This window comes from Vibrio echinoideorum (assembly GCF_024347455.1).
GTDB lineage: Bacteria > Pseudomonadota > Gammaproteobacteria > Enterobacterales > Vibrionaceae > Vibrio > Vibrio echinoideorum.
Window position 1 is genome coordinate 1,960,462 of the sequence record NZ_AP025484.1, and the last position, 57,671, is coordinate 2,018,132.

Annotated in this window: 55 protein-coding genes and 1 pseudogene (1 of these 56 running past the window's edge); 25 read left to right on the top strand and 31 right to left on the bottom strand. The window is 44.5% G+C overall.

Annotated elements, in window-relative coordinates:
• The 8 genes from OCV36_RS24635 to rlmJ all read left to right on the top strand — a co-directional run.
• A protein-coding gene (locus OCV36_RS24635; RefSeq protein ID WP_135454031.1) for a hypothetical protein crosses the window boundary here: on the top strand, positions 1-424 show its 3' end. The gene continues 869 nt to the left of window position 1, outside the view; the window shows 424 of its 1,293 coding nt (coding positions 870-1,293); its start codon lies beyond the left edge, outside the window; the stop codon is at positions 422-424.
• The gene (locus OCV36_RS24640; RefSeq protein WP_135454029.1) at positions 424-1,482 is read left to right on the top strand and encodes a sensor histidine kinase; all 1,059 of its coding nucleotides are present in this window, start codon (positions 424-426) and stop codon (positions 1,480-1,482) included. Before OCV36_RS24635 ends, OCV36_RS24640 begins: the two co-directional genes overlap by 1 nt.
• Positions 1,483-1,533: 51 nt before the next feature.
• Complete coding sequence (locus tag OCV36_RS24645; protein WP_135454027.1) at positions 1,534-2,400, top strand: LytR/AlgR family response regulator transcription factor; 867 nt, start codon at positions 1,534-1,536, stop codon at positions 2,398-2,400.
• 238 nt (positions 2,401-2,638) lie between these two features.
• Positions 2,639-5,413 (top strand): M16 family metallopeptidase, encoded by a 2,775-nt coding sequence (locus OCV36_RS24650; protein WP_065680982.1) that lies wholly within the window; start codon positions 2,639-2,641, stop codon positions 5,411-5,413.
• A 292-nt stretch (positions 5,414-5,705) separates the two neighbouring features.
• Entirely contained in the window at positions 5,706-6,188 is a 483-nt protein-coding gene (locus tag OCV36_RS24655; protein ID WP_029221919.1) for a hypothetical protein, read from the top strand.
• A 274-nt stretch (positions 6,189-6,462) separates the two neighbouring features.
• Positions 6,463-8,262, top strand: a complete 1,800-nt coding sequence (secD, locus tag OCV36_RS24660) for a protein translocase subunit SecD (protein ID WP_004732670.1) — start codon at positions 6,463-6,465, stop codon at positions 8,260-8,262.
• Between the two features lie 2 nt (positions 8,263-8,264).
• Positions 8,265-9,203 carry a protein translocase subunit SecF gene (secF, locus tag OCV36_RS24665; protein ID WP_004732672.1) on the top strand — a complete coding sequence of 313 codons (939 nt, stop codon included), beginning with the start codon at positions 8,265-8,267 and terminating at the stop codon, positions 9,201-9,203.
• Positions 9,204-9,438: 235 nt separating this feature from the next.
• Positions 9,439-10,305 (top strand): 23S rRNA (adenine(2030)-N(6))-methyltransferase RlmJ, encoded by an 867-nt coding sequence (gene rlmJ, locus OCV36_RS24670; protein WP_017077084.1) that lies wholly within the window; start codon positions 9,439-9,441, stop codon positions 10,303-10,305.
• Between the two features lie 307 nt (positions 10,306-10,612).
• Here rlmJ and OCV36_RS24675 read toward each other — a convergent pair whose 3' ends face one another.
• The 3 genes from OCV36_RS24675 to OCV36_RS24685 form a co-directional block, all read right to left on the bottom strand.
• Positions 10,613-11,701 carry an alkene reductase gene (locus OCV36_RS24675; protein ID WP_135454025.1) on the bottom strand — a complete coding sequence of 363 codons (1,089 nt, stop codon included), beginning with the start codon at positions 11,699-11,701 and terminating at the stop codon, positions 10,613-10,615.
• A gap of 84 nt (positions 11,702-11,785) precedes the next feature.
• The gene (locus OCV36_RS24680) at positions 11,786-13,024 is read right to left on the bottom strand and encodes an MFS transporter (protein WP_102489199.1); all 1,239 of its coding nucleotides are present in this window, start codon (positions 13,022-13,024) and stop codon (positions 11,786-11,788) included.
• An 83-nt stretch (positions 13,025-13,107) separates the two neighbouring features.
• On the bottom strand, positions 13,108-13,791 hold the full coding sequence (locus OCV36_RS24685) for an SDR family oxidoreductase (RefSeq protein WP_135454024.1): 684 nt from the start codon (positions 13,789-13,791) through the stop codon (positions 13,108-13,110).
• Positions 13,792-13,964: 173 nt separating this feature from the next.
• Here OCV36_RS24685 and OCV36_RS24690 point away from each other — a divergent pair, with 173 nt between their 5' ends.
• Positions 13,965-14,894, top strand: coding sequence for a LysR family transcriptional regulator (locus OCV36_RS24690; protein ID WP_135454022.1), 930 nt, complete (start codon positions 13,965-13,967; stop codon positions 14,892-14,894).
• A 132-nt stretch (positions 14,895-15,026) separates the two neighbouring features.
• Here the strand turns inward: OCV36_RS24690 and OCV36_RS24695 are convergent, their stop codons facing one another.
• Together OCV36_RS24695 and OCV36_RS24700 are read right to left on the bottom strand one after the other, a co-directional pair.
• Positions 15,027-17,054: an alkyl sulfatase dimerization domain-containing protein gene (locus OCV36_RS24695; protein ID WP_237297885.1), complete on the bottom strand. Its 2,028-nt coding sequence runs from the start codon at positions 17,052-17,054 to the stop codon at positions 15,027-15,029.
• A gap of 238 nt (positions 17,055-17,292) precedes the next feature.
• Positions 17,293-18,132, bottom strand: coding sequence for a LysR family transcriptional regulator (locus tag OCV36_RS24700; RefSeq protein WP_009846071.1), 840 nt, complete (start codon positions 18,130-18,132; stop codon positions 17,293-17,295).
• Positions 18,133-18,353: 221 nt separating this feature from the next.
• On the opposite strand from OCV36_RS24700, the gene OCV36_RS24705 reads away from it, so the two are divergent.
• The 4 genes from OCV36_RS24705 to OCV36_RS24720 all read left to right on the top strand — a co-directional run bounded on the left by OCV36_RS24705 (position 18,354) and on the right by OCV36_RS24720 (position 21,154).
• Positions 18,354-18,746 (top strand): GFA family protein, encoded by a 393-nt coding sequence (locus OCV36_RS24705; RefSeq protein WP_076645047.1) that lies wholly within the window; start codon positions 18,354-18,356, stop codon positions 18,744-18,746.
• Positions 18,747-18,775: 29 nt separating this feature from the next.
• Entirely contained in the window at positions 18,776-19,243 is a 468-nt protein-coding gene (locus OCV36_RS24710; RefSeq protein ID WP_135454020.1) for an OsmC family protein, read from the top strand.
• A gap of 122 nt (positions 19,244-19,365) precedes the next feature.
• Positions 19,366-20,598, top strand: a complete 1,233-nt coding sequence (locus OCV36_RS24715; protein ID WP_135454018.1) for a MalY/PatB family protein — start codon at positions 19,366-19,368, stop codon at positions 20,596-20,598.
• A 211-nt stretch (positions 20,599-20,809) separates the two neighbouring features.
• The gene (locus OCV36_RS24720; RefSeq protein WP_135454016.1) at positions 20,810-21,154 is read left to right on the top strand and encodes a ribosome recycling factor family protein; all 345 of its coding nucleotides are present in this window, start codon (positions 20,810-20,812) and stop codon (positions 21,152-21,154) included.
• A 148-nt stretch (positions 21,155-21,302) separates the two neighbouring features.
• Here OCV36_RS24720 and OCV36_RS24725 read toward each other — a convergent pair whose 3' ends face one another.
• The 16 genes from OCV36_RS24725 to OCV36_RS24800 all read right to left on the bottom strand — a co-directional run bounded on the left by OCV36_RS24725 (position 21,303) and on the right by OCV36_RS24800 (position 33,974).
• Complete coding sequence (locus tag OCV36_RS24725; RefSeq protein WP_017084996.1) at positions 21,303-21,542, bottom strand: RNA recognition motif domain-containing protein; 240 nt, start codon at positions 21,540-21,542, stop codon at positions 21,303-21,305.
• 112 nt (positions 21,543-21,654) lie between these two features.
• Entirely contained in the window at positions 21,655-22,329 is a 675-nt protein-coding gene (locus tag OCV36_RS24730) for an SDR family NAD(P)-dependent oxidoreductase (RefSeq protein WP_135454014.1), read from the bottom strand.
• A gap of 201 nt (positions 22,330-22,530) precedes the next feature.
• Positions 22,531-22,794, bottom strand: a complete 264-nt coding sequence (locus tag OCV36_RS24735) for a hypothetical protein (protein ID WP_004732701.1) — start codon at positions 22,792-22,794, stop codon at positions 22,531-22,533.
• A gap of 278 nt (positions 22,795-23,072) precedes the next feature.
• The gene (locus tag OCV36_RS24740) at positions 23,073-23,621 is read right to left on the bottom strand and encodes a DUF3833 domain-containing protein (protein ID WP_135454012.1); all 549 of its coding nucleotides are present in this window, start codon (positions 23,619-23,621) and stop codon (positions 23,073-23,075) included.
• On the bottom strand, positions 23,618-24,205 hold the full coding sequence (locus tag OCV36_RS24745; RefSeq protein WP_135454010.1) for a chalcone isomerase family protein: 588 nt from the start codon (positions 24,203-24,205) through the stop codon (positions 23,618-23,620). The genes OCV36_RS24740 and OCV36_RS24745 overlap by 4 nt, the downstream gene beginning before the upstream one ends.
• Before the next feature lie 3 nt (positions 24,206-24,208).
• On the bottom strand, positions 24,209-24,730 hold the full coding sequence (locus tag OCV36_RS24750) for a DUF2878 domain-containing protein (protein ID WP_135454009.1): 522 nt from the start codon (positions 24,728-24,730) through the stop codon (positions 24,209-24,211).
• A complete protein-coding gene (locus OCV36_RS24755; RefSeq protein ID WP_135454007.1) occupies positions 24,708-25,988 on the bottom strand; it encodes an SAM-dependent methyltransferase in 1,281 nt (426 codons plus the stop codon). Before OCV36_RS24755 ends, OCV36_RS24750 begins: the two co-directional genes overlap by 23 nt.
• A 105-nt stretch (positions 25,989-26,093) precedes the next feature.
• A complete protein-coding gene (locus tag OCV36_RS24760) occupies positions 26,094-26,900 on the bottom strand; it encodes a DUF1365 domain-containing protein (protein WP_135454005.1) in 807 nt (268 codons plus the stop codon).
• Positions 26,897-28,168, bottom strand: a complete 1,272-nt coding sequence (locus OCV36_RS24765) for an NAD(P)/FAD-dependent oxidoreductase (RefSeq protein ID WP_135454003.1) — start codon at positions 28,166-28,168, stop codon at positions 26,897-26,899. The genes OCV36_RS24760 and OCV36_RS24765 overlap by 4 nt, the downstream gene beginning before the upstream one ends.
• Before the next feature lie 2 nt (positions 28,169-28,170).
• On the bottom strand, positions 28,171-28,902 hold the full coding sequence (locus OCV36_RS24770; protein WP_017075547.1) for an SDR family NAD(P)-dependent oxidoreductase: 732 nt from the start codon (positions 28,900-28,902) through the stop codon (positions 28,171-28,173).
• Positions 28,902-29,333 (bottom strand): nuclear transport factor 2 family protein, encoded by a 432-nt coding sequence (locus OCV36_RS24775; protein WP_017075546.1) that lies wholly within the window; start codon positions 29,331-29,333, stop codon positions 28,902-28,904. The genes OCV36_RS24770 and OCV36_RS24775 overlap by 1 nt, the downstream gene beginning before the upstream one ends.
• A 14-nt stretch (positions 29,334-29,347) precedes the next feature.
• Positions 29,348-30,793: a deoxyribodipyrimidine photo-lyase gene (gene phrB, locus OCV36_RS24780; RefSeq protein ID WP_135454001.1), complete on the bottom strand. Its 1,446-nt coding sequence runs from the start codon at positions 30,791-30,793 to the stop codon at positions 29,348-29,350.
• Entirely contained in the window at positions 30,790-31,737 is a 948-nt protein-coding gene (locus OCV36_RS24785) for a YbgA family protein (protein WP_017075544.1), read from the bottom strand. The genes phrB and OCV36_RS24785 overlap by 4 nt, the downstream gene beginning before the upstream one ends.
• Before the next feature lie 176 nt (positions 31,738-31,913).
• The gene (locus OCV36_RS24790) at positions 31,914-32,603 is read right to left on the bottom strand and encodes a ChrR family anti-sigma-E factor (RefSeq protein WP_135453999.1); all 690 of its coding nucleotides are present in this window, start codon (positions 32,601-32,603) and stop codon (positions 31,914-31,916) included.
• Positions 32,596-33,243, bottom strand: coding sequence for a sigma-70 family RNA polymerase sigma factor (locus OCV36_RS24795; RefSeq protein WP_135453996.1), 648 nt, complete (start codon positions 33,241-33,243; stop codon positions 32,596-32,598). Before OCV36_RS24795 ends, OCV36_RS24790 begins: the two co-directional genes overlap by 8 nt.
• Before the next feature lie 110 nt (positions 33,244-33,353).
• Entirely contained in the window at positions 33,354-33,974 is a 621-nt protein-coding gene (locus tag OCV36_RS24800; protein WP_135453995.1) for an LON peptidase substrate-binding domain-containing protein, read from the bottom strand.
• Between the two features lie 298 nt (positions 33,975-34,272).
• Between OCV36_RS24800 and OCV36_RS24805 the strand changes: the two genes are divergently transcribed.
• Complete coding sequence (locus OCV36_RS24805) at positions 34,273-34,659, top strand: tautomerase family protein (protein WP_029225121.1); 387 nt, start codon at positions 34,273-34,275, stop codon at positions 34,657-34,659.
• A gap of 87 nt (positions 34,660-34,746) precedes the next feature.
• On the opposite strand, the gene OCV36_RS24810 is transcribed toward OCV36_RS24805, so the two are convergent.
• Entirely contained in the window at positions 34,747-35,568 is an 822-nt protein-coding gene (locus tag OCV36_RS24810; protein ID WP_135453993.1) for a DUF4344 domain-containing metallopeptidase, read from the bottom strand.
• Positions 35,569-35,820: 252 nt separating this feature from the next.
• On the opposite strand from OCV36_RS24810, the gene OCV36_RS24815 reads away from it, so the two are divergent.
• Together OCV36_RS24815 and gltS are read left to right on the top strand one after the other, a co-directional pair.
• On the top strand, positions 35,821-36,177 hold the full coding sequence (locus OCV36_RS24815; RefSeq protein WP_017075538.1) for a YibL family ribosome-associated protein: 357 nt from the start codon (positions 35,821-35,823) through the stop codon (positions 36,175-36,177).
• A 315-nt stretch (positions 36,178-36,492) separates the two neighbouring features.
• Entirely contained in the window at positions 36,493-37,719 is a 1,227-nt protein-coding gene (gene gltS, locus OCV36_RS24820) for a sodium/glutamate symporter (protein ID WP_017075537.1), read from the top strand.
• A 183-nt stretch (positions 37,720-37,902) separates the two neighbouring features.
• On the opposite strand, the gene norW is transcribed toward gltS, so the two are convergent.
• The 4 genes from norW to OCV36_RS24840 form a co-directional block, all read right to left on the bottom strand.
• On the bottom strand, positions 37,903-39,051 hold the full coding sequence (gene norW, locus OCV36_RS24825; RefSeq protein ID WP_135453991.1) for an NADH:flavorubredoxin reductase NorW: 1,149 nt from the start codon (positions 39,049-39,051) through the stop codon (positions 37,903-37,905).
• 1 nt (position 39,052) lies between these two features.
• Positions 39,053-40,558 carry an anaerobic nitric oxide reductase flavorubredoxin gene (gene norV, locus OCV36_RS24830; RefSeq protein ID WP_017075535.1) on the bottom strand — a complete coding sequence of 502 codons (1,506 nt, stop codon included), beginning with the start codon at positions 40,556-40,558 and terminating at the stop codon, positions 39,053-39,055.
• Between the two features lie 428 nt (positions 40,559-40,986).
• On the bottom strand, positions 40,987-41,643 hold the full coding sequence (locus OCV36_RS24835) for an NAD(P)H-dependent oxidoreductase (protein ID WP_017075534.1): 657 nt from the start codon (positions 41,641-41,643) through the stop codon (positions 40,987-40,989).
• A gap of 313 nt (positions 41,644-41,956) precedes the next feature.
• Entirely contained in the window at positions 41,957-42,823 is an 867-nt protein-coding gene (locus tag OCV36_RS24840) for a hypothetical protein (RefSeq protein WP_017075533.1), read from the bottom strand.
• Positions 42,824-43,394: 571 nt separating this feature from the next.
• Here OCV36_RS24840 and OCV36_RS24845 point away from each other — a divergent pair.
• The 3 genes from OCV36_RS24845 to OCV36_RS24855 all read left to right on the top strand — a co-directional run bounded on the left by OCV36_RS24845 (position 43,395) and on the right by OCV36_RS24855 (position 47,207).
• Complete coding sequence (locus OCV36_RS24845) at positions 43,395-45,281, top strand: PTS mannitol transporter subunit IICBA (RefSeq protein WP_054546108.1); 1,887 nt, start codon at positions 43,395-43,397, stop codon at positions 45,279-45,281.
• Positions 45,282-45,471: 190 nt separating this feature from the next.
• Positions 45,472-46,620, top strand: coding sequence for a mannitol-1-phosphate 5-dehydrogenase (locus tag OCV36_RS24850; RefSeq protein WP_135453990.1), 1,149 nt, complete (start codon positions 45,472-45,474; stop codon positions 46,618-46,620).
• A gap of 50 nt (positions 46,621-46,670) precedes the next feature.
• Positions 46,671-47,207, top strand: a complete 537-nt coding sequence (locus tag OCV36_RS24855; protein ID WP_193835446.1) for an MltR family transcriptional regulator — start codon at positions 46,671-46,673, stop codon at positions 47,205-47,207.
• A 264-nt stretch (positions 47,208-47,471) separates the two neighbouring features.
• On the opposite strand, the gene nagB is transcribed toward OCV36_RS24855, so the two are convergent.
• On the bottom strand, positions 47,472-48,272 hold the full coding sequence (gene nagB / locus OCV36_RS24860) for a glucosamine-6-phosphate deaminase (RefSeq protein ID WP_004732731.1): 801 nt from the start codon (positions 48,270-48,272) through the stop codon (positions 47,472-47,474).
• 575 nt (positions 48,273-48,847) lie between these two features.
• Positions 48,848-49,201: a DUF413 domain-containing protein gene (locus OCV36_RS24865; RefSeq protein ID WP_009846107.1), complete on the bottom strand. Its 354-nt coding sequence runs from the start codon at positions 49,199-49,201 to the stop codon at positions 48,848-48,850.
• Between the two features lie 156 nt (positions 49,202-49,357).
• Between OCV36_RS24865 and OCV36_RS24870 the strand changes: the two genes are divergently transcribed.
• Positions 49,358-50,248, top strand: coding sequence for a LysR family transcriptional regulator (locus tag OCV36_RS24870; RefSeq protein WP_004732733.1), 891 nt, complete (start codon positions 49,358-49,360; stop codon positions 50,246-50,248).
• Positions 50,249-50,462: 214 nt separating this feature from the next.
• Here the strand turns inward: OCV36_RS24870 and OCV36_RS24875 are convergent, their stop codons facing one another.
• A complete protein-coding gene (locus OCV36_RS24875) occupies positions 50,463-50,666 on the bottom strand; it encodes a hypothetical protein (RefSeq protein WP_004732734.1) in 204 nt (67 codons plus the stop codon).
• 236 nt (positions 50,667-50,902) lie between these two features.
• Here OCV36_RS24875 and OCV36_RS24880 point away from each other — a divergent pair, with 236 nt between their 5' ends.
• The 3 genes from OCV36_RS24880 (at position 50,903) to OCV36_RS24890 (ending at position 53,354) form a co-directional block, all read left to right on the top strand.
• The gene (locus tag OCV36_RS24880) at positions 50,903-52,279 is read left to right on the top strand and encodes an AlkA N-terminal domain-containing protein (RefSeq protein ID WP_135453988.1); all 1,377 of its coding nucleotides are present in this window, start codon (positions 50,903-50,905) and stop codon (positions 52,277-52,279) included.
• A gap of 47 nt (positions 52,280-52,326) precedes the next feature.
• Positions 52,327-52,809, top strand: coding sequence for a methylated-DNA--[protein]-cysteine S-methyltransferase (locus OCV36_RS24885; RefSeq protein ID WP_017090010.1), 483 nt, complete (start codon positions 52,327-52,329; stop codon positions 52,807-52,809).
• Between the two features lie 158 nt (positions 52,810-52,967).
• Complete coding sequence (locus OCV36_RS24890) at positions 52,968-53,354, top strand: hypothetical protein (RefSeq protein WP_102332295.1); 387 nt, start codon at positions 52,968-52,970, stop codon at positions 53,352-53,354.
• Positions 53,355-53,368: 14 nt separating this feature from the next.
• Here OCV36_RS24890 and nhaD read toward each other — a convergent pair whose 3' ends face one another.
• Positions 53,369-54,808 (bottom strand): sodium:proton antiporter NhaD, encoded by a 1,440-nt coding sequence (gene nhaD, locus OCV36_RS24895; protein WP_102492153.1) that lies wholly within the window; start codon positions 54,806-54,808, stop codon positions 53,369-53,371.
• Between the two features lie 284 nt (positions 54,809-55,092).
• Positions 55,093-55,269, bottom strand: a complete 177-nt coding sequence (locus OCV36_RS24900) for a hypothetical protein (RefSeq protein WP_167852996.1) — start codon at positions 55,267-55,269, stop codon at positions 55,093-55,095.
• A 529-nt stretch (positions 55,270-55,798) separates the two neighbouring features.
• Between OCV36_RS24900 and OCV36_RS24905 the strand changes: the two genes are divergently transcribed.
• The gene (locus OCV36_RS24905) at positions 55,799-56,536 is read left to right on the top strand and encodes a nucleoside recognition domain-containing protein (RefSeq protein ID WP_017077048.1); all 738 of its coding nucleotides are present in this window, start codon (positions 55,799-55,801) and stop codon (positions 56,534-56,536) included.
• Positions 56,536-57,013, top strand: a pseudogene (locus OCV36_RS24910) (YjiG family protein). Before OCV36_RS24905 ends, OCV36_RS24910 begins: the two are co-directional and overlap by 1 nt.
• The last annotated feature ends 658 nt before the right edge of the window (positions 57,014-57,671 follow it).

Consider the following 57,671-nt stretch of genomic DNA (forward strand, 5'->3'; position numbering starts at 1 on the left):
GGGCCATAATGTGGTGCTGGAATACTGGTTTGATAGCCGTGCTTGGAGTGACTCTGAATGGCAAAGCGCAATAGAAAGTTCTGAGTCTTTGTCGGTTAATCCAATGACAGCATCATTGGCTGGTTCTTACGCTCAGGGCTATCAACACGCCAATTTGGTTCAACACAACATCATGTTTCACTGGTCTCTGGATTCGACACATGGCTGGCTTGAAGATATCACACCGACATTCGACGTCATGTTATCTCCACAAGACGGCGGCTTTATTGCTACGCAGTGGCTCAACTATCAGGCTTTAGATAATGGCGACTCATCGTTGGATTTGGAACTTGCTGCACGCTTTCTAGGCGGTAAAAGTGATTCTGCTTACGCCAACTTACCCGATAGTCATATGATTCTCTTAAATATCAAAGGACGGTTTTAATGAGTACTTCTTCTAAAAGTGAATTTTCGTGGCCAAAGAGTTTCACTCTGACCACCATTTTCTGCGCTTTGATTGCTGTGACCACGCAAACCATATGGGGAGGCGATTTCATCCTCAACCTCGCGATCAGCTTTGGTTTTGGTTTGAGTGCGGTCGGCTCTTCTTTCATTTTGGTTAAGTTGTTCAAAACCGAATCTCGTGTGTTTGAAGTGGGTATCTCGATGTTGGTGGCGATGACGGTTGGTACGTTAAACGCACATTATTGGTTAAATGGTTTCTTTGGTGACAATTTCTCTGGGCTGAAATCGGTGATGTTGTTGGGTGTCATTTTCTGCTCGGTTTGTTACTACTATTTTTATACGAGAGGCGAACAACTCAGAGCCGAAAATGAGTTGGAGATTGCTAAACGCCGTCAAGCTGACCAAGAGAAAGTCGTGGTGATGAGTCAGTTAAAGCAACTTCAAAGCCAAATTGAACCTCATTTTTTGTTCAACACTCTCGCCACCATAAGCGTGCTAATTGATACTGATGGCGCTAAAGCCAAGCTGATGTTAGAAAAGCTGACGGATTTACTGCGCGTGACATTAAAAAATAGTCGTGCCGATCAATCTACGGTTTCTCAAGAAGTCGATTTGATTGATGCTTACCTTAATATTCAGAAAATTCGATTGGCAGAACGATTGGAGTTTTCGATTGAAGCGCATGGCATCAGCGACTTGCAGGTGATTCCGCCATTCTTGATTCAACCTTTGGTCGAGAATGCATTAACCCATGGGATTGAGCCAAAAGCTGCGGGTGGTAAAGTGAAGATCTGCATTACTCAACAAGCGCAGCAGCTAAAAATCGAAGTTGCAGACAATGGCGCTGGGCTGAACTCCCCTTCTATTAGTGCGGGCCATGGTGTGGGGCTTAGCAATATTCGTCAGCGAATCGAAACCCTTTACGGTGAGAAAGCTAGCTTGACGATCACTGAGCAAGCTGAGGGTGGGGTGGTATCGACAATCTTATTACCGCTTATCAGCGAAACTAGATCTGAGAACGATGAGCCGAACCTCTAAGATCAGTGATTACAAACAGACGATTTACAGTGTGAATTTAAAGGAATAATAATGACTAACCCAGCAGTAAAGCCGAACGTAACGGCAATTATCGCAGACGATGAAGCACTGTTAAGGCACCATTTAGACAAGAGCCTTGCTGAGGTTTGGCCTGAGCTAGAGATCGTCAGTAAGGCAACCAATGGTTTAGAGGCGATGCAGAGTATTCAACAGCTTAAGCCCGATGTGGCCTTTCTCGATATTCGCATGCCAGAGCTCGATGGAATCTCGCTGGCGAAACAATTGAACAAGTTAGACTCTCCGCCGTTGGTGGTATTCATCACCGCTTATGACGAATATGCAGTCAAAGCCTTTGAGCACAATGCGATGGACTACCTACTGAAGCCAATCAATGAAGAGCGTTTACTGGCCACATGTCAGAAGGTTCAAGCGCGTTTGTTAAGCCGTCAAAAACAGCCTGATGACATCCCAGTACAGCCCGATATCACAGCGTTAATGGCTCAGCTTCAACAGCTATCACAATCGACTTCCCAGCAAACGCAGCCTCCTTATCTATCGCAGCCCCTTTATCAACAGCAGAAGAAACATCTCACGTGGCTCAAAGCCAGTGTCGGAGAAGACATTCACCTAATCGCAGTCGATGATGTCGCTTACTTCAAAGCGGAAGACAAGTACGTGTCTATATTCAAAAAAGGCCAAGGCGGTTTGCTAGAGGAGTTTATTCTTCGCGTGTCGCTAAAAGAGCTGATTGCGCAGCTTAACCCAGATGAGTTTTGGCAGATCCACCGCTCGGTGGTGGTGAAAGTGTCAGCCATTGATAAAGTGAAGAAAGGGCTTTCAGGCCAGATGTCTGCTTATGTGTCAGGAGAGAAGTTACCGATCAGCCGCGCTTCGCAAGCGCTCTTTAAGGGTATGTAGCAAACTAGCTTAAATGTATGTAGCCATTGATTTTAAATGGATGTAGTTAGCGAGTTTAAATGGATGTTTTAGGCTCTTATCAAAACGCTGCTTTAAACGAGCACAATCAATCTTACATAACGTATAGTGATTTATAAAATAAAGATCTAGATCACAAAGATACTCATCCGGTTCAGTATTAAATAATAATCGTTAACTCAATCTGTATATTGTCGATGAATGACATTAAGAGGTTGTTATGAAAACATATTATTTAGCGACGGCACTATGCCTAACTTTGGTTGGCTGTAGCTCAACATCAAAAACCACTGAAACCTTAATCCAGCCGGATCCGGCATGGACATCAGGCCAGCTAGAAAATGGCCTTACCTACCATGTTTATCCAGATCATGAAGAATCCGTATCTGTTCGTTTAGTCGTGCACGCGGGTTCAATTCAAGAGACTCATCAGCAAGAAGGTTATGCTCACTTTCTGGAGCACATGGCATTCAATGGCAGCAAGAATTTCTCTGAAAATGACGTGATTCGCTTATTTGAAGATGCAGGCGCTAGCTTCGGTGCTGATATTAATGCCTACACCTCTTATGAAGAGACGGTCTACCAGTTAGATTTGCCAGATAACGTCCAATTGCAGTCTGCCCTGACGTGGATGCGTGACATTGGTGATGGCCTGGATCTATCAAGTTCAGAAGTCGAAAAAGAGAAAGGCGTGGTTCTTGGCGAGTTTCGTATGGCTCGCCTCGATGATAAGTCATTCGGAGATATATATTATGATCACTTCATTGAAGGCGGCCCTTACGAATCGCAAGATGCACTAGGGACTAAATCGTCTATTGTGAATGCCACTCCTCAAGGTATCACCAACTTTTATCAAACTTGGTATCAACCTCAAATAGTTGAGCTGGTCGTTTCTGGTGATGTGGACATCAAAACCGTGATTCCACTCATTGAAGAAAAGTTTTCTAGCTGGGAACGTGGCGACACGCCGAGACCAGATAAACAGAAAGTGACCTCATTCAATGAAGATGATTATGTTGAGTACGCAGGAAGAGAAGCGCCAAGCATCACTCTGACGTTTAACCGAGGTTTAAATAGAGTTGAAAATCATGCTCAGCAGAACCAACGCAGGTTAGATGAAACCTCTCAACAATTGATTCGACAGCGATTAGAAGCGGTGTTCAATGATGCCGCGCTGCCGACTCAATGGATAGCGTCTGATAGCTATCGAATGGGTTCTCTGTACTATTCGTCAATAAGTGTTGGGTTTCCGACTGGAGGCCGCGAAGTTATCCAAAAAGATCTGCTTTCTACATTGGCATCACTGCGTGATTTTGGTGTTTCGGAAACGGATATTGTTGGTGAACTGCACTACTACCAAGACTTGCTGGATAACATTGAGCATGACTGGGATAAAATGGACAGCGTTGAACACGCGAATTACAAAGTGAGCAGGTTAGTCACTGATCGAATTGTCCAATCACAGAAAGACTATCAAGTCAGCTTGGAAGCTTTCATTGATAACTTGAGCCTTGAAGTGATTAACGACAACATCAAGAATCTACTTTCTGATGATTACTTTATTGTTATTGGGATGGACGACAATGAAGACAGAACTGCGGTCATCAACTCTCTAGATAGCTTAAAAACCACGTATAGCGAGGCGGGAATTCCGCCGCTTGCGATTGGAACAGCCAGTGCCTTTGCTGTACCTAGCTCGCAAGGCGAGGTTGTGCTTGCTGAACAAATGTCCGTAGATCCATACATCCAAAAGTGGACGTTAAGTAATGGTATCGATATGTGGTACTTGCGTGATTATGTGGCAGGTGATGATGTCGGTGTAATGTATATGAGCCTTGGCGGAAAAGCCGCTTTGGATCCGAGCTTGTACCCAGCGGTTGAGGTCGCATTACCTACTTTCGCTCGAAGCGGTGCCGGTGAGTTTACGGGCTCTGAGCTTTTAGCGTACTTTGATCGTGAAAATATTCGCGCCGATTCCTTCATTGGTAATACTCGTCATGGTATTGAATTTAATATCAATAAAGACGGGCTTGAAGACACGCTTGCTGCGCTTTATACCTTCATAACTGCGCCTAAAATTGTTCCCGATCAGTTAGAGGCAGTGAAGCAGGAGTTTGCACAGGGTCAGGAATCTTTCTTGAGCAGCCCTGTTGGCCAGTTTGAACGCGCAAGAAACCAGAACATCTATCGTCAGGACAGTGGCCACCTCTTTGTGGGTAAAGAACGTGTTGAAGCAGTTTCTGTGGAAGACATCGCTAATCTTCATCAGCAACTGTTTGGTCAAATGAGACATAACCAATTGGTGATCGTGGGTGATATCGACCCAAGTGAATTAAAGCCATTGGTTGAGCAATACTTGGCTTCGATTCCATTAGAAAAAGCCGACGTTCCTGACTTTAAGGTGGCCTACAAGCAGCCATCTGAATCACGCATTGATTTAGCCATCAATAATGTGAATAGTGCAGAGTACGTCTTACGAGTCATCTCTGAACCTACAACCGAAACCGACCAAGGCGTGACGGCAAAAGATATCTTCACGGAAAACTTGCTAGAACGACTGCTGGCGACTCGCTTAGATGCTTATATTCGTGAAGAGTTGAGTTTAGACTACTCACCTTATACGTATTCGGCGTCTGCAGATGGCGAACTGAGTCATGAGTGGGTTATTGGTGCGATGATAGCGCCTGAGAACGTTGATAAAGTGGAAGTGGCGATCGATAAGGTGATTGCAGACCTTCTACAAGGTGTCTCTGAAGAGGAAATGCGAGCGGTAGTGAAACAGTTTGAAGCTGACTTCACGCCTCTCGAGATGAGCTCCATCGACCAAGCCTGGTATTTGTCTCGTTATTTACTTCATGGTTACGACATCGAAGCTTTGTCTCAAGTTGAGCGAGTGGCGAGGTCGATCACTGCGGAAGACATGAATCAACTTGTCCAACGCATCTTTGGTGAAAATAGCCGTAAGGTTAAGAACATCATGCGTCCTAAAGCCTAAAGCCTAAAGCCTAAAGCCTAAAGCAGACAGAAACACTTAACCCAAAGCCAAGCGCGCATCGCTTGGCTTTCTTGTTTTTACACCATTCATAATATCTATGCACCAAGCTTTGTTGAGCTCTTTTGGAGGTATATAAATCTAAATGCCGTGAGTGCCTAATCGGTTGCATCGTATCATTTTCTAAAAAAATGTTTTAAATCAAGACAGCGTTTCATTTGTATTGTAGATTGACGATCTACGAGAATGTTGTTTGGATATTAGATTGCTTAAATTAGGTACCCGATTAGTCTTAATGTTGTTTTTACTGAGCTTTGGCTTAGTGAACTCTAACGGCTATTCGTTCCCTTCTAAGCCATTTCAAATATACTCGGCTCAAGAGCAATCTTCACAGAATGAACAATCTTCCTCGATAAAACAGTGTAAACAAGCCGCTACGGATAACCCGTCGAGCTACTTTGAGTGCAACAAAGCTCAGTTTGGCACCGATCCTTCTGGTGACAGTTCCAACTATCACGACACAGAGTCGAGCCTCCAAGCTGCAAACTTCAGACGTATGCTCAGTAACGAGCAAGAAAGCGTGGCCGATCTTGAGCCTGCTTATCATCTACTGATTGACTTCTCTCCCCCCTCAATACTGGCTTCCCTGCTCTTCAACACGCCGTTGTTGGATTCCAAGCTGCACTGGACCAGTATTGTGAGTTCTCCGTCTTCCCGGCTTTCTGGGTGGAAAGAGGGCAACATCCAATACTCGCATTTCCGAGAACTTCTTAGCTAATCGTTTGACCCTAAATTGGTCGTATCGATGGTCGCCTCGCGTGCCCGTTGAACTCGCCAATTAACCAAGACAAACATAGCGACATCAGCTTTAGCATCACTACCGTTCAATCAGCTTGTTCTGGTTTCAGCTATCGATCGTGTTCGCAAAACATTAGTTATACCAATCGTAGTAAATAACTGGTCATCCTAGCTGGTTAAAACGCTCGTTCACTGCTTTTTTCCGGTGCTATTTTTGAGCTCGTATTTACGGTGATTGGTAAAAAGAAGAGATCTTGACTGTGAAAAAACGCATTCCAAGAAAACAAATCAACCACTATTCAAAGTGGAAATACGCGGTGCTTATCGCCACCATTATCATCATGGTTCTGAGTGCTTTACCTTCTTGGTATGGCGAGAATGCATCGGTTCAAATTAGCAATCGTTCTGAGCAGACAATCGATGCGACTCAAATTACTCAATACCTTGCGAGCGAAGGCATCCAAGCCAAATCTGCATTTCAAAAAGACAAACGTTTAGTCGTGATCTTAGAAGACGCTGAACAACAAGCGAAAGCCAAAGAGGTGCTGAATGAGCGCCTATTGGATAACGCGACCGTTGCGCTAGCGATGGAGCCAGCAGCACCAAAATGGTTGACTGACATGGGTTTTGCGCCAATTCAGTTAGGCCTTGATTTGCGTGGTGGTGTGCAGTTCTTATTAGAAGTGGATATGGAGCCGGTTTATCACGCGCAAGCTCAAGCTATGGTCGACGAGATCACCAGCGAAGTGCGTTATGCCCGCGGTAAAGTGGTGAACAACCAAGTTCAGTTTGATTTCCGTACCGACGCCGATTTCGAAAAAGCACAGAAGCTGATTCGTCAAGAGTTCCCGCAATGGCTACGTAACCGCTCAGACAAATCGCTAACGTTAACTCAGTCTGAAGAAGAACAAAGAACGCTACGTAACCTAACCGTTCAACAAAACCTGCAAATCATGCGCAGCCGTATTGAAGAATTAGGCATCACGGAAGCATCGATTCAACGTCAAGGTGAAAGCCGTATTCGTATTGAACTGCCGGGTGTACAAGACCCTGCAGCTGCGAAAGACGTGATTGGTGCTACTGCTTCATTGGCGTTCTATTCGGTGTACGACAATGCCACTCGCAGTACTCAAACCCTGAAAGATTCAGACGGCAACCGCGTGGTAGTCGACCGCAAGGCGGTGTTGAGTGGCGAACACATTATTGATGCTCGCAGTGGCATTGGTGAGATGGGCAGTGCAGAAGTCAACATTACGCTGGATTCTTCTGGTGGTAAGAAAATGTCTGAGTTCTCACGTCATAACATCGGTAAGCCAATGGCAACGGTGTACAGCGAATACAGCCGTGATAGAGCAGGCAACAGCAAGCAAGACAGCGAAGTGATTAGTGTGGCAAACATCCAATCTCAACTGGGTAGCCGCTTCAGAATCACAGGCGCTGGCAGCTTGGCTGATGCGCAAGAGCTTGCGTTACTGCTGCGTGCGGGGTCATTGACTGCGCCTGTGACCATCATTGAAGAACGTACCATTGGCCCATCTTTGGGTGCTGAAAATGTAACTAACGGCTTTGCTGCTTTGGCACTTGGTCTTGGCCTTACGCTAACGTTTATGGCGCTATGGTACCGCCGCTTAGGTTGGGTCGCGAACTGTGCATTGGTGGTTAACATGACCACATTGTTTGGTTTGATTGCGCTGCTACCGGGTGCGGTGTTAACTCTGCCGGGTATTGCGGGTTTAGTACTGACCGTTGGTATGGCGGTGGACACCAACGTGCTTATCTTCGAGCGTATTCGAGACAAGATGAAAGAAGGGCGCAGCTTTGCTAGCTCTATCGACCGTGGTTTCGATAGCGCATTCTCGTCAATTTTCGATGCTAACGTCACTACCATGATCGTTGCTGTGGCTCTATATACCATTGGTAATGGACCGATTCAGGGCTTCGCTCTGACACTGGGCTTAGGTCTTCTAACCAGTATGTTTACGGGCATTTTTGCTTCACGAGCGATCATCAATTTGGTTTGGGGGCGTGACCAACGCCACGATGTAAGGATTTAAGCATGAGTACTTCAAAAATGACTATTTCAGACCGCTATTTTTCAAATAGCAATATGACTCGCCTTCGTAAGGTGATGTCTGTGATTTCTATTGTGCTGTTCATGAGCTCTGTGATGCTGGTGGCAGTGAAAGGTTTTAACTGGGGTTTGGACTTTACTGGCGGTGTGGTTGCCGAGGTTCAACTCTCCGATCAAGTGACTAAAGACGCCTTAAAAACAAAACTCGATACGGCTTTTCAACAAGACGTTCAAGTGGTTGGTATGGCAGAGCAGGATCGCTGGACGATTCGTTACAGCCAACTGACAGACGCTCCACAACCAAACTTAGTGGATGCTTTGTCATCGGTAAGTGACCAAGTAAAAGTGCTTAACAGCAGCGTGGTTGGGCCTCAAGTGGGTCAAGACATGGTTGACCAAGGTGGCTTGGCGGTATTGGTGTGTTTCCTAATGATCATGCTGTATCTGAGTGTACGGTTTGAATGGCGTTTGGCTCTGGGTGCGCTTGCCGCGATCATCTATGACGTGACGCTCATCTTGGGTCTATTCGCTTTTACTCAGTTTGAGTTCAACCTGACCGTATTGGCGGCCGTGCTAGCGATTCTCGGTTACTCATTGAATGACTCGATCATCATCGCCGACCGTGTGCGCGAAATGCTGCGCGGCAATCCAAACGGTGATACTGATAACCTGCTCAATGAATCGGTTAAAGCGACCTTCTCACGCACCATGGTGACTTCAGGAACAACGCTAATTACCGTATCAGCGCTTTGGCTACTGGGTGGCGCCGCGCTGCAAGGTTTCGCGATTGCACTGGTTGTAGGTATTGTCAGCGGTACGTGGTCTTCCGTTTCGGTCGGTATCACACTGCCTAAGTTACTTGGCCTACAGCCTTGTCACTACCAAGTGAAAGCGCCAGTAGAAGTTGAGGGTGAGTACCCTTAGTCAAGCTAAGCTAGCTTATGCACGCTAGGCTGATTTACTTACTCTATTAACCGAAACCAATAATAAAAGCCCTTGAACTCACTTAACCCCCTAAGTAAGTTCAGGGGCTTTATTTTTTATAAGAGTCAACTGGTTAGAGAAAAGTGAGCCTATTTCAAAAAACGATGGATTGAGCAGGCAAGCCCTCATGATATGAAGTATGTTTAGATGACGTTAGTAGAAATGAGGCAAGGGAATGGAATATCGACATCAATGTCATGTAGGCGACCATGGTGATGCACTGAAGCATCCAGTATTGAGTGCACTTGTTCAGTCATTAATGCAGCAGCATTCACGCCTCAATGTTATCGACACGCACTCAGGTACAGGGTGTTATGACCTCACTACCGCACCAAGTAATCACGCCGGTGAGTTTGCTGAAGGGGTCGGGTATTTGTGGCGCAATAAGGCTTACCTTCCTCCGGCATTCGCTTCTTTTATGTCGGTACTGGAATACTACAATCCGAATCAACTTATCTCTTTGTATCCGGGTTCTGCCGCCATCACTTACCAACAAGGTCGCAGCCAAGATAGTTTCTATTTTTCAGACATTCAGCAAGATGAAGCTGATTTACTGCAAACCAATATTGAGAAGTTACAATGTAACCTGGATATTTCAAGCAAGCTTACGATTAGCGCAGGTGATGGGCTTAAAGCGTTACCTGATGACGTAGCTAAACATGACAATCACCATCTGATTGTTATCGACCCACCCTATGAAACCGATTCAGAATATCTCGCGGTGATTGATGCCTTAGTTAAGGCGTATCAGCAATCTGAGAAGGTATCTGCACTAATTTGGTACCCGCTCTACACGGATGACAAGAGCTCACTGATTTTGAACCACTGTGTGACCGCAGTGAAAGATGGTTTGCTGCCAAGTCCGATTAAGTCGGAGCTTCGCCTTCGAGATCCTAAGGGTGATGATCGCCTGATCGGTAGTGGTTTACTGTTGTTCAATCCACCACAAGGCATTGCTGGAACGGTCGCGGATACGCTTGATTATTTACACAGCCAACTCGCGACCAATGGTGAAGGATATTGGCAAATGAGAAGTCTATAAATCTGATTTCTATGGATTTTATGATGATTTTCTAGACGCCGCTCACTAAATCACTGTTATTTATGTGGTTTAAATTGACCAAACGCTAACTTTTATCGATTGATTAATTGCAGTGAATCATTTAAAAATAGAATATCAATGCGCACAAGTGCATAATGGCTCATAAGTTAAATAATTAATCTTAAGATTAAACTAGATTGTGGTTTACCCCCTAAACTGCATAAGGCTCGCACTAGTCATGCGAGCCTTTCTTTTGCCTGTCGGAAATGTTTCTAGTGGTTAGAAACCATCATCTCCTCCAAATCCACTACAACGCTGGATAATCGATGTAGCCTTTTTCGTTGCCGCCGAACAGAGTGGCGCCATCGAGATCGGATAGTTCGTTGCCGTTTTGTAGGCGTGAAACTAGGTCTGGATTAGCAACGAATGGGCGACCAAATGCGACGAGGTCGGCGTAGCCTTTGCTTAATACTTCCTCAGCGCGTTGTGGTGTGTAGCTGCCAGCGACGATGATGGTGTTAGAGAATAGCTCTCTTAGTTCTACGCGGAAGCTTTCAGGTATCACAGGCGCGTCATCCCAATCGGCTTCTGATAGGTGCAGATAAGCGATATTACGAGCTTGCAGTTTCTTTGACGCTTCTAAAATCGTTGGCACGATGTCTGGACAGTTCATGTCTTTGAAGGTGATGAATGGGGCCAAACGTACGCCCACTTTGTCAGCACCAATCGCTTCAATTACCGCATCCACGACTTCAATTAGAAAGCGAAGTCGGTTCTCACGACTGCCACCATAGTTGTCGGTGCGCTTATTTGAATTGGTTCTTAGGAATTGATCGATGAGGTAGCCATTACCACCGTGGATTTCCACTCCGTTGAACCCTGCCTCGACAGCTTTTTTCGCTGAGTTAGCAAAATCTTGAACAACACGATCGATGTCTACTTGCGTCATTTCTCTTGGTTGGATGCAATCCACCATGTTGCCGTTACCATTTTCATCAGAGATCCAAACCTGCGTTTCTATGGGTGCCAGTGCAGAAGGTGCAATCGGCAACTCGCCTTTTTGAAAGGTAGGGTGTGATACTCGGCCTACGTGCCATAGTTGGCAGAATATCGCGGCACCTTGCTCTTTTGCTGCTGTGGTGACTGATTTCCAACCTTCGATTTGCGCATCGGTATAAACGCCGGGTGTGAATGAGTAACCTTGAGAGTCATCTGAAATTTGTGTGGCTTCAGTGATGATTAGCCCTGCACTTGCTCGTTGTTGGTAATAAGTCGTCATCATGTCGTTTGGCACGTTTCCAGGTTGGCTAGTGCGAGCGCGTGTCATGGGTGCCATAACGACACGGTTTTGCAGCTCTAGGCCTTTCAGTTCTGATGTTTCGAATAACTTGTTCATGATCTCTACCTTTATGAATTTTTAGTGCTGTGCCAATTCCAGTTTGATAATGAATTGGCACTTTGAAGTTACGGAGTTCTTAAATTATTTAGCTTCTGTTGGTGCAAATATTGAGTTGCTTTGTGGTTTCTCGTTTCGGTTAGCTTTAGCGATTAAGAACAAGCCGACGATAGGAACCACAACGGCTGCGAACGGAATCATACCTGCGCCTAGTTGGCTGTCGAGTACCATGCCGCCAAGGAATCCACCAAAGGCATTGGCTAGGTTAAACGCTGAGATATTCGCAGTTGCTGCTAGCTCTTGCCCTTCGCCACCGTGGTTCATTACTCGAAGTTGCATGGCAGGGACGTTCGCAAATGATGCAATACCAAAGACAAATGCGGCTGCAACGAAGAGGATTTTGTTGTCTACCACAAGGCCAACCACAACCAATGAAACGATCATTGCGACTGCCCAAAACATTGAAGCTTTGCCTAGGTTTTTATCTGAAGAGCGTCCGCCCAAGGTGTTACCGATGATTAAGCCAACACCCACTATCACTAAGATCCAAGTCACTGATTCTTGACTGTAACCCGTGATGTGCATGGCGATTGGCGCAAGGTAGCCGTAAAGCGTCATGAAGCCAGACCAAGCAAAAGCGGTGATTGCTAAGCTGATCAGCAACATTGGATTTTTGAACGCTAACAGCTGAGTTTTGATGTCTTTCGCTTCACTGTGACCTGTCGATTTAATCGAAGTCAGAATGGCAAGCATCGCGATAGTGCCAAGTGCTGCCACGGTAAAGAAAGTGGTGTGCCAACCGAATTGCAAGCTGACCCATGTACCAGCTGGAACGCCAAGAACGTTAGCGAGTGTTAAGCCTGCGAACATCTGGCCAACAGCACGACCTGCCATTTTTTCAGACACTAAGTTGGTTGCAACAACCGCACCGATACCATAAAAAGGGCCTTGCACTAAGCCTGCGATAACACGGCTGGCAAGTAGAAGTGGGTAGCTAGGAGCAAGGGCTGATAAGACATTACCGATGATGAACAGTGCCATTAAGCCAATCAGCACCATCTTCTTGTTAAAACGTGCAAGGTAGATGGTTAAGATCGGGCCGCCGATAACGATAGCCAACGCGTAAGCACTGATAAGGTAGCCAGCTTGGCCTTCTGTGATTGAAAGTGATGTGGCGATCTGTGGAAGAATGCCTGCGATAACAAACTCAGCCGTGCCGATTGCAAATGCAGCGAGTGTCAGTATCCAAACTTGGAATGGAATCTTTTCTTTATGGGTAGTTTCTTTATGGATAGTTTCTTGGTGGACTGTTTCTTGTTTCATGATGATCTACCTATGTAAATTCTTGTTTGTTAGGACGTTTAGATACACGCCCTAACGATTGTTCTTTGCTTCTTTGCGGAGTGTTAGCCGAGTAGAGCGCCGCCATCGATATCGATGATTGACCCTGTGACGTATGGGTTATTAATTGCGAACAGGTAACCCATGGCTATCTCTGAAGGCTCGCCAACCTTGCCTGCGGGTAGGTTGTTTTTGGCGTTGTCGTACATGCTTTCACGAGCGGAATCGTCCATGTTTTTGTAGGCTTCCGTCATGGTTAAACCCGGGCTAACGGCATTGACTCGAATGGGTGATAGCTCTTTCGCCAGTATTTTGGTTACGCTTTCTAGTGCGGCGTTGATGGCGGTTTTTACGTAAGTGCCTGCCACAACCTTGCGTGACAACATGCCAGTTGTGAACGTGATAGACCCATTTGGTGTCATGTAACGAGCGGCATGTTTGGCTACGTTTAAGCTTCCCCAAAACTTAGTGTCAAAAGCTGTCTTAGCGTCTGCGGTTGCTACGTCTGTTACTTTTCCTGCGGGAGCGGATGAGCCAGCCGTTACGACTAAGTGGTCAAACACGCCAATCGATTCGAAGTATTCACAAATCGACTTTTCATCGGTGATATCAACGCCTGTGTGTCGGCTGGCAATATGTACCGTGTTGTTCTCGTTTCTTAGTTGCATCGCTAGTGCTTTGCCGATACCTGATGTGCCACCAATGATGACGAAAGTGTGTTTCTCTTGTTTAGTCGATTCGTTAGTCATGCTCTGAATTCCTGCGTTGTTCTGTTGATGTTTGCCATTATATTTATTCGACTAAATTTGATAATTGGTTAAAATATAAATTCATTATTCGGTTAATCTGAATAGTGTGACTGAGTATTCAAATCGAGCATTAAGATCGAGAAGTAAGACGAAGAGGTGGAAGCGAGAATCGTATGGATAAGTTTTCAGATATGGCGATGTTCGTGAGCATTGTTAAGCATCAAGGGTTAGCGGCGGCTGGGCGAGAGTTAGGGCTTTCTCCTGCGACCATGACAGCAAGGCTGCAGGCGCTTGAAGAACGATATGGTGTGAAGTTGTTGAATCGAAGCACGCGTCATGTGTCTTTGACCGACTCTGGAGAGCTGTATCACAAGGCATGTTTGGAGATTTTAGACAACGTCAGTGAGGCCGAAAACCTGATTCAAAATGGTGTAAAAGAAGTCAAAGGCTCGCTAAAAATCGCCGCGCCGAAAGACATCGGAAAACAGTACATTCTTCCTATTCTTTCGGAGTTTTGCCAGCAGTATCCGGACGTTATTCCTTACCTGTATTTGAACGATAACCTCTCGAACATTGCTGAATCTGGCATGGATATCGTGATTCGTTATGGTGAACTGGTCGACAGCAGTTTGATATCCAGACGCTTATCACCAAGCCGACGTGTGTTGTGCGCTTCTCCTGAATATCTTGCTAAACATGGAACACCGTTAACACCACAAGATTTGGTCGAACACGACTGTTTAGCCATGCTGCGTAGCAATGAAGAGCTCAAGACATGGCACTTCCAAGATAATGATATGAAGAAGTCGGTGACGGTTGTGCCGAAGCGATTTTCAGACGATGGCGAAGTGATTCGGTACTGGGCATTAAAAGGTGAGGGCATTGCGCTTAAATCGGTGCTGGATGTGCAAGACGACATCAATAACCAACGTCTTGTGACTCTGCTTAATGGCTACATGAAAAACTTCAATACCGCGATGTCGGTGTCGAGCGCCGACTTGAATGTGGTGTACATCAGCAAGAAATATCAGCCGAAGCGTATCCGACTGTTTTTGGATTTTCTGTTTGAGCGCTTTGGCGATTACGTCAGCTCGAGTCGTTAATTTCCGAGTTAAACAAGTAAAAGAAATACAACGATGGCAACCGCTAACGCCCTTGGGATAAAAGTATCTTTGTCTATCATGGGCACCTCTTATCGTGCCTCAAATGAATGAGGCACGGGTTATTTATTGGGGTTAACGAAGGTGTAGGTAGAACGGAGAGAAGGTATCAATCACATCAACCAAACGTTGAAGTTGCTTGATATCGCCCTTGGTTGCTTTCGCTGTTGATTCTTCAACATTGATGTCTTTGACTAAGAACAAGTGAACAAGGTCTTGTTTTGACATATCGACGGTGAGATCGGCGCTCTCAGAGCTAAAACCATTGTCGACAGCCATTGTGCGGTTAGACACGTTGACAAGGTATGGGCTTCCATCCACAACAAGGTTGATGACGTGCGTCTCGTTGGTGTTCAATTGCTCGGCTATTAGGCGAGTTGGAATCAGTGACATCACGTCATCGGTTGGTGCCTCAACGAACTTGCTGGCATCGCCAAAAAAGTTCATTGTATCGAGCACGCCATCTAGTTCTCCGCGAAGCTCTGCTGCACCTGTGAGTGCCCAGTGACGCCAACCCGGGGTCGATTGTTCCCAACCCCAACGCTCTAGCGCAACGGCTTTTTGTCCACGAGCATACATATCGTTGTGATCGACTCGGATAACATGCGTTAGGATCTGCATCGCTTCACCGTACTGTTGTTTTTCGATCATGCGATCCGCAGCCTTTCTAATGGCGTCTGAGCCACCCATCATATCAACGTAAAGTTGCGCCATGTCTTTGTGTGCAGGCTTCGCAAGCTCACTGGCATCACCATTGAACCAACCAACATTACCCGCATAGATATTGGCAACATTTTGATATTCTGAGCCACGCAACGGGCGAAGGTAGTCGTGATCTTTGAGTTCTTCAGGCAGACGGATACTGTCCGAAAGCTCATGCATGGTATAGCCTTTGTTGATATGGCGAACCGTTTGATCTTGCATGTAGCGCAGTGAATCCGCGTAGGCTTTCATAACATCTTCAACACGCTCTTGGCTTACTGCAGAACGGCCGTGGTGTAGGGAAAGCGTTTTTGGCTGATAGCGGCGCATACGGTCTATAGAGTCTGCCCATTCAAGGCCGTCACGGTACTCGGTACCACGAATGGTGTAGAGGTTTGGAATGGTTTCACCTTGAATGGTATCGCCACCGACCATGTCTCCCGTTTCATGTACATAGAGTGCAACACCATCTGGCGCTTCTCCTGGGGTGTGGAAAAACTCCAATGTAAGGCCATCTACCTTCATGATCATCAGATCGTCGACTAAGATATTTGGCGCGAAGAAGGATTTGTTTTGTGATTGCATCACGATGTCTGCTGGGTAGCCAACACCTTGGTTTACCCCTTTATCGTAGTCATTGTTATGAGGGATAAAGGCACCAAATGCATACGCGGTTCGAATCGACTGTTGATTAAGATAAATGCCAGACTCTTCGTTCATTTTCTTCTGGAAATCAACATGAGCGATGACATTAATTTTGCCAGATTCGAAGTCTTCACGCGTTGCTAGCCCTTCGGTTCCTGCCCATTGATCTGGGTGGTGGTGAGTATAGAAAATCGTATGAACCTCACGCTCGTCTCCAGTTGCGTCACGGTAAGCCGACAGCATGGCTTCACCGGTTTCAGCCGTTGAACCAGCGTCGATAATGATCAGTCCTTTGTCACCCTGAAGGAAGGTGATCGAAGCTCCCTCAAAGCCAAATGCGTTGTACATGCGGTCTGATAGCTTAAAGATCACAGGGTTGGTCATTGCTTCTTCCATCGCTGCTAACTCTGGATGAATTTTGCCTTCTTGCAGCGCCTTTTCCATGTTTTCTTTGTTGTATTCCGGCGTGAATAGAGGTTCACCTCGCCAGATTATTTCTGGGAATGACCCCGCTAGTTTTGTCGAGGCATTTTCAGATAAAGGGAAGTAACTTTGCTGCTCAGCAGACATGGTTGGAGAGAGAAACTCAATGCCATTAGCAAACGGGTCATAGTTATTAGAAAGCACAACATCGTACTCGCTCATATCGAATGAGTGGTCATGGTCGCCGTGAGTTAAACGCTCTGATGCGTGATGAGAGTGAGCCATCACATTGCAAGACGCTAAGATTGAGAGAGCAATAATGGTTTTTTTCATAGTGTTACCCTGGTTCTGTATTTCGTATGAATCAGACTCAGAATCCATCCTGTTTCGTCGTTCTTCAAAAGTTGAAGGATACGAGGGTGTGTAATAGGCCTCGTTGATGACGATATCTTAGGCAGTTTTTAAGCGGCGAACCATTGGGTAGTAACTATAAAACACATAGATTTTATCTATGTAATTTGGTCTATTTTGTATTTACATTACGGCTTATCATTACTTGCATAGTTTTTGTTTATTTCTTGGAAGGTGGCGTTAGATGCTTTTTGATGTGTTCTCGAACTTGAGCATGTCGCTGATCTTGAATACTGCGTTTGTGATAAATCATTTTCATTTCGTAGTTACGCAACGCAAATGGCGGTTCGAGGACTTTTAGCCCTAGCTCTTCTGCTAAATTAAACATGGACTCACTGACAATGCACACCGCGTCAGAGTTACGAGCGTTCAGCAGTAGATTCGATTGACCGGAAACTTCTCGAACCACGTTACGCTCAAATGCTTCTTCAGTTCGGGTTTCTAGTGCGCTTACATTTTTGTCTTTTAGGCGCAGCATGATGTGCTCGGCGTTTTTGAACTGCTCAAGGGAGATGGTATCGCCAATCGTTGGGTGGTCTTTACGACACGCAAGTGCGAGCTTTTGGGAGCCGATCGATTCGACAATAAAGGAGTGATCAGTAACAGAGATGTCGTCGACAACAATATCCACCTCTCCGGTTCTTAGTTTGTCCAAAATGCTGTATTCGATGGCGGGAGTTTCAACAAAGTAGACGCCTTCATAGCCAGGGAGTGCTTGCATGATCACTTCTGGGCAGCAGATTTTTAGCTTTCTCTCTTCTTCAAATACTGAGTCGAGCCGACCTAATATTTCTCGGCATTGCTCAGCAAGATAATGCGCATCTTCTGTCGGCTGAATTGAACGACTGGTGCGATAAAACATGATCTTTCCGCTCTGCTCTTCAAAGTTTTTTATCGCGGCGGTCATTGATGGCTGAGTCATATTCATATGTTCTGCTGCCTTAGAAATACTCTTGAAGTCATAGGCTGCGAGAAAGTGTTTAATCAGATTGAGATTCATATAGGTGTACCCTGTAGAAAGAGATTAAATAGTTTGAACACGACTCAGTGATCGTTGTGTCGATGATGGTAGGGTCAGTGGTGCCGAGATTTAGCTTAAATTATGTGTTGAAAACATGCGCTATATATTTGTTGGAAAACACATTTTTTTACCAAAATAACAAATCAGGATATGATGGGTGAAAAGTAACCAGCAACCAGTAACTAGAACAAGGAGTGCTCATGAAACAGGTCGGAGATACGGTTATCAAACCTTTTCACAAGGCAACCTGCCATTGCGGTGCGGTTGAATTAGAGCTTAGCTTACCTAACGGGATAGAAAAACCACGCCGTTGTGATTGTTCTATCTGTCGTCGTAGAGGGGCGATTGTAGGCTCTTTGGCGCTGGATGGTATCAAGATCCTCAAAGGTGCTGAGCATCTCAAGCTTTATCAATTCAATACCAACACCGCGAAGCACTACTTCTGCTCAAACTGCGGTATCTATACCCATCATCAACGCCGTTCTAGCCCAAATGAATACGGTTTTAACATCGGCTGTTTGGAAGGAGTAAACCCTTTTGATATTGGTGATGTGGTGACTAATGATGGCGTTAATCACCCTGCTGATCGCTAAGTCGTTACACAATATAAAAGGAATTAATTATGTCTGAATATGGAGCGGTCATTCGCTGGCAAAAAGCGGAAGATGAAACCTTTAGTGACAACCAATACAGTCGTGGTCATACGTGGGAGTTCGATGGTGGTATCACTGTGCCAGCTTCATCTTCTCCTCATGTTGTGCCACTGCCGTTTTCGGTGGAAGCGAATGTCGACCCAGAAGAAGCGTTTATCGCGGCACTCTCTAGCTGTCATATGCTGACTTTTCTGGGAATCGCCGCGAAGCAGAAGTACGTGATCGAGTCTTATGTGGATGATGCGATTGGTGTGCTTGAGGAAGATGAATCAGGCCGCTCATCGGTCACTAAGGTGACTCTGCGACCTGAGATTGTTTTTTTAGGTACTAAACAACCAACTGCCAAACAACTCGAAAAACTGCATCATTTGGCGCACAAAAACTGCTTTATCGCGAACTCGGTCAAGACTGAAATTGTGGTCGAGATGCGAGATTAATCTTAATTAATCACAAGATTTCTTTAAAAACTTCGTCCTTTTTATCTCGCTATCGTCTTAAGGGTATTCAGGCAATCCAGTTGATTGCAAAAGAACCAAGCACACTATTTGAGGAACCCTCCATGACAGCGTTTAACAGTGCATCGAATTACGGTGAACATGCGTTTATCAAAAGCAAACCAGAGATGCTAGAGAGCATTTACAACACTGTCGATGTATTTCCTTACTGGATTGCCGACATGGACTTTCAGGTAGCCGAACCGATCACTCAAGAGCTTAACCGATTGGTTGAGCGTGGAGTGTATTCGTATGAGTTCAATGAACAGGCGGTGTTTGAGGCGCTATCTCAATGGTATTCAAAGCGTCATGGTTTAAGCCTTTCTGCTGATAAGTTCGTACAGGTTCCGGGAGTGTCACCAGGCATCGCGTTGTTACTTCGCCAGTTTACTAATGAGGGGGATGGAGTACTTATCCATACACCGGCTTACCATCAGTTCGCTAATTTGGTGAATAAAGCAGGTCGTCAGGTCGTGAATAGCCCGTTGATTAATGACGGACAGAGTTATCAGATTGATTTTGCTGGTATGGAGCAACAGATCATCGAACAGCAAGTGAAGACGATGATTTTCTGTAATCCGCATAACCCGACTGGGCGAGTGTGGACACCTCAAGAGATTGAACAAGTCATCGAAATAGCTAAGCGCCACGATGTGCTTATCATCAGTGATGAAGTCCATTCCGACATTATTTTTGAAGGTCATTCTTTTACGAGCTTAACCAGCTTTGATTACGACAAGGTCATTGCCTTGATTGGCTCTCCGGCGAAAACCTTCGGCATGCACAGCATCTCAAATGGCTATGTGTACACCAACAATCATGAGTTATTTGAAGCGTTCAAAACCAATGTGGTGGCGATGTATCTTGATCATGGTAATGCGTTCAGTACGTTTGCAACCGTGGCGGCCTTTGAGAAAGGTGGAGAGTGGCTAGATGGCATGTTGGTGTATCTGCAAGACACGGTGAAATGGATCACTGAGTTTGCGGAGCAGCGCATTCCTCAGTTAAAAGTCTTCCAGCCGCAAGGCACTTACCAAGTGTGGTTTGATTTCTCAGGCTTGGATTTTTCGGAAGAAGAGTTAAAAAATGTGGTGTTTGAACAAGCTAAAATGGGCTTAACCCCAGGTGGTTGGTTTGGTGCGCAAAGCCCTAACTTCATGCGAATGAACATCGCGACGTCACGCGATAATATCGAGCAATCATTTACTGCGTTGGCGGATGCAATTGAGGGTTTTGAGCGAGGAAGTCAGGAGAGTTCAAACTGCTGTGATAGCGGCAATTCACAAAGCTGCTGCTGATTATCCATGTTGAATTGAAAATGCTTAGCCGTTGATGCTGATCATTGGGCTCTAAAGAACGAAAAACCGCGAGGCTGCTTAGTGCATCACTGGCGGTTTTTTTATGTCTGTGTAATCCTACGTACGGTTTTAATTGAGTGACAGTTAGAAAGTACTGAGAGATAGGTAGCGATCTCTTGAATGGTAGGAATAGATTGGTTAGCAGAGAGTTATGTTTAGCGTCCCACTGAATAGTTTTGTACATCGTGTGAGTGATAAAAGCCAAGTGATGGCGAATGCTGCAGAATGTGGATGCCAGTTGAAGCGAGTTCGTCGTTCGCGCAATTGGCTGTTGGTCGCTCAAGAGCATCAACTCGCTGAATTTAAAACGATGTTAACTCACGAAAAAGACGGTTGGATAGCAATCGCAATCGACAAAGTGCTGCCTAAATCTGTGGTGTGTTTGGCATCTCTGTTGGCCGCGACACCTTCAATGACCGTCGCTCAACTGGTGATGGAATCTAGATGTTCAATGGCAGAAGCAAGGCGTGCCATTGATGAACATGAAGGGCTGTAGGCGTATTCAAATCGTGTGAAAAGAGAATCGCGAGCAGCAAAAAGCCCGTAACGATATTACGTTTTTCAGCGCAATATCGTTACGGGCTTTATCATCTGTGCTTGTGCTGCTTAAGCTAAGCCATGTGGCTTATAAAGCGTTTACTCGATTAAGAGTTAGCCACTTTTACACGAATCGTGTTGCTGCCAAGCTTTGACAAGTTCAGCTTGTTTAGTGCCGCTTTCGCTTCTTCGTGCTCTGGCATTTCAACAAATGCAAAGCCTTTAGATTCGCCAGTTTCTTGGTCTAAAACTAGGCTGCACTCTTTTACTGAGCCGAACTCAGAAAATAGAACACGGATGTCTTGCTCTGCAGTAGAGCGCGATAGGTTACGAACTAGAAGTTTCATAATAAACCTTGAATATGAATTTACGCCGAGCATTGTCGCACACTTTCGTGCTCACCCTCACAAATAATTAGCGGAATAGCTCGGTTTACCTGTTCGCTGCTCTTATTAGCCGTTAACCGCGGTTTATCGTGATATCTGACACATATCCATGCTCGGTACTGGTTAACGCCTGCTGCAGCATTTGAGCGGCTTCTTTTGCGGTCATAAAGCTTGAGGTATCCATTGCTTTGCCGCTGGTTCCCCAAAACTCGGTTGCCATCCCGCCAGGGTAAACTGCAACGATCTTCATCGGGTGACCTTTGAGCTCCAACCTGACCGATTCGATAAAGCCTTTAACGGCCCATTTGGCTGCGCAGTAAGTAGATTCTTCTGCTTTAGCGCCTTGAGCCGCGGTCGACATCACAACAGCAATAGTCACGGGTTGATCTTTGTAGCGTTGAACAAGCTCGCGAATCAAAAAGATGGAAGACTCTATGTTGTTTTTCAGCATGCCGCTGATGGCGGCGGGATCTTGTTGTTCAATTTTACCGAAGTATCCACTGCCTGCGCTATGAACCACTAGCTTTGGTGTTTCAGGCAACGCATTCAATAACTCGCTCACTGATTGTGGATCACACAAGTCACAGGCTTGGCTAACAGTATTCGCTGGCAGGCTTTTCGCTAATTCAGCTAAACGTTGGGAGCTGCGGCCAGTGATCATTAAGCGCTGATGGCTGTTCGATGTGTTCGCATATTGCTTGGCTAAAGCTGCGCCTAAACCGCTGCTTGATCCGGTGATTAAAATCATGGTGACTCGGGATTGTTGAATTGAATCGAGATAGTAAGGCTTTGAATATCTGTTTGCTGAGATCTAAGACCAAGATGCAGAGATCCATGAGTAAGATCGATAAAACAGAGGTTTGAGAAAGTAATGTAATTAGGGAGGGGAAAATAAGGAGAACTAAAAAGTAAAAACGCCGGCACAGGGCCAGCGCTTTTGAAAATCAGATTACTCTTCGTCGAACTGTTTGGTCGTGAACGAGTCTTCGATTCTGTTGAGCTCTTCTTGATCTTTCACTCGCTGTTCTTCTTGGCGAATGACTTTCGCTTCATTGAAGCGTTTCTTTTCCGACTTAGTCAGGAATTTTACAGCTTTCTTGTTGGTCAGTGCGTAAGCAACTACGTCTTCGCCTTTTTCTCTGCGGTCGTTTACACGTTGTGAGAAACGTTCATTGTCGCGAGCTTTACGCTCCGCTGAGGTCAACTTGCTCATGCTTTAAAGCCTTTTCAATTAATCATGGTAGGGAATCTACACTTAGCGAAACAAATAGGAACTGTTGTGTATGAGTCTAGCCCATTTGCATGCTGGTGGCGCATCTTAGCACAGAGACTTAATCTTGCAGATATGCTATTCGAGCGATTAAAAAAAACAGCCCACAATTTTTTGTTGTGGACTGAAGTTTTCTTGTGGGGTGGAGACGCCCTGTAAAATGAATCGAAAGGTTAATGAAACAAAGAATAATTAGCCTTGAAGAATCAGCATTGGTTTATTCAAATTTTCTCAATGTATAAGATTACTTCACCAGCTTTGAACCCAAACTTGGACATTTCGGTTTTGTTGAACAATCGTTTGTCATCCATTAAGAACATCCAATCGTCTAACACCACTTCATAGGTGCTGCCGTCTACTTCGATTTCTAAGTCATATTTCCAATACAAAGCCGAGCCTTGGGTTTCACCATAAGCCGTACCAACCACATCATTGGCGGTGCCAGTGTAGGTGTTTTCGCCTGTTTTGATTAAGTTCCAAACTCGGGTTGAACGCTCGCCATCAGCGAAGGAGAACCACTCTTTAATTTGTCCATTGTTCCCTTCCCAAGTAGCGATAAGCTTGACGTCAAAGCGGCGCAGTAAGTCGCCCGAACGATCGAGTACCATGCCATAGGCCTTCAGTTCACCATTAAAAAAGGTTTCAAGCTTAAGTTCCGGAGTGGTGTCTACGTGGTTATCTAAACTTGCCGAACCACAGCCTGCTAGCCAAGTCAGCGACAAAATGGCTACCGCGAATTTTATTATTTTTGTTTTTGTTTTTGGATTCATTTGTTCAAACCTAATAGTTGTTTGCGTAGGCCTGGCTCGGATGTGTTTTCAGATAACCAAATCGCTAGAAAGGCTTCACCAAATTGCTTGTCTTGGATGGTGCCTATGGGTTGCTCATCGAAATAAAAGCGACTTACGTTGTCTTCAGCGACACGGATAGTGAGGGTACTTCCTTCCTCAACACTGGGCCACATTGCGTACAAAGGCTTCAACCAACGTTGAATATTGTTGTTGGAGTAACCAAGTTTGCTCCACTGGTCTTTGGTTGCGTCTACAAGGTCTTTGCTGTCAATTGCTCGGTAGTACTCAAGTTTCAAAGCACGCTCAGAGTTAGATGGAGTGGTGTAGAACTCTGCAGAATACAAAGTCCAAAACAAGTAACTCATCTCACCTTGACCACGCTTGTTTAAATCATCGACAGCAGAAGCTTTGGCATTTTCGGTAAATAGGAGTGCTGCGCAAATGAGGGTTAAGGTGACTAAGCTAAATAGTCGGTTTCTTGATTGCTCGCTTGTTTGAGTGCGAACGCGACTAACGTTGCGCTCAGATTTGAACGCTTGCGTAAGGTTGTGTGGAAAAGCCATAAGTCACCTCGTGATTGCCATTTTGGGTTGTACTAAGTTGGAGTAAGCGGCCACCAGTAAGGGCAACAAAATCCCCCAACTTATTGCAAGGGCAGCTAACACCGATGCGTCTGGCCAAGTAGTGAGAAGCGCTCCAGCTTTAATGCCTCCCCAATAACTACTAGTACCTGCTACGAACCCTATGACAAACAAGATCACTTTCGAGCATTTTAAAAGCCAATTTAGGCTGTGGTTAAAACTGATTAAAAACATGATCCACAGGCAAACGAGCCACACTGGAAACCACGATTGATTCGCTATTTCAGAGTCGACGGCAAACACGCCGAAGTGAAGTAAGAGGCTATCAAGCAACAGCCCCAATGGTAATAAAAGGAGTATTTTCAGGTCGCTACTGCGAGTGGGAGAGAGCAGGAAGTGAACCACTACAATCAGTGGTGTCACGAACGGGGCTTGCGCGGTAAAGAATGCGCTGCAAACCCAGGTCGCTTGAAACAGAACGAGATTAATAATCCAAAACCGTTTCATCTTTTGCTCCAAAGTAACGAGGTTTTCTTGCAACTAGGTGGTGAGTGCTGATCACGCGCTCTAAGAATGCACCTTCACAATAGCAGAAGTAGAAGATCCACAAGCGTTTGAACTCCTCTGAATACCCTAAAGACTCTAGCTCTTCCCAACTGTTTTCGAACGCGATGTTCCAATCGTTGAGGGTTCGAGCATAGTGCAGACCAATGTCATCAATTTCTTGAACCACAAGATCTGTGCTGGTCGCAAGGTGTTGGGTCATCACTGAAACCGAAGGGAGACAGCCGCCAGGGAAGATGTACTTCTGAATAAAGTCGACGCCTTTGCGATATTTATCGTAACGACTGTCGGCAATAGTGATCGCTTGAATCAGCATTTTTCCCGAAGGCTTTAACAATGAGGAGCACTTTTCAAAGAATGTCTCTAGATATTCATGTCCGACCGCTTCTATCATCTCGATAGAGACCAACTTGTCGTACTCACCAGAGAGGTTTCGATAATCCTCTTTGAGGAGGGTAATTTTGTCGGTTAAGCCGAGTGCTTTTACTCTCTCTTCTGCGAGAGCGTGTTGAGCATCTGAGATAGTGGTTGTTGTCACTTTGCAGCCGTAATGCTGAGCCATGAATATGGCCAAGCCACCCCAACCAGTACCTATCTCAACCACGCTGTCCGATTCAGACAGCTCTAACCGTTCACAGATAGTCTTCATTTTGTTTTGCTGAGCTTCTGAAAGGGTTAGTGCGTCTTCACTGTATATTGCTGACGAGTATTGCATTGAGTTGTCTAAGAAACGCTCGTACAAATCATTGCCGATATCGTAGTGGGCAAGAATATTACGTTTAGAACCCTGCTCGGTGTTGGCATTCTTTCGGCGCAATAATAGGTTTTTGATTCGTGAAATCCATTGTGTTTTATCGTCAAGCTCGTCGAGTTGAGATTGATTTCGAGCCATGATTTGGATCACTTTGGTGAGATCTGGGCTTGTCCATTTGCCGTCAATGTAGGCCTCAGATGCACCAATACTGCCATTGATGACCACATCTCTAAAAAAAGTGGCATCATGAATGACGATTTGACCTTTTAGGTCTGCTTCACGGTCACCGAACACCGAATGTTGGTCTCGCTCAATTATCTCGAGCGTCGCAAATTGTAGACGCTCAAGCACTTTGAATATTAAAGCCCGATATTTACAGTTGCTCGAAACAGCAACGGCTTTAGCTTGTTGCTCAATATTGTTGTTTTGTTTTGCAAGCTGTTCCATGTAAACCTCGCTGAGAACTGGTTCTAATTTTTATCCAACTAAGATTATCTGATGCTCATCTGATTGAGCTAACCAAAGCCTTCTGTTTAGTCGTAATGAAGACGCTTAAGATGTTGAGTCTGGGTGCGTCACAAACGGTACTTTTTTCAGGAATAATTTGAGAGCCTGATAATAAATGCCCATTACGACTTTGATGGTCATCGCTGGGATTTTGAATACCGTTTTTCGAATGTTCGTCTTGGTTACTGACTGCTTTGTCAGTGCTAATGTCGCATCGAAAAGCTTGTCGTCTCGTCGGCTTTCAATGTGGACGAGTGTTCGCTTCGCTGGTGGCTTAATCTTCCAAAAGTAGGTCATGTCTAAATCCATGAACGGCGAAACGTGAAACTCTTTTTTAACCTTCAATTCTTGGTGCATGTCGATTAGGTAGTAATGTCGTTGGCGCCATGGAGTGTTACTCACTTCAGCCAACATAAAGCGACAGTCTCCGGTTTCGTCATAGCAGAAAAAACAGTTAATTGGGCTGAAATAGATACCTAGACAACGGCATTGAGCTAGCATCGTCACACGGTTTGAATCAGACCAAACGCCACCAAGTTGTTGTACTTTGGATGCTATACGTTGCTTAAGTGATTTGGGTTCACTATCGGTGACATTTTCTTTTTTTTCAGCGAGATAATCCGATTCGACAAAGCGAATAGGGTTGTACCATTGAGTCCCGAACAGCGCACTACGCGCTGTGGTTTGGGGTAGCTCATCAAGATCTAACCCCATCATGTAAAGCTCGTAGCTAAACTGGTGTGTGATATCGCCAAAGCGGCGATGTCTGACGTTACCCCAATAGATACCGCTGAGCTCTTCACTCTTTTCTGATGCGATCTCCATTTCGGATGTCAGGGTTTGACTGCTCATAGCGCTGAACTCGTACTCAAATCTAAACCGAAGCGTTTGGTTACATCGAGTGCGCTGTGGACACCATCTTCATGGAACCCGTTATACCAATAAGCACCGGCAAAGTGCGTCTGATTTTTGCCACATATTTGCTCACGCTTGTGCTGAGCTTCTACTGTGTTCGAGTTAAGAACGGGGTGATGATAAACAAAGCTGCGAATGATTTTTTCTGGGTCGATAGCTTCGCTCTGATTCAAGGTCACACAGAAGGTGTCCTGGCTTTCGATGCCTTGCAGGATGTTCATGTTGTAAGTTACACAGGCAGGTCTCTGACTGTTTCCATCCAACATGTAGTTCCAACTTGCCCACGCAAGTTTTCTGTCTGGTAACAATCGGGTATCAGTGTGCAGAACCACTTCATTGCGACTGTACGGAATTTCGCCAAGCACTTGTTGCTCTTGTTCTGTCGCATCGCCGAGTAAACGTAGTGCTTGGTTTGAGTGGCATGCAAAGATAACTTCGTCGAAGTGTTGTGTACCACCGTCTTCGAATTCGATGGTGACGCCTGTTTCTTGGCGAGTCACTTGTTTGATCGATGTGTTTAACGCGACAGGTTTGTTCAGGCGAGAAAGGATGATCTCAACGTAAGAGCGAGAGCCTTTAGGGACTACGTACCATTGAGGGCGATTAGCAATATCTAATAGGCCGTGGTTGTAGAAGAACTGAATGAAGAATTTAAGCTCAAATTCTTCCATCTCTTCTAGACTTGTCGACCAGATAGCTGCGCCCATTGGCAAGATGTAGTGCTGACTGAAAAAGTCTGAAAACTGATTGTCGCGCAGGAAATTACCAAGGGTTACGTCGGGCGTAAATTCGTTACTTTCGAACTGAGCTTTGCACAGCTTGTTGAACTTGAGAATGTCGGAGACTAAAGACCAGAACTGAGGTTTGAAAATGTTACTCCTTTGAGCGAATAACGAATTAATGCTGTGGCCGTTGTATTCAAACTTAGTCGTCGTGTTATGGACACTAAAACTCATCTCAGTGGGTTGCCTTTCGACACCCAATTGTTCTAGCAGTTGGTTAAAGTTTGGGTAGGTTCTATCGTTGAAAACGATGAAGCCCGTATCGATTGAAAACGCCGTGCCTTGGTGTTCAATATCAACCGTGGCGGTGTGACCCCCGATGTAGTCATTTTTTTCGAATACCGTTACGTCGTGGTGCTTATCTAATATGTGTGCGCAAGTCAGCCCAGAAATACCGGAACCTATAATGGCGACTTTCTTCATTGTTATACCATCCTTGAAGCGAGTTTTTGCCAAACTGAAGTTGGAAGCATTCTGAGTAGCTTCATCAACATAATGAATCGTCTTGGAAAATCGATTTCACTCTTTCCTTGAGCAATACCCGTTACGATTCGCTGAGTTGCAGCTTCGCTACTAATAATCATAGGCATAGAGAAAGAGTTTCGCTCGGTAAGTGGTGTCTCAACAAAGCCTGGATGCACAATTGAGACATGAATATTGTGCTCGGCCAGATCAACCGAGAGTGTTCTTCCTAAATACGTGAGTGCCGCCTTTGAAGCGCCATAAGCTTCCGCTCTGGGTAGCGGTAAAAAACTGGCGCTAGAACTTACTAAAACCAAGCGGCCACCGGGCTTAATATTTTTTAACCACGATTTAAGCGCGTAGCCAATTGAGATCAGGTTAATGTTGATAACGCGCTCGAAAAGCTCAGCATCAAAATTCACCGGGTCGTCGATGTACTCACAATCACCCGCATTTAAGATCAGTAGGTCGAGAGGCTCATCTTGGTTAAGTTCTGGAAAATTGTGGTAGTCAGTTAAATCAAAGCAGAGTGGTGTAATTGATGAGTGAGACAAGTCTGTCTCGTGCGAATCAACGAGCGCCTGTAATTTTTCTGGGCTGCGCCCGCAAGCAATCACTTGATGCCCTTGCTGAGCATAATCTAGAGCGAGTGATTGGCCGATACCAGAGGTCGCGCCAGTTATCATAATACGCATTATCGGCTCGCTCTTTTTTTGATGGATTTGATCGCGCAGCCTAACACTGGGATGTGTTCATACAACATAGCGCCAACGTCCAGGTAGTCTCTGTGATAGACCACTTGATCATCGAGCATTTTAAGGTGGCTGTGCCCTTGCACTTCGATAGGCTTTTGAGCGTTAAGCTGTTTATGAGCAAACTGCATGGTCCAATAAACCGATGCTTCGTTATTCGCCTCGAAGGCGTGTTCGATATGAAAGTTGCAGCTTGTCACTTGGGTATAAATGTTCTCAAAGTAATGAGTCAACGCATCAATGCCGCTGACGTGATGCAGCGGATCTTGGAATTCAATATCAGAGTGATAAACCGTTTTTAACACGTCGAAATTGTCGGTTCCGAGCTCTTGATACATGTTGAGAAAGTTATTAAGCCAGAGAGAGTTATCCATAATCTTCACTCTAATTATTTGAAAAAGGCTAAGGCTCTCAATCGTGCTTGTTTGTGTTCAACGATGGGTTGCCAGTATTCACTGTCTATTCCGTTTTTCTCGATGTAGTCATGTGGAAAATGCACATGCTTATCAGGAATGTTTTGCAGCTCTGGTATGTACTTACGAATAAAAACGCCTTTTGGATCAAACTTTTCACTCTGCGTGATTGGATTGAAAATTCGAAAGTAGGGTTGAGCATCACAACCAGTACTCGAAGCCCACTGCCAGCCACCATTATTAGCACTAAAATCACCATCGATAAGGTGCGACATAAAGAAACGCTCACCCCAACGCCAATCAATGAGCAGGTGCTTGGTCAGGAAGCTTGCGACCACCATTCTTAATCTGTTGTGCATCCAACCGGTTTCAACCAATTGACGCATTGCCGCATCAACCAATGGGTAGCCGGTTTTACCTTCACACCAAGCTTGGAAGCTAGGGTGATCGTGATACCAATCTAATCCATTGTATTTTTGCTGAAAGTTAGCACCTTTAACCAGTTTAGGATGGTGGAACATCAAATGCTTATAAAAATCTCGCCAAATCAATTCATTGAGCCAAGAAAAAGCAGGCAGCTGAGTATCGAATAGGAGATCAGGTTGTTGTTGAATCAACTGAATCGCTAGCCAGCGCGGACTGACCGCACCAATCGTTAAATACGGCGACAGACCAGAGGTTCCTTTGATCGAAGGAATGTCTCTAAATTTGCCATAATCGTTAACTTTGTTGGCTAAGAAGTTAGGGATCACGCTCTCTAACACGTCTTGGCTTAGTGGCCAGCGATCTGAATCAATGCGCGGAAAATCAAAATCGTAGTCACTAGAAAATTGAGATGCTGTTAGGTCGCTTGTCTGCTGGTCTTTTTGAAGCTGCGACTGTTGAAGCTGCGCCTGTGGAAGATCTGTTTGCTCGACCGGAGAAGGGCTGCAAATAATACCTTTAACTTGTACTTCCTTTAACCACGCGTTTTTGAAAGGCGTGAAAACTTTGAACATCTCACCTTGTTTGTTTAAAACGCTGCCCAAAGGAAGAATGGTGTCGCAGTCGGTAATTTTGAGTTTGATGCCGCTAGCGATTAAGCGTTTGTCGCGTAATTGCTCATCTACTTCAGGCTCAGAATTCGCGTAAACACACTTGGCATCTAACTGTTTGTATAAATGTGTGAGTTGTGCGGCTTGGTCATCAAAGTCGGTGGCTTTCAAGTGCAACAAATTAATCCCGAATTCAACAAGCTGCAATTCAAGCTGCTTGAGGTGGCGATAAATAAAATCTGCTTTTATTGGTGCGAGATGATGCTGTTGCCATTGTTGCGGGGTTGAGATGAAAACGGCGTTAGTGACACCGTTTTCAACTGCCGCGACGAGCGCTGGGTTATCGTGAATCCGCAGGTCTCGTCTAATCCATAGAATGTCGCTCAATATCCGTATCTCAGCTTAAGTTCTTGAGGGTGAGGGTTTAGGTAAACTTGTGATTCTAGGTACTCGTTTGGATATTCCATCAAATAGTGATTGATCAACGTTAAAGGCACTAATAATGGAACAAGGCCCTCTCGAAATGATGAAATCTGATTGGTAAGCTCTTGCTTATGAGCACTGCTCAATTGCTTCTTAAAGTAACCTTGCAAATGATGCAGAGTATTGGCGTGGCTACCACGGTTCGCGTGGTGAGACAACGCGGTCATCAAACCTTCAATGTATTGTTTTGCCAATTCATCTATTTCGAGATCGTTGCTTGCCAATAATTTCCCAAGGTTCTTATAGCCTTCAATGTGATGACACATCACTAAATACTTGTGCACACTGTGGAACTGAATGAGCTTGTGTTTGGTCACGCCTTCGTCAACAAGGTCGAGCCATTTCTGATAAGTAAAAACACGAGTCATAAAGTTTTCACGCAGAATCGGGTCGTTGAGGCGACCATTTTCTTCGACAGGAAGTAATGGGTTGCCTTCCATCACTTGTTTGGTGAACATGCCTACGCCTGTCGATTCAGAGCCGCGACCGTGGTGATGGTACACTTTTACTCTCTCCATACCGCAGGTTGGGCTTTTTTGACACACAATGAATCCTGCGATGTGCTGGTTGCTCTTTGAGTAGCTTTGTCCAAACTCGATCAGATCATTGGTCACATCACCAGAACCGTCAGGTCTGGAAACGTGAATGATATTGTCTAGCTGACGAACTTGGCGAATGGTTGGGCGAGGTGTTGGAAGACCCACTGCCATCTCTGGGCATACTGGTTCTAGTTCAACATAATCCGCAAGGTCATCTGTACAAAAACGAGAGCGTTTGTGACCTGTATCGAAACGTACCTTATGTCCTGCAACACAAGCACTGATACCTATTTTAATTTTCTTTTCCATTGGCCAACTCCTTTGCTCTTGCTTTGAGCTATTTATTATATTTCAACATTGCTAATCGTACTTACAGAGCCGGGTGTGTTTTAAGTCTCAACACCGTTGATGTTTTAAGCCAGATGTATTTGACGATATACAGGATAACTTCATGCCATCCTGTATATTTATAGCGTGCAACTGGGTTAATAGATATATTTACCGAGTGGATTGAATAACTGGCTAACGCCTTTTGTGAAGTAAAGCGCATCACTTGAAACAGTTAAACAAACACAGCCTTCTTTGGTGGCTGGTTGGTGGGTATGGTCTCCATCTAGCCAAATGAAGTCACCTTTGTTGTAGACACCCATTTCGTCTTCGAAGCTACCCTCTAAAAGAAGCGTAATCTCAAAGCCTTTGTGAGTGTGACAAGGTACCTGCCCATCTTTATCTATATGCAGCAAGCTGGTGTGGTGCGATTCGTCATCGAAATCAAGTCTTGCGCGAGAAATCTTGCCCAAGTTCATCCAGTCTTTTCTGACTATTGAATTGAGCGCTCGAGGAATCGTGAAAGTCGTGTCAGATACCGTCTCTTGTTGCGCTTCAACAACGATTTCAACAGCCTGTGACAAATCCGCCGTGATTTGATTAATAGAATCAAAATCAAACTCTCCGTCGTCGACTAGGAACGCGTCCATTTCGCTATCTGAAAGTTGTAGCCCCGAGGTATCGCTTTCAAAGGCAGAGTCAGCAGCTTGGGCTGTCAGCATGCTGACTTGTTTTTGACAGTGTTCGCAAAGCTCTACATGGCTAGAAACAATCAGAGAGACAGAATCTGCTAAATTTCCATCGACAAAATCTTTCAAGATTGCGGCATTTGGGTGATGTTTAATCATGGTCTTGTTCCCCCATGTGAACTTTTAGTTTAGCGAGTGCGAGTCTTAGACGTGATTTCACAGTTCCAAGCGGGACATCGAGTTGTTGAGCGAGTTGTTCTTGCGATAACTCTTGGAAGTACACACCTTTCACAATGGTTTTCTGAGCGAGAGGCAGCTTCTCTATCTGAGTCATGACGCGACGGCTCATTAGATGATCGCCAAACGGAAGCTGCTCATTTTGTGATTCGGCTACCATGGCGTCTATCGGCCAAATGTCGTCAGCAATAGTTTGTTCTGCTTTGGCTTTTACCTTTCTCAGCATGTCGAAAGCAGCATTGCGCATCACGGTATAGACCCAAGTGGTCGCTGCACCTTTCTCTTCGTTGTAGAGGTGCGCTTTCTTCCAAACGTTAGTCATCGTGTCTTGAACCAACTCGTTGGCAGCGGCTTCGCCACCCAACTTACTGATGCCGAAACGCTTGATTTTGGGAGCGAAGAATTTAAACAAACAAGTAAATGCCTGTTTATCTCTGTCTGAACCAACCAAAATCAGCCAGCTTGAGAGCTCTGTAGGTACCTTGCTTTCGGTCGGTAATTTATTGTTGGGGATAATGACATGCTCCTTGCCGTTCCCTGTACTTCTGCTTTCCACTTGCATAGTAATTAACCATCATGCGAATTTGAGTGGCATTACGTGGAAGGTGAAGGTCGGGATCACTTTAAATTAAAATAATTTCTACTATACAAAATTATAGTGAATAAAAGTGTTTATTGCCCCGTAATGATTTGATTCAGAAACGGAACTAACGACGGAAAACTAGCGGGTTCTGTGAACTCGGTTTTCTTTTCCAGAGGGATTGGCATCATTTCTAGCAATCGAGCGCATATCCATTGTGGGCTCTCAAAATCGGGTGTTGGATAAAGTGTTCTGATGGAGTCGTGATCTCGAAACAGTTGAGTCAAGAATGCGCTGAATACGTTGGGTACTTTGCATTCTAAGTCCGGCCAATGGGGCAGAGGGCGAAACTGGCTGTGAATCAGACCGTTCTCTGATCGGAAAGGGCAATGAAGTTGTACAAGCTTTTGACCTTCGACGTCTATTTCGAGAATTTGGTCATCAGACATATTAAAGTCAACGATAGTTACTTTGGTTCCCCAAGAACTTAGGTTTTCAGAGTTAGTATCGTCTTGGGTGGCGAGAATGAAACCCTCTCCCTGTGCTGCGCGAGCAACCATTGCAAGGTACTTGGGCTCAAAAATACGTAATCTTTGACGACCCCCTGGCAAAAGAAAAATGGGGAGGGGAAACACGGCGAGTTCCAGAGAAGACGCTACGGGTGTTTCTGATTCGGCTTCTGTCCGTGTGATCTTCTCAGCTGAATTCTGCACATAGCACTCCTTGGTTCATACATGATTTAGTCTGTACGAGTCTGATTCGTACGTTATTGAAAGATGTATACGCGTGCTTGTTGAAGTTCGATCAATGTGGGGTGATGTTGTTGAACAGGAACTTAGGGAGAAGGAGGCGTCGTTTTTTGTCGCATTTATTCGCAATTTAATTGGTTTAACCTTTTTTAACTTACGTCATTAGGTAATATATGAACAAATAGTAAGCGAATGGATAGCGGCCAAACGATGCTTCTATCTAACGGTCTTCTTTACCTGACATCACATCAAAGGAATGGTCATGATTGTTATCTATGGTATCAAAGAGTGCTTAAACCCAATTAAATTGCAGCTCTCTAATGTTTTGCAGCAATGCTTAAAAAGCGAGATGGGCTTACCTGATGACAAGCGAGCGCATAGATTTGTGCCATTGGAAAGAGACGATTTCTTTTACCCTGAAGGAAGAACAGAAGCGTACACCGTCATTGAGATCAATATGATGGAAGGACGAGCGGTGAATACTAAAAAGCGCTTAATTAAGAAAATATTTTCTGAAATAGAAAAGCAGCTGGCTATTTCTCCTATTGATATCGAAATCACCATTAAAGAACAACCATCGCACTGTTGGGGGTTCCGTGGGATGACGGGCGATGAAGCCCAAGACCTTAGGTATAAAGTGAAGGTTTAGATCTTCTCCGGTGGTTGGCTCCGCCAGTGTTTATTTATGCGTTTAATTGAGCCTGATTCAACAGTCAGGCTCAAGTGATGATTCCTTCTAGCTTTCATCGCTCTCTTTTAAGTATTGGTGCCAGTTGTCGTTGATGACATCAAAGTGCTCCACGCAAAACTCTTTTCTATCTTTCAAATAGTCGTTTTCCACTTCATCGAGCAAGTTCTTATAGGCTTCAGGGTCACTTCCATAGACCAAACACAGAGTAGAGAAGTAACGCTGGAGATCAAAACTGTGTTCATCGATGTATTCACCTAAATCATAATACTCTGGGCGATCTTCTGACTCGAAAGCAAACATGTCGGCTGCACTTATTGCGGCATCTCCGCCATGCTCTACGTAATTGAGCAGCAATATTGTTGCTAGGTTATCAACGGCATCTTCTTCTTTACCCAATATTGCGATCTTTTGGTCTTCGATGTAGGCGTGTCCTGCCTCGTGTAACAGCGTATGCAGCAAGGTATCAATGGCCCCAGTTTGTGCCGATTTCCCGTACTCTTTTTCGTATTGGTTCTTCTCAAAGTAATTGAGTGATTCAGCGTAAAAGCTATAGGGGATGAGTACTTGATGCGTTTGCGGATCGTAGAGTGGGCCTTCATCACCGCCGTATTGAATGGTTAATGGTTTTTCAAACATGAAGAGCTGGTTTGATAGATCAATCATAGTGTCATTGACACCACTGAGTTGAATCTCTTTTTTGACCTGTTGTTCTGCCTTATTTTGAGGCACGGAAAACTCGATCATAAGGTTGCTGGGTAGCGTGTTTTCATTGGATGTTTCACTGGACGCATAAGTTGTGGCAAACACAGATCCAATGGCTAGGCTATAGATAAGTGCTCGTTTCTGCGCGTGTTTCAGAAATGTCATTGTGGATCCCTGTGATTGGTTTCGCATTGGTTGTGCTGCGGTCTTTCTCGTAGTGACACTGGTGAGTGAAATGTCACTTATCGTTGGTTCATATATTCTAGAATGATTACTGAGTAACGAGCGAGTGATAATCAGTTTAGGTTATATTTCATTCTACTGGCTATTTGTCAGATAAATTTCGGTTCACGTAACCCCTTGTGCTATACTCCGCGCCCCAATCCGAATTGGCTTGCTTAATCTTAGGAAAATATTATGAGTGTTAAAAACGAACTTCAACAAATTAACAACCGTCTAGACAAGTGTCGCAACAAGTTAGCGGCTGCTAAAACTCGTAATGATCGTCCTGTTGTTCGTCAATTTGAAGACGAGATTAAAAAGCTAACCAAGAAAATTGCCCAGCTTAAACACAAAGAAAGCTTTGATGTGAATCAAGAGCGTAAATCGCTGATTGATATGCCATTTAGCCGTGAAATTACAAAAGCTGAGCAAGCGGATATGGGGAAACTGAAAAAGTCTGTAAAAGGATTAGTGATTGTTCACCCAATAACGAAGATTGGTAAAGAACTTCGCATTGAGGTTATGACAGGGTATGCCCCGAAAAAATTCTAATTGCCAGCAATGGTAATAAAAGAGGAGCTAGCAATAGCTCCTTTTTGCTTTTTTAGGTATTCAGAAATAGATTGATCAGCAATATTATTACTGTCGACTTATACTTTCGGGAGGTGATTATGGTCACAAAATCGTCACTCTCCTTTAAAAGTTAACGTGCTACTAACATGGCACTAAGTGGGCGCAGTAATGTGTTCAGTTTTTTCATCTACAATTTCTCACCCATTTTCGTAAATATAGGTAGAGCAGCACACACAATTACAGACAAAACTAGACTCATTAAGGAAGATGAGAACGTAATAAAATAGAGGTTATATGAATCACTTAATTTCAATAGGGCCACTAGAATCTTTCCTAATCGCGATTAGCGTTTTGTTTCTAGGTCATTTTGTTAATGCAAAGCTTCCGGTTCTCAAAAAGTACAATATTCCTGAGCCCATCGTCGGTGGCTTGATCGTCGCTTTTGCTATTACAGCCCTACACTTTAACGGACTTGACCTAGAGTTCTCGTTACCACTACAGAACACATTCATGTTGATGTTCTTTGCAACTGTTGGCCTTGCTGCTAACTACACCCAATTGATAAAGGGTGGTGCAAAGGTATTTCTGTTCTTAGGGGTAGCCTCGGTTTATATCATTATCCAAAATGGTGTGGGCGTGACGCTAGCAACGGCACTTGGCCTTGAACCTTTGATGGGTTTGATCGCTGGTTCTATCACGCTATCTGGCGGTCACGGTACCGGTGCGGCTTGGTCACAAACCTTCGCAGACACATTTGGTATTGCTAATACCCTAGAGATCGCGATGGCTTCAGCCACATTTGGTTTGATTATTGGCGGTATCATCGGCAGCCCTGTGGCTCAAAAGCTGATTGATAAGAACAAGCTTGAATCTGAATATGGTACTGGCACACAAACGCACGAGCGTTTTCCTGAACTCGTTACTTACAATGAGTATGAAGAAGACAAAGTGACGGCGAAGAAGGTGATTGAAATTTTGTTCATCCTTCTTATCTGTATCACGGGTGCGAAATACCTAGAGCAGTGGGTAGCAACCTTTGAGATTTCTTGGTTGATGATTCCTGACTTCGTTTACGCGTTGTTTATCGGTGTGTTTATCACCAACGTTTTTGAAGTCACTAAGCTGCACAAAACCGACAGCGAAACGGTCGATATTCTTGGTACTGTGTCATTGTCATTGTTCTTAGCCATGGCGCTAATGAGCCTGAAATTGTGGAACATTTTTGATCTTGCGATTCCGTTCTTAGTTATCCTTGGTGTTCAGGCGGTGGTGTTAGGTGTCTTCTCGTACTTTGTTACTTTCAAAGTGATGGGCTCTAACTACGATGCGGCAGTAATGGCTGGCGGTCACTGTGGTTTTGGCTTAGGCGCAACGCCGACAGCGGTAATGAATATGGGCTCTTTGGTGAACCGATTCGGGCCGTCACCACAAGCGTTCATGGTGGTGCCAATTGTTGGCGCATTCTTCATCGATATCGTTAACCTGATTATCCTACAAGGATACATCTCTTTTATTGGCTAATATCAAATAGCCAATATGATATCTGCTAATACAAAGCAGTTGATACAAAGAAAGCCAGTCGATTGACTGGCTTTTTTATTGCTAGCGTGAAGCTAAGACGTGGCGTTTGGTTATCTAAATGAAAATAACCACTTCAATTTTTCCCGAAATTGAGGCTGTACGTATTGTTTACTCACTCGCTATTTATGACGCTGAACTTACCTGCAACTCTTTCAGTAGAGGAAACGCGGCTTTGATGTGTTCACCTGTAACAATGAAACCCACCAGTTTATTCTCTTCATTGAAGCCTTTCGCAATCATTCCTTTAGGATCAAAGCGAGTCTCCCAACTCTGTGCGGTTTGAATATCACGACCTGCCAATTGAATAGGGTAACTTGGTGTTTTCACCTTAGTAATAATATGCGGTAGGTTTAGCTTTCCTTCCCCCGTGGTGAGTTGTTTCGCTAATACGTTAGCCGACAATATAGCGGGTTGTAGGTAAGCCATCACTCGACCTTGAATCTCAGTACAATCCCCAATGGCATAGACATTTTTGATGTTGGTTCTCATGGTTTCGTCAACGAGAATACCTCTATTCACATCAATGTCCGCTTGTTTGGCTAATGCTGTGTTTGGCTTTAACCCTGCTGCGGCGATGACTACATCGGTTTTGATTAATCGAGAAGAGGTCGTTTGTAACCGGACTCCATCAGCAAGGTAAGTCGCGTGGCTTACCGTAGCATCAGTCTCAACGGTTACACCGGCTTTACGAAGCTCTCCCTCCAACTCTAGAGAGACAAAAGGTGGCACCAAACTACTTAATAGGTAACTTGCAGGTTCAATGATCGTGACATTTTTACCCGACGTTTGAAGATCGAAAGCGAGCTCAACTCCAATGAGCCCGCCACCAATGACGGTGATTCGCTTGGCTGCATCGATCTGAGCTTTGTGTTTTTCGAACTCTTCTAAGCTATTTAGCGTAATGGTCGCTCCAGGGTTCAAGCCTTCGGCTGGCGGTATGAAAGGCGTAGCACCTGTCGCCAGTACAAGTTTTGAATACGGGATGACATCGTCACCGGCGACAATGAATTGTTGCTCGGTATTAATCTCGCTTACCCAAACGTTGGTTTTAATGACAACGTTATATTGCTCAGCCAATTGTTGAGCAGTATTGATCGCAAGCTGCTGAGGTGTTTGAGCCTGACTAAACACATGCGAAAGGTTGGGTTTACTGTACTCTATGCCTGCATCAGCTGTGACCATAGTGATCGCGATATTTTGGTCAGCTTTACGGAGCATCTTGATGGTTTGTAGGGCAGCAAAACCGCCACCCACAATGACAATATTTTCCATATTACTTCTCCACAAACACTTCTTTACCTAAGTGGCACTCTGGGCAAAGGAAATCATCAGGTACCTGCGCCCAAGGTGTTCCTGGTTCAACTCCTTGGTAAGGTTCGCCCAATTGTGGGTCGTACACCCATTCGCATACTGTGCAACGCCAACAAGTGCAGTCTGCGCTGTGTACTGACTTGTCTTGCGCTTCTTCTGGCTTCTGCTCTGTTGTGTCTTTGAGCTCGGCAGTGGTGTTTGCCGGTGCTGGTGTGGCCTCAAGTGGTGTTACATTACGTGATACTTGTTTTGGTACGCTCACTTCATCGGCGTCTACGCGCCATACTTCAGCGAGTGTCATGCCGTAATCGATGCATTGACGTAGTGCGTCTGTGTCTGGTTTCCAGTGGATGTGTTGTGGCGCACTGACTTCGAAGTTTGCTTCATGTAGTCGAGCGTCGATGCGTTTTACTGCGCCTCCCGTCCAGCCTGAAGAGCCAAATGCTGCAGCTCTTTTACCTGCAAAGCGTAAGCCGTGGATCTCTTCTAGTAGTGCAGCGATTTGCGGCATCATCACGTTGTTCATTGTCGATGATCCAACAAGCACACCCTTTGAACGGAAGATATTGGCAAGAATGTCATTCTTGTCGTGCTTAGAGATATTGAAGACCTTGATTGCCGTTTCTGGGCTGCCTTTGCGGATACCCTTAGCGATAGCATCGGCCATCATGCGGGTGTTATTCGACATGGTGTCGTAGACAATGGTGATGCGGTCTTCTTTGTAGGCTTTAGACCACTCGTAATATTGCTCAACGATTTGGGTCGCGTTGTCGCGCCAAATACAGCCATGAGAGGTTGCGATAACATCGATAGGCACACCCAAGCTCAATACTTCTTCGATCTTTGCTTTCACTAAAGGTGCGAAAGGCGTCAAGATGTTCGAGAAGTAACGTAGGCATTGATCATGCAATTCAACTTGGTCTAACTGATCATTGAACAGGTTTTCATCACAGTAGTGCTGACCAAAAGCGTCGTTACTGAACAGAATTTCATCGCCAGTCAGGTAAGTCGCCATTGAATCTGGCCAGTGCAACATCTTCATTTCTACAAAGATAAGCTGTTTACCGTTACCCACGTCAAGTGTGTCACCGGTTTTAACGGTTCTGAAGTTCCAGTCTGGCTGGTGATGATGGCCAACAATTGAGTTAACACCCGCTTCGGTGCAGTAGACCGGTGTGTTTGGAATTTTGGCTAGTAGCGCTGAGAGCGCACCCGAGTGATCTTCTTCAGCGTGTTGACAAATAATGTAGTCGATATCGTTGATGTCGATTTCCATCTCAAGGTTTGCTAAGAATTGCTCAGTAAAGCGGTGGTCAACAGTATCAACTAGAACCGTTTTCTCTTCACGAATCAGGTACGAGTTATAACTTGTACCTTTGTTCATGTGGTATTCCTTACCATGGAAGTGTTCTGTTTCCCAATCGTGGACGCCGACCCAGTGAACATTTGATTTAACGTGAATAGTCATAATGATAATACCTTATTTAAATATCTGAGGTCATCATTGCATTAGCTGTGCCATGTTTTTAACTTGTTGTTTTATATGTATTTTGTTTTAATTTGATAAATAATTGTGTCATTATGACTTGTAGGTATTTGTGTTTATAATGATACGGATGTGTCGTTATGACTTTATGTGGATGTGGATGTGGATGTGGATATTGGCATGGGATGTGGGTAAAGACAGCTGAAACAGTATCTCTACAAATTTGGCTAAGTGATAGGGAAAAATCGGTAGCAGAGATAAAAAAGGCCAGACGAGTGTCTGGCCAAAACAAGGCAGTGTAATTTAACAGTCTAAAGTGCTGTTAAAACTATATTTTTGTAAAACGAAAAAGCGTTTTAAAAATTAAAGCGTTGTAGCTATCAGTACATAATGCATATGCATTGGAGTTATTACAGTGTTGTAACCACTTCATCAAGCGCTAGACGTGCTTTTGGTTTACCGTGGTTATAGTCTTCGCCGTCTTTGTGGTAGCCGATAGCTAGTGCTACATCAACAACGTGACCTTCTAGTTCGTCAGCAAATTCTTCGCCTATCAGAGCTGCGTCTACGCCTTCCATAGGTGTTGAAGCGATGCCAAGACGAGCTAGTGTGTGCAGTGTGTTACCTAGTGCGATGTAAACTTGAGACTTAGTCCAGTTACCGTTAAAACCCGTTTCGTCTGTGTTCATTTCTGCGAATGCGTAAGCACCCAAGAATTGCTCGTACATTTCAGCGGGTAGGTGACCAGAGCTTACTTCTGTGTCAGCACGCTTAGCGAATTTCTCTTTCGTGTACTTAGGATCGTGAGCAAACAAGATCGTATGTGATGCTTCTTTCGCATGTGGTTGGTTAAACTGGAACATGTTCTCGAAAGTATTGTGGAAGCGTTGTTTTGCTGCGTCACTCTCAATGATGATGAATTTCCAAGGCTGAGAGTTGATAGAAGAAGCTGACAAACGAAGTGCTTCTTTGATTACTTCCATGTCTTCCGCAGAGATGCGTTTTTCTGCATCGTATTTTTTAGCTGTGTAGCGAGTGTTTAGATCTGAAATGATTGGATGAGTCATGTTGAATCCTAATATCTATTAATATAAATGTTGTAGGGTTTAATGTTCGGTAACGTCAACAATAAACGGATAACGCATTTAGGCTGTATATCTATAGAAGAACAGCAAGTCTCTATAAGACCGAGCACTTAAATGGCTATCGAACATGCCCCAATAAATCGAGTATCTGCGGTAGCTCAAGTCGATGGGTGTAAGATAATAGAAGATTGGCTCGGGAAAAATAGCGAACACATCAAATCACTATGGCATTTAATGTCCATAATGAGTGATTAAGTGTGATCTTGATGTGCAGTGGAAAGCTAAGATCAGTGACTTAGTACGCCTTTATGCCATGTTGACGCAATAATGGTGGAAGTACGCTATCTAGGTTAGGGATATCTTCCGGTGTCAGTTCGATTAAGCTAAAGCCATGCTCACCGTATATTTCTCTCGTTTCAATGCGTTTTTCTTCAGCTATGGGAGCTGAATCGGTTCCCCAAAACTGGATGTACACCTTGCCACTTGGCAGATAAAAATCACTAATCACTTGTTTGGATATCGGTAGTGGACGTTCGTATGCATGAACGACTCCCGCCATATAAAGCCAGTTATCGATGATCAGCTCTCCTTTTGAACGAACATAGTGCCCATCTAAGGTTCGGTGTTTCGCTTCAAACTTCTGGCGAAAGCTAGAAAACGATACATCAGTAGAATGGCTTTCAGCATCGTGTCCTAAAAACTCGACAACAGATTGCTTTAATCGTTTATTGCGGACTAACGAATCGTGCCACACCACGAATAAGTTCTGAGTCGCTTTATCTTCTCTCTGCTCACCACCGGCCTTCAGTCCCGTTGAGGTGACGTGCCAGCCGTCTTCTTCTTTCTTTATCCAGCCAAGCTCATTGAGCAATAAGTTGATTTTCTTTGCACTGAGCTGAAAGGCACTACCCAACTGAGTCGCGGTTAGCGTTTTTCCTGAGAATGAGTCTAAGTCGATGAGCAGTTTTTCTGGCCATACTATAAAGACACCAAACTTTTTGTGTTCTACATACTCTCCACCAAAGCTTTCTCCACGCTCTGTGAGCACCCAACGTTCTTGTGAGCGCACTATATAGCCAGCAATTTTTAAATCGCTGAACAGAGTTTTAGGTTCAATCCCTTTGTGTTTCGCAAGTGCTGATGTGGAAATCTTGTCTGACATAGTTTTCTCAAATCGCAGAGTGACTGCAGGGTTGGTGTTGAAGGGAAGTTTAGGAAACATCATTTGAACAGATAAATACCATATCACATCTATTAATGCGAACTGCAGATCACTGGTCTATGTTTTTAATAGAGTGCCATGTCTTATTTAAGAATGTTGATTAGGTTCTATTTGTGTAATTAAATTACATAAAATAAGCTTCGAACCATACTGATGCATATGGATTGAGCATGATACGGCGTTCCTTTGTACGGTATTTATAGATTCTAGATACTGTTTTTTATTAAGTGTGATTTAAATCACTATTTATTTTTAAGTATTACAAAAGTAAGTGTGATCTGCATCTATATTGAATGATATTTATTATCGTTTATTTTGCTTTGTAATTTAAATTCATGCTGTTTTTGTGATCCATAATGCCCTTGCTAACCCCAAAGTGTTTTTTGTGTGTGATGTATGTCACGAAATATGGGTCGAGGTGCATTTTAGAAATGTTGTGATACATTTTAATCGACTTTTGAGTAAACACTTTCGGTCATTTGACCAACCAATACATTACGGGGTTCTACCTATGTTATCACCAGAAGCTAAGATTAAGGTTCAAAACTTTGGTCGTTTCTTATCCAATATGGTAATGCCAAACATCGGCGCATTTATTGCGTGGGGTTTCATTACAGCACTATTTATCCCAACAGGTTGGTGGCCTAACGAAACGTTAGCATCAATGGTTGGTCCTATGATCACATACCTTCTACCGCTATTGATTGGTTACACTGGTGGTAAAATGGTAGGCGGCGACCGTGGTGCGGTTGTTGGTGCGATTACAACGATGGGTGTCATCGTTGGTACTGATATCCCTATGTTCATGGGAGCGATGATTGTCGGCCCTCTAGGTGGTATCGCAATTAAGAAATTCGATGAAGCTGTTCACGGTAAAGTGAAGAGTGGTTTCGAAATGCTAGTGAACAACTTCTCTGCTGGCATCATCGGTATGATCTGCGCAATCATCGCATTCGTTGTGATTGGTCCTGCAGTTAAAGTACTGTCTGGTGCTCTTGCTGCTGGTGTTAACGCAATGGTTGAAGCTGGTGCCCTTCCTTTAGCTTCTATCTTTGTTGAACCTGCGAAAATCCTTTTCCTAAACAACGCAATCAACCACGGTATCTTTTCTCCATTAGGTATCCAGCAATCTGAAGAAATTGGTCGTTCAATTTTCTTCCTAATTGAAGCGAACCCAGGTCCTGGTTTTGGTCTTCTACTTGCTTATATGGTATTTGGTAAAGGTAGTGCGAAACAGTCTGCTGCTGGCGCATCTATCATCCACTTCCTAGGTGGTATCCACGAAATTTACTTCCCTTACGTACTAATGAACCCACGTCTAATTCTTGCTGTTATCGCAGGTGGTATGACAGGTGTATTCACTAACGTAATGTTTGATTCTGGCCTTATCTCTCCAGCATCTCCAGGTTCTATTTTTGCAGTTCTATTGATGACGCCAAAAGGCTCTTACGTTGGTGTTGTTCTTTCTGTTATCGCATCAACCGCTGTGTCTTTCATCGTAGCTTCAATCCTACTTAAGACTGCAGCTCAAGGTGACGACGAAGATTCACTAGAAAAAGCATCAGCGCAAATGAAAGACATGAAAGCGTCTTCTAAAGGTGCGGCATCAGGTGCAAACGTGAACCTAACTGATGTAGAAGCAGTGTATGTAGCGTGTGATGCGGGTATGGGGTCAAGTGCAATGGGTGCCGGTCTACTGCGTAAAAAAGTAGAAGCAGCAGGCCTGAACATTGTGGTAACCAACTACGCAATCAACAATCTACCAGCTGATTCGCAAATTGTTATTACACACAAAGACCTAACAGACCGTGCACGTAAAACCGTACCAGGTGCAATGCATATGTCTCTTAACAACTTCTTAGATGGTGCTGTATACGACCAGCTAGTTGCAGACCTTGTAGAAGCAAAAAGTGGCGAAGCAAAAGCGCCAGTGACTGCAGCCGCTCCTACACAGAAAGGCAACAAACTTGCACTAACTAACGACAGCATCTTCCTTGGCCTTAAAGCTACGCAGAAAGAAGACGCTATCAAGTTTGCTGGCGACCAATTAGTAAAACTTGGCAACGTGTCACCTGAATACGTAGACGGTATGTTTGCTCGTGAAGAGCTTGTGTCTACTTACTTAGGCGAGTCTATCGCGGTACCACACGGCACAATCGAAGCAAAACAATACGTACAAAAAACCGGCATCGTGTTCTGCCAATACCCTGAAGGCATTCAGTGGGGCGAAGACGAAGATGATATCGCTAAGATGGTTATCGGTATTGCAGCACAAGGCGATGAACACAACATGGTGTTGATGGCTATTACCAATTCACTTGATGACGAAGAAGCCGTGGAATGCTTACAGAACACAACTAACCCAGATGATGTTCTACGTATTCTAAACGGAAATTAATACGCTCTAGTCAAGCTCCTGAGTGAAGGAGGCCGGTGTCCCCCCACTGGCCTCATTTTCGGTCTTACTCTTTATCGGTTTTAAAGATTCAGTCTGAATAGCTTACTGTTTAATGCTCAGAACGACGATTTCAAGGCATGTTGTTGAGTGGTTAGCTATCTAGATTCAAATATTTATAAGGTCTAAAATTATGAAAGCGTTACATTTTGGTGCAGGTAATATCGGTCGTGGTTTCATTGGTAAGCTTCTTTCTGATGCTGGTATGAAGGTTACGTTTGCAGACGTAAATGAAACGGTTGTTAATGCGTTAATTGAGCGTCAAGAGTACCCAGTAAAGATTGTTGGTGAAGAGTGTGTTGTAGAAGTTGTTAAGAACGTAACAGCAGTGAACTCGGCGACAAACGCAGTGGTAGATTGCATTGCTGAGTCTGATCTTGTAACAACAGCGGTAGGCCCAACGGTTCTTAAGATTATCTCTAAATCGATCGCTCAAGGTATTGAAAAACGTGCTGCGGCAGGTAACACTGCTCCAATGAACGTAATCGCGGCAGAAAACATGGTTCGCGGTACTAGCCAATTAAAAGCAGCAGTTTTAGAGCACCTTTCTGATGAAATGAAAGCGTTCACTGAAGAGCGCATTGGCTTTGTTGACTCAGCGGTTGACCGTATTGTTCCACCTGCAGAAGCGGGCGAAACAGACCCTCTAGCTGTGACCGTTGAAACGTTCAGCGAGTGGATTGTAGATCAAACACAATTTAAGGGTGAGATTCCAAACATCCCTGGTATGGAATGCACTGATAACCTAATGGCTTTCGTTGAGCGTAAACTGTTTACCCTTAACACTGGTCACTTAGTAACGGCTTACCTTGGTGTTCTTGCTGGCCATGAGACAATCAAAGATTCTATTGAAGACGACGTAATCCGCGCTGAAGTAACTGCAACAATGGAAGAAAGCGGTGCTGTGCTTATTAAGCGTTACGGTTTTGACCCGGAAGCTCACGCAGCCTACATCCAAAAAATCCTTGGTCGTTTTGCAAACCCATTTTTACGTGACGAAGTTGATCGTGTTGGCCGTCAGCCAATCCGTAAACTGAGTCCACAAGACCGCCTAGTTAAGCCATTAAACGGCACATTGGAGTATGGTCTTCCAAACGCTCATCTCGTAAAAGCGATTGCAGCGGCTTTCCATTACAAGAATGAAGATGACCCGCAAGCGGTTGAACTTCAGGCAATGTTTGCAGAAAAAGGGTTCGCTGAGACATTAGCGCATTATTCTGAGCTGAATAGTGACTCAGAAGTTGTTAAACTAGCGAAAGAAGCTTATCTAGCATTGAAATGATAAACCATCAAAGTGCCACACCAGTGGCACTTTCTTATTGCCGAGCCGTTATGCCAATACAAACTAGCCACGAAACTGAATTACTCGAAGCCCTATCTGAAGCTGAGAGCGCTAGCGCCTGTCTAATGGCGGCTTACGATGCATTGGACGACACGGTAGATGCCGTATTAAAAAACATTTTCAAGAAAGACGACACGGCAATTAAATTTGTTGTTGAACCACTTCTCAACAGTGGCGGGCCGTTGGGCGAGATTATGATCCGCGCTAAGCTGCTATTAGGGCTTGGTGTGATCAGTAAAGAGCTCTACGATGATTTAGAGATTTTCGTTACCTTGAAAGAGTGGGCGAAAATACAAGGTGAAGATACCAGCTTCACAGAAGTCGACGTGATATTTGAGCTCAACAAGGTGCAGGCGATTCAACGCATAATGCCTATCGAATATGACTCGGAGATGGTGGAAACCATGTCGGGCCCAATGCTTCAAATGTTCTTGGGTCGACACAATCAGAAAGTGAAGTCGACGATCGTTTTGGCTATCACTGACATTATCACGACCTTATGCCGAGATAACGCACTGAGTTCTTAGTTCTAGTTTGCAGTCCTGCTTATCTTGTTTCACATCCTACATATCTTGTAGCTGTTCGTTCGTTTCAATCCAAAGCTTAAAATGATGGCGGTTTCTCTCGTTGGGGAAATCGCTTTGTTGTTTTTGTGTCTATCAAAAACTCTCGACACTTTCCCCCCGCTTATCAAATACAAAAGTAGCAGATACAAAAAAAGCCACACTCAGTGGCTTTTTCTATTCAAGACGCTTTTCTATTAAAAACGGCTATCTATTCAAGACAATCGATTATAGGTCTTGGATGTTCTCAGCTTCTAGCTCTTGGAAGTAGCGTAGAGTCTTAACTTTTAGCTCTTGTTGAGCTGGCTCATCAGCAACGATGATAGCTTTACGGTGCATCTGTAGAGCGGTAACAGTCCACATGTGGTTTACAGAACCTTCGATAGCCATTTGAAGCGCTTGCGCTTTGTTGTGGCCTAGAGAAAGGATCATTACTTCTTCAGAATCTAGAAGAGTAGCAACACCGATAGTTAGTGCGTATTTAGGAACTTGGTTGATGTCGCCATCGAAGAAACGAGAGTTCGCGATACGAGTGTCTTCAGTCAACGTTTTGATACGAGTGCGTGAAGATAGAGAAGAACCTGGCTCATTGAATGCGATGTGACCGTCGATGCCTACGCCGCCCATGAACAGGTTGATTTTGCCGTATGAACGGATTTTCTCTTCGTATGCTGCACAGTGAGCATCGATGTCTTCAGCTTTTCCGTCTAGCAGGTTGATGTTTTCTGCTTGGATATCAACGTGGTTGAAAAAGTTCTCGTGCATGAATGTGCGGTAAGACTCTGGGTGGTTAGGGTCGATACCAACGTACTCATCCATGTTGAATGTTACAACGTGCTTGAAGCTTACTTCGCCAGCTTTGTGTAGCTCAATTAGCGCAGCGTAAGTAGTTAGAGGTGTGCTACCAGTAGGAAGACCTAGTACAAATGGACGCTCAGCAGTAGGAGCGAATTTGTTGATAGAATCTGCGATGTGACGAGCAGCCCATTTACCTACTTTAGCTTTGTTGCTTAATGGAATAAGTCTCATTGATTTTGCCCCTAGAAATAAAATTTTATAGTGTTCTGAAACATTAATTCGCATTATAAAATAAGTTATTAAATTCCGCTATTGTTTTAGGTCAAGTTTTTGCTTTTTTCGTCGTATCTGTGACTAGAACTCTCAAATTTGCACAATTATTGTATGGATATTTGGTAGCGTTAAACAAGATTAATACGTTTGTCATATATCGTCAGGTAGGTTTGATTCAGGGTCTGAAAGATCAACAAGCTTTGTGAGTGGATGAGTGGATGAGTGGATGAGTGGTTGGATGGTCAGGAGTGCAATGGACGTATGATCAAAGAGTGATGCTTATGTGGCACTGCCGTGCAAAAAAGAGGAGAAAAAGTGAGGAAGTATCACCGACAGGCGTGAATGAGCATGGGTATATTTAAGAATAGTGATTATTCAAAGCTATCACTATGAATTTCCTATAAATATTGGTAAAACTGGACAGGTTGGCTAAACTTACTAATTACGAAGAAGATGCGTGTTTGTTTTAAGTTGCCGCTAATATGCTATGAAAAAAAGCCCAAAGTGATTAGGTATCACTTTGAGCAGTTTTACTAATCTTCTAACACTAACTCTCTTTCGTATTCTTCCCTAGGCACTTCACCGCGTTTGCAGCCGTTTAGGGTATGAAAGCGACGGCGTCCACGAGCCAGTTGAATGTACTTCAACCAAACACGGTCTAACTTGGACTTAGCCTTATGAGGGTGAGCCAATACTTTGATGAAATGTCTTTCTTCAGCATTGGTCGGTGTTAGTTCACCAGTCTCAAGTGCAAGCATAGTGTCACCAAACAAGGTTAGGATTTCTTCTTCTGAAAGAGTAAAATCACCTGACTTAGCGAACCCTCGTGGGAATTTAATGGTGTCATAAAAACGTTTTTTTCCGTGTCGGAATTCGGTCTCAGACATATCAGCCTCAGTAATGTGGTTAGATAGAAATTAGTGTTTATTGCTCACGCGAAAATATTGTTAAAAGGCTAAAATAGGAAACAAAACGTTTTTGCCTTTACGATAAACAATCCTAGATCGGCTAGTTAGCAGATTTATTACAGAGATGTATTTTTGATGGATGTGAAAGTATTTAGAACCTTTCTTGAGGTTGCAAGGGTGCGCCACTTTGGGCGCGCAGCTGAAAACTTGTATTTAACACAAGCAGCGGTGAGTGCGAGGATCAAACAGCTTGAAGGCTATTTTGATACTCAGCTCTTCATTCGTGACCGCAATAACATCAAGCTTACCTCTTCCGGTGAGCGTTTGATTGGTTATGCTGAAGTGATGGTATCCACCTTACAACAAGCTAAGTTTGAGCTGTCGTTAGAGAGTGGAAAAGCCTTGCAGTTAACACTAGGTGGCACTCCGAATATTTGGGATGCGTATCTGCAAAACTGTTTAAGCGTAGTGACCGATTCTTTTGGTGGTTATGGCTTCATGGCTGAGGTGATGGGGCGCGAGCAACTGAACCGTAATTTGCTAGAGCGAACCTTAGATATGGCTTTCGCCTTCGATCAAATTAAAGCGGAAGAGCTAAACTGTAAAAAAGTCGCTGATTTGGTTTTGGTGTTGGTATCAACGCAGCAAGATGATCTGGAATCTGTGTTCCAACATAAGTATGTGTATGTCGATTGGGGAACGCGCTTCGGTTCAGAACACGCAGAACGTCACCCTAAAGTTCCAGCTCCGTATCTACGTACCTCTACGGCTCGTATTGCCCTCGATTTCATTTTAGAGAAAGGTGGCAGTGCGTATTTACCTGTTTCTATGGTTGAACCTTTTATCGATTCAGGTCAGCTGCATAAGGTGAAAGGGGTAGAAGATTGGTATCGCCCAATTTATCTCAGCTACCGTAAAAGCAGTACCTCGGTTGATGCGATCATGCAGGTCGAGAAGCTGGTTAACGAGATTGATCCATCGACCGCTTATACGTTGCAACAAGCCGCTGAACAAGCACCAGAGTAACGGCATTCGCGGTAAGCAACGGCTTTGTTGATTAGATTCAATAAAAAATGGCTCCTAACTAGTTATAGAGTTGGGAGCCATTTTTGTTTTAAACCAGAGATGATTTTCTTTTCCAAATCAGAGATAACCCTAACTCGGATAAAACCGTTTAAGCCTGGTATGCGTAACCTTTTTTAAAAGCCCTATCACTTCAAAGCACTATTCTTCGAAAATTCTAGAGATTCATTAGATTCTCAATAGACTCTTCAAGAGAGTGTGACAGGTATGAATGGATTTGATTGCCATCCGTTGCGTCAATCTCAATTTTAGAAATCCCCTTACTCGCTTCGTCTTCAAGAAAGCTGAGAGACTGCTCTACTGATTGACTGGTGAGAACCTGTTGGTTTGATAAAACAATACGACACGTGTGAAGAACCATAGCCTTTTCCTTTTTATATTCGACAGGTCTCTGCATCTTAGTGTGCTAAGTACCTATCGTTGACGTTGTGAGAAGAGTTTCTTCTCAAGGTTAAATTTAGTCGAATTGCGTGAAAAGAAAACCCTTTTTTGTGATTTATCTAACCTTCAGTTCCGAAAGTGGCTAGCGACAATGACAGTTCACGGTAAACTTTTAGGTATCGGAGTAAAAGTTATGGCAAATGGGAAGAGCACAGCATGTCGAGAAATATTCATCACAACAGTACGTTAACCAGTGAGCAGTGCCATTTAGCTCGATATGCGCGAGACGCTCGCTTTGATGGGATGTTTTTTACGGCAGTAAAAACCACCGGAATTTTTTGTCGTCCGATTTGCCCAGCAAGCCCGCCCAAAGAAGAAAATGTCGAGTATTTTTCTCATCAAGCTCAAGCCTTGAAGGCTGGGTATCGCCCATGCTTACGTTGCCGGCCAGACAGCGCACCTTTTTCTCCAGCTTGGAAAGGTGTTGAAACGACTTTCTTGCGTGCTTTACAGTTGATTGATCATGGTGCGCTGAACTCAGGGTCAATCGTCGACCTTGCCACTCGATTAGGTATTTCCGATCGCTATTTACGAACCTTATTCGACAATTACATCGGCGTGTCGCCGAAGCAATATAGCCTTTATAGCCAATTGATGTTTGCCAAGCAGTTGCTGCACACCAGTAGCATGAGCATTACCGATGTTGGCTTTGCGAGTGGTTTTAATAGCACGCGTCGTTTCAATGATGCCTTTCTAAAAGAGCTGCAGCTCTCGCCAAGCCAAATCCGACGAACAAAGCTAAGTGAAAACCTGAGCAATCATATTCAGCTAGTCTTTCACGGCCCATTAGACTGGAACCATTTGCTGGGTTTCTATCGACGAAGAATGATTGAAGGTGTAGAGGACGTTGGCGAAGATTATTACAAACGCACAGTGAATGTTAATGGGGCAAAGGGTTGGTTCAAGGCTACTTTGGCCAAAGAGAACCGCTTAGATATTGAATTTGAGTTGGACGATATAAGCCAGTTAAGAAGCTTGATTACCAACATTCGACGTATGTTCGACCTTGATGTCGATATTGCCAAGGTCGAGGCCTTCTTTACAACCATTGACCCCAACTTAGTGGTTAAGAGTGGCATCCGCATTCCTGGCGTGTGGAGTGCTTGGGAAGCCGGAGTAAGAGCGATTCTCGGACAGCAAGTCTCGGTAACCGCGGCCATTGGTCAGCTTAACTTGTTGGTCAAAGAGCTTTCTGATGCACATGAGAAGGTCTACTTCCCGACACCTAAACAGATAGCGGAGGCTGATGTCAGCTTCTTAAGAATGCCGGGAAGCCGCAAAGAGACCTTAAAGCGCTTTGCCGAATACATGGTCGACAATGAAGCCGAACATCCTTCTAAGTGGATTGAGCTAAAGGGCATTGGGCCTTGGACGATTCAATACGCGCTACTTCGCGGGTTAAGTGAACCTAATCATCTGTTGGTTGGCGACCTGGTGGTGAAGAAGTTCATTGAGCATCGCCCAGCCATCAATACAGAGAGTGTTTCGCCTTGGGGAAGTTACGCCACGTTCCATTGTTGGAATCAGTCTTAATAGAAAGAGCACCCACAAACACATGCAGTAGCAGGCTAGGAGATATTATGGCTAACCGATTTACTTATTATGAGAGCCCATTGGGCACGGTGACTTTACAGGCGAACGATGAAGGGCTGCTCGGCCTTTGGTTTGAAACATACACCACCAAGCCAGAACAGTTAGGCGTTCAAGATGCTAGCTTTCCGATCTTTGAATTGGTCGCCGACCAGCTCAACCGTTATTTTGCTGGTGAAGTTATCCAGTTTTCTGTGCCGATCGCAGCTAAGGGCACTCCGTTTCAGCAATCGGTTTGGCAAGCGCTCATGACCATTCCTTATGGAGAAACATGGAGCTATGCACAATTGGCCGACGCGATTGGTAACCCCAAAGCGGTGCGAGCCGTGGGTTTAGCGAATGGAAAAAATCCGGTGTCAGTGATTGTGCCGTGTCACCGTGTGATTGGTAAAAATGGCAAGCTGACCGGGTATGCGGGTGGTGTAGAACGTAAACAGCGCTTATTGGTTATTGAGGGAAGAGAAGAAGATTAAAGAGTCTTTTTCGGAATGTTTGTTGAAAATTGCGTATCAATTATTGGTGAACGTTAAGGGTTCTTAAAGTGTGACTTTGCAATAAAACTGCCGCTTTCTGGAAAATACTTATTTGGTTGCATATCCTTTAACCATGCTCTCTAGGCAAGGATGCCCAAATGAATAGCCATCATTCACTTATACTCTGCTGCAGTAGCGCACTATTGCTGACGGGCTGTTTAACCGACACCAGTCGACCCTTCGAAGTACCACAACTTGCTCTGTTCAAAGGTATGTATGAGAACGCAGATAATGACAGTTATCTACTTTTTGAATCCGGGCAAGTGACTTATCAAACAACGGATAATTCCGTTACTCGAACCTATCGTGTTGATGATGACTTGATCACCATTGAGTTCAATTCTGGAAGCAGTCGAACTGACTCTAGACTAGTGATGCGCATTCAACAACAGGGCGAGATGCTAACTTGCAACCAATGCCCAGCGATACAATTGAGTAACGTCTGGACACTTATTGAGAAGCCTTTGAAAGACAGTTCGAATTAGAAAAGATCTCCGAATTAGAAAAGATCGCCATTCAGCCATAGGTGAGCGGCGATACTGACGGCATAGCCAATCATGATCACTGGCATCCATTTTAAGTGTCCAAAGAAGGTGTATTTTCCATGCGCCGCCCCCATCAATGCCACACCTGCTGCACTGCCTATAGATAGCAAGCTACCACCGACGCCCGCGGTTAAGGTGATCAGTAGCCAGTTGCCCATCGACATTTGGGGTTCCATGGATAACACGGCAAACATCACCGGAATGTTATCGACAATAGCCGATAAGATCCCCACCATGACGTTGGCCCAAATTGGATCCCATTGGCTATACATCACGCCCGAGGCTAATTCCAAGTATCCAAGTAAACTCAAGCCACCGACACACATTACGACGCCGTAGAAGAACAGCAACGTGTCCCATTCGGCATGCGAAACTCTTCGAAATACATCGAATGGCACAACAGAACCGAGTCGTTTCAGGGCGCCTTCATCGTTATTGGCGATCGCCACCGCTTTTTTCTTCGCGAGTGAGTTGGGTAAAGTCTTACGTAAGTAATAACCAAAGAACTGCAGGTAGGCGAGTCCCATCATCATCCCCATCACAGGAGGGAAGTGGAGTACGGCATGGAAAGCAACCGCGGTCGCTATTGTCATGATGAACAAGAATACGATTCGTCTTGCACCACGTTTCAATTCAACGTGTTGATGAACCGTGTCGGGCTGAGTCGTGGGTACAAAATAAGACATGATCAACGCAGGGACGAGGTAATTCATCACCGAAGGGATAAACAAAGGAATGAACTCACTAAAACTCACATAACCAGCCTGCCATACCATTAGCGTTGTGATGTCGCCGAATGGACTGAACGCGCCGCCAGCATTGGCGGCTATCACGATATTCACACAAGCGAGATTAACGAATTTAGGGTTAGAGCCTGCAACCTTGAGAACAACGGCACACATCAATAGAGCTGTCGTGAGGTTGTCAGCAATAGGCGAGATAAAGAAGGCCAGAATACCGGTTATCCAGAACAGAGAGCGGAAATTGAAGCCTTTGCCTACCATCCACGCTTGCAGCGCATCAAACAGTCTTCTCTCTTCCATGGCGCTAATGTATGTCATGGCGACGAGTAGAAAGAGTAATAGCTCGGCATATTCCAGCAGGTTGTGTTCGAGCGCTTGTTTCGCTACCTCAGTGAGGTTGTGTTCTTGGTAGGTAAAACCAATGATTATCCAGATCAGGCCCGCTGCAAGTAGAACTGGCTTGGATTTTCGGAGTTTTAGGTATTCTTCCATCATCACCACGATGTAGGCGACAACGAAAATGGTCAGCGATAGGTAGCCAGCAAATGAACTGGTTAGTTTGAGCGGCTCTCCCAACTGAGAAGTGGCAGCGCCTGCTACCGTAGAAAAAAACAAGAAAGAGAGAACAACTGAAAGCTGGATACCTAGCATGGATTACGCTCCGAAGTTAATAAGTTATTAACACGGGTAAAAGCGTAGACCTAAATAACCATGTGCAGTGTGATAGATATCTTAATAATTCAATAGATTATATAGAAAACAGTAGATTGGGTGAAAACGTGAGGTCACAGTGAAAGCCGTCGATTATAGGAACACATCGTTTATAGGAAAACGGTCGATCATAGAGAAAATAGAGACTGTAGGTAAAATAGAGATTATAGGGAAAAAGCCCTACCGGGTTTAGTACCGATAGAGCTTATTCGCCATTGCCAATATTATGCAGCATTGAGATCAAACGTCAGTGTTTGTTCTGCGGCACATACTTCAACAGGCCAGCCGTAGGATTGATATTCCAGCGCAAGTTTGTCCGCGACTACGCGAGATACCGTTGCAGTGATCCACATGCCTTTGCCCATTACTTGATATTTAAGCGTTCTCATTTCCATCATCATCACCACCGTTCTCCTTCGATATTGGCAGCGCGAAGTCTATAGCACCTCTAAGGGCTGAAATTTCGAATTAAGCTCAAATTCTTTATAAAATGGCTCATGGTTTAGCCATGGTTCAAAACTCAACCAACAATAGGTAAACGATTGCATTTTAGAAGCGTAACCACGATTTAAGCCGCTGTATTATAATCGAATTAAAATTGAACAAAAAAAGCATGTAAGAGATCACTTACATCATTATCAGAGATCAGACTAGGTAAAAACCTGTCATTTGAAACCTTACCTGTGTGGTGATTGTGTGCGTTTTTGGTTGCGCTGTTGAAGCGAATTTTGTTTAGTTTTGTATGTGAAATATTCAAATTATTTTAGCGTGTGCCTCTGCTTTTAAATCTAAATCACAGTTTTATATGTTGCTGTGGTTCTTTTGTTCAAACCGATACGCTATTTTATTTTGGTCATTAACCTATTTCTCATTAGTTTGCACTATCTATACATGTTCTGTTCCACATAAACGAGATGTATAGAGGTCCTTATGACTAATCCAACTAAAACCGATCGTAAAGTCACGATCGGCAGCTATATCGCACTCGCATTCGCGATTGTGTTCTTTTCAGGCTTAATGCAGTCCAATGAATGGTATGGAGTGCTCGATTTTACAACGCTCAACGGTTCATTCGGTAAGGTCGCTTACGATGTCAGTGAAACGGCCGATGGTATCCAAGCGGCAACGACGTCATTGCGCGGTAAAGGCGGTAGTGGTGCTCGCGACGGTTTCATTTTTGCTTTGACACTTATTCCGACCGTGATGTTTGCACTGGGTATGATCAACGTACTTGAGCACTACGGTGCACTGGACGCGGCTCGTAAACTACTGACACCTCTGCTTCGCCCTCTAATGGGTATTCCGGGTAACTCAGGCTTGGCACTGATTGCTTCTTTGCAAAGTACCGATGCGGGTGCAGCGATGACGAGGCAGCTGAAAGATGAAGGGCATTTGACTAAGCGCGAAACCGATGTCTTCACCATGTTCCAGTTTACGGCGGGCGCGGCGATCGTTAACTTTTTCTCTTCAGGTGCGGTTCTGTTCACTCTAACGGCGATGGATGGTTCTTTGGCGGTAACATCGTCAATTGGTTTGGCTGTGGCTGTGATGTTTATCTTCAAGTTTGTCGGTGCGAACCTGTTCCGTATTTACCTCAACATTACTGAAGGCAAAGAAGACAAACCAAAATCAGACAAAGAACAAAAACTGGCAGAGGAAGTAGCATAATGAGCGAAGTTAAAGCAAAGAAACCAATGGTTACTGATATTTTCGTTGAAGGTGCTAAGAAAGGCTGGGTTATTGCGACTACCTCTACGGTACCGAATGTTCTGATGGCGTTTGTGATTATCAAGGCATTGCAGATCACCGGTGCGCTGGATTTGATGGGCAGTGTTTTTGCTCCAATCATGGCGGTATTTGGTTTACCTGGCGAAGCGGCAGCGGTATTGATTGGTGCGTGGATGTCGATGGATGTCGATGGGTGGCGCAGTGGGTGTGGTTATCACGCTGTTTGACCAAGGCATTCTGAACGGCAACCATATCGCTATCTTGGCGCCAGCTATCTACTTGATGGGCTCTCAGGTTCAATACATGGGTCGTATTATGGGACCAATTGGTACTGAAGGTCGTTATATCCCGGTGATGATCGCGATTTCGGTATTGAATGCCTTTGGTGCAATGTTCTTGATGAACATTATTTTGTAACGTGACTTTTAACGGTTAGCTGCTATTAACGGTTAGCTACTATTATCGGTTAGCTACTAACAGCTTTTAGACGTTACAAAAAAGAAAACCCCGTTTGGCTTTCACCAAACGGGGTCTATTCTTTTCGTAGCCATCCTGCTACTGCGCGTTACTTATCTTTCAATAGGTAACTGGTGCTCCCTGCATCGTTCCTTGACGTGGCTAAATCCTTTAACCTATCCAATTCATCGCCTTCCTAGCGGTGTCCTTGCTAACTCATCATCCTGACAAGCGACTCTATCCTAGAGCAAAACTTCCTTGCTGATAATTCATCCTAAGCCATCAAATCTTCATCCTGAAGATACCTAATCCGTTAGGCTTTTTCCTGTTCCTGCCAACTCCCTGTCGACATGTGTATTAAACACTGCAGAGGCTTTACTCACAATCCACCTCAAGAAATAAATGTACTCACTAACCGAAAGAAATATGCGTGGATTCATACAAAACAAGGGGTTGGGTTTGTATTTTAGGAATTTTCTGCGAAGCTTGATTGTGATCTCTTACGTTCGGTGTGAGAGATCTCTTACAAGTGCTCGGGCGTGATTATCATTTTATCTTGGCGGTTAATGTCGAAAAGATAGAAAAGAACACTGAGTTAAGACAAAACAATAGGGAAATA

Excerpts from the sequence above, each read along its gene's own strand:
- OCV36_RS24640 (WP_135454029.1), top strand. The coding sequence starts at position 424 with ATGAGTACTTCTTCTAAAAGTGAATTTTCGTGGCCAAAGAGTTTCACT.
- OCV36_RS24645 (WP_135454027.1), top strand. The coding sequence starts at position 1,534 with ATGACTAACCCAGCAGTAAAGCCGAACGTAACGGCAATTATCGCAGAC.
- OCV36_RS24650 (WP_065680982.1), top strand. The coding sequence starts at position 2,639 with ATGAAAACATATTATTTAGCGACGGCACTATGCCTAACTTTGGTTGGC.
- OCV36_RS24655 (WP_029221919.1), top strand. The coding sequence starts at position 5,706 with ATGTTGTTTTTACTGAGCTTTGGCTTAGTGAACTCTAACGGCTATTCG.
- secF (WP_004732672.1), top strand. The coding sequence starts at position 8,265 with ATGAGTACTTCAAAAATGACTATTTCAGACCGCTATTTTTCAAATAGC.
- rlmJ (WP_017077084.1), top strand. The coding sequence starts at position 9,439 with ATGGAATATCGACATCAATGTCATGTAGGCGACCATGGTGATGCACTG.
- OCV36_RS24675 (WP_135454025.1), bottom strand. The coding sequence starts at position 11,701 with ATGAACAAGTTATTCGAAACATCAGAACTGAAAGGCCTAGAGCTGCAA.
- OCV36_RS24680 (WP_102489199.1), bottom strand. The coding sequence starts at position 13,024 with ATGAAACAAGAAACAGTCCACCAAGAAACTATCCATAAAGAAACTACC.
- OCV36_RS24685 (WP_135454024.1), bottom strand. The coding sequence starts at position 13,791 with ATGACTAACGAATCGACTAAACAAGAGAAACACACTTTCGTCATCATT.
- OCV36_RS24690 (WP_135454022.1), top strand. The coding sequence starts at position 13,965 with ATGGATAAGTTTTCAGATATGGCGATGTTCGTGAGCATTGTTAAGCAT.
- OCV36_RS24695 (WP_237297885.1), bottom strand. The coding sequence starts at position 17,054 with ATGAAAAAAACCATTATTGCTCTCTCAATCTTAGCGTCTTGCAATGTG.
- OCV36_RS24700 (WP_009846071.1), bottom strand. The coding sequence starts at position 18,132 with ATGAATCTCAATCTGATTAAACACTTTCTCGCAGCCTATGACTTCAAG.
- OCV36_RS24705 (WP_076645047.1), top strand. The coding sequence starts at position 18,354 with ATGAAACAGGTCGGAGATACGGTTATCAAACCTTTTCACAAGGCAACC.
- OCV36_RS24710 (WP_135454020.1), top strand. The coding sequence starts at position 18,776 with ATGTCTGAATATGGAGCGGTCATTCGCTGGCAAAAAGCGGAAGATGAA.
- OCV36_RS24715 (WP_135454018.1), top strand. The coding sequence starts at position 19,366 with ATGACAGCGTTTAACAGTGCATCGAATTACGGTGAACATGCGTTTATC.
- OCV36_RS24720 (WP_135454016.1), top strand. The coding sequence starts at position 20,810 with ATGTTTAGCGTCCCACTGAATAGTTTTGTACATCGTGTGAGTGATAAA.
- OCV36_RS24725 (WP_017084996.1), bottom strand. The coding sequence starts at position 21,542 with ATGAAACTTCTAGTTCGTAACCTATCGCGCTCTACTGCAGAGCAAGAC.
- OCV36_RS24730 (WP_135454014.1), bottom strand. The coding sequence starts at position 22,329 with ATGATTTTAATCACCGGATCAAGCAGCGGTTTAGGCGCAGCTTTAGCC.
- OCV36_RS24735 (WP_004732701.1), bottom strand. The coding sequence starts at position 22,794 with ATGAGCAAGTTGACCTCAGCGGAGCGTAAAGCTCGCGACAATGAACGT.
- OCV36_RS24740 (WP_135454012.1), bottom strand. The coding sequence starts at position 23,621 with ATGAATCCAAAAACAAAAACAAAAATAATAAAATTCGCGGTAGCCATT.
- OCV36_RS24745 (WP_135454010.1), bottom strand. The coding sequence starts at position 24,205 with ATGGCTTTTCCACACAACCTTACGCAAGCGTTCAAATCTGAGCGCAAC.
- OCV36_RS24750 (WP_135454009.1), bottom strand. The coding sequence starts at position 24,730 with ATGAAACGGTTTTGGATTATTAATCTCGTTCTGTTTCAAGCGACCTGG.
- OCV36_RS24755 (WP_135454007.1), bottom strand. The coding sequence starts at position 25,988 with ATGGAACAGCTTGCAAAACAAAACAACAATATTGAGCAACAAGCTAAA.
- OCV36_RS24760 (WP_135454005.1), bottom strand. The coding sequence starts at position 26,900 with ATGAGCAGTCAAACCCTGACATCCGAAATGGAGATCGCATCAGAAAAG.
- OCV36_RS24765 (WP_135454003.1), bottom strand. The coding sequence starts at position 28,168 with ATGAAGAAAGTCGCCATTATAGGTTCCGGTATTTCTGGGCTGACTTGC.
- OCV36_RS24770 (WP_017075547.1), bottom strand. The coding sequence starts at position 28,902 with ATGCGTATTATGATAACTGGCGCGACCTCTGGTATCGGCCAATCACTC.
- OCV36_RS24775 (WP_017075546.1), bottom strand. The coding sequence starts at position 29,333 with ATGGATAACTCTCTCTGGCTTAATAACTTTCTCAACATGTATCAAGAG.
- OCV36_RS24785 (WP_017075544.1), bottom strand. The coding sequence starts at position 31,737 with ATGGAAAAGAAAATTAAAATAGGTATCAGTGCTTGTGTTGCAGGACAT.
- OCV36_RS24790 (WP_135453999.1), bottom strand. The coding sequence starts at position 32,603 with ATGATTAAACATCACCCAAATGCCGCAATCTTGAAAGATTTTGTCGAT.
- OCV36_RS24795 (WP_135453996.1), bottom strand. The coding sequence starts at position 33,243 with ATGCAAGTGGAAAGCAGAAGTACAGGGAACGGCAAGGAGCATGTCATT.
- OCV36_RS24805 (WP_029225121.1), top strand. The coding sequence starts at position 34,273 with ATGATTGTTATCTATGGTATCAAAGAGTGCTTAAACCCAATTAAATTG.
- OCV36_RS24810 (WP_135453993.1), bottom strand. The coding sequence starts at position 35,568 with ATGACATTTCTGAAACACGCGCAGAAACGAGCACTTATCTATAGCCTA.
- OCV36_RS24815 (WP_017075538.1), top strand. The coding sequence starts at position 35,821 with ATGAGTGTTAAAAACGAACTTCAACAAATTAACAACCGTCTAGACAAG.
- gltS (WP_017075537.1), top strand. The coding sequence starts at position 36,493 with ATGAATCACTTAATTTCAATAGGGCCACTAGAATCTTTCCTAATCGCG.
- norW (WP_135453991.1), bottom strand. The coding sequence starts at position 39,051 with ATGGAAAATATTGTCATTGTGGGTGGCGGTTTTGCTGCCCTACAAACC.
- norV (WP_017075535.1), bottom strand. The coding sequence starts at position 40,558 with ATGACTATTCACGTTAAATCAAATGTTCACTGGGTCGGCGTCCACGAT.
- OCV36_RS24835 (WP_017075534.1), bottom strand. The coding sequence starts at position 41,643 with ATGACTCATCCAATCATTTCAGATCTAAACACTCGCTACACAGCTAAA.
- OCV36_RS24840 (WP_017075533.1), bottom strand. The coding sequence starts at position 42,823 with ATGTCAGACAAGATTTCCACATCAGCACTTGCGAAACACAAAGGGATT.
- OCV36_RS24845 (WP_054546108.1), top strand. The coding sequence starts at position 43,395 with ATGTTATCACCAGAAGCTAAGATTAAGGTTCAAAACTTTGGTCGTTTC.
- OCV36_RS24850 (WP_135453990.1), top strand. The coding sequence starts at position 45,472 with ATGAAAGCGTTACATTTTGGTGCAGGTAATATCGGTCGTGGTTTCATT.
- OCV36_RS24855 (WP_193835446.1), top strand. The coding sequence starts at position 46,671 with ATGCCAATACAAACTAGCCACGAAACTGAATTACTCGAAGCCCTATCT.
- nagB (WP_004732731.1), bottom strand. The coding sequence starts at position 48,272 with ATGAGACTTATTCCATTAAGCAACAAAGCTAAAGTAGGTAAATGGGCT.
- OCV36_RS24865 (WP_009846107.1), bottom strand. The coding sequence starts at position 49,201 with ATGTCTGAGACCGAATTCCGACACGGAAAAAAACGTTTTTATGACACC.
- OCV36_RS24870 (WP_004732733.1), top strand. The coding sequence starts at position 49,358 with ATGGATGTGAAAGTATTTAGAACCTTTCTTGAGGTTGCAAGGGTGCGC.
- OCV36_RS24875 (WP_004732734.1), bottom strand. The coding sequence starts at position 50,666 with ATGGTTCTTCACACGTGTCGTATTGTTTTATCAAACCAACAGGTTCTC.
- OCV36_RS24880 (WP_135453988.1), top strand. The coding sequence starts at position 50,903 with ATGTCGAGAAATATTCATCACAACAGTACGTTAACCAGTGAGCAGTGC.
- OCV36_RS24885 (WP_017090010.1), top strand. The coding sequence starts at position 52,327 with ATGGCTAACCGATTTACTTATTATGAGAGCCCATTGGGCACGGTGACT.
- OCV36_RS24890 (WP_102332295.1), top strand. The coding sequence starts at position 52,968 with ATGAATAGCCATCATTCACTTATACTCTGCTGCAGTAGCGCACTATTG.
- nhaD (WP_102492153.1), bottom strand. The coding sequence starts at position 54,808 with ATGCTAGGTATCCAGCTTTCAGTTGTTCTCTCTTTCTTGTTTTTTTCT.
- OCV36_RS24900 (WP_167852996.1), bottom strand. The coding sequence starts at position 55,269 with ATGATGATGGAAATGAGAACGCTTAAATATCAAGTAATGGGCAAAGGC.
- OCV36_RS24905 (WP_017077048.1), top strand. The coding sequence starts at position 55,799 with ATGACTAATCCAACTAAAACCGATCGTAAAGTCACGATCGGCAGCTAT.